44 protein-coding genes, 1 tRNA gene and 1 pseudogene (1 of these 46 running past the window's edge) are annotated in these 57,671 nt (G+C 59.9%); 16 read left to right on the forward strand and 30 right to left on the reverse strand.

Annotated elements, in window-relative coordinates; genetic code table 11:
• The 3 genes and pseudogenes from AB3N21_RS15945 to AB3N21_RS15955 form a co-directional block, all read right to left on the reverse strand.
• Window positions 1-121 (reverse strand): annotated as a pseudogene (locus AB3N21_RS15945) (IS6 family transposase); the annotation flags it as partial.
• A 230-nt stretch (window positions 122-351) separates the two neighbouring features.
• A tRNA-Met gene (locus AB3N21_RS15950) sits at window positions 352-428 on the reverse strand.
• Between the two features lie 234 nt (window positions 429-662).
• Complete coding sequence (locus AB3N21_RS15955) at window positions 663-1,925, reverse strand: replication initiation protein (protein WP_367936149.1); 1,263 nt, start codon at window positions 1,923-1,925, stop codon at window positions 663-665.
• A 583-nt stretch (window positions 1,926-2,508) separates the two neighbouring features.
• Between AB3N21_RS15955 and AB3N21_RS15960 the strand changes: the two genes are divergently transcribed.
• Window positions 2,509-3,894, forward strand: a complete 1,386-nt coding sequence (locus AB3N21_RS15960; protein WP_367936150.1) for an AAA family ATPase — start codon at window positions 2,509-2,511, stop codon at window positions 3,892-3,894.
• Entirely contained in the window at window positions 3,887-4,954 is a 1,068-nt protein-coding gene (locus AB3N21_RS15965; protein ID WP_367936151.1) for a ParB/RepB/Spo0J family partition protein, read from the forward strand. Before AB3N21_RS15960 ends, AB3N21_RS15965 begins: the two co-directional genes overlap by 8 nt.
• Before the next feature lie 63 nt (window positions 4,955-5,017).
• On the opposite strand, the gene AB3N21_RS15970 is transcribed toward AB3N21_RS15965, so the two are convergent.
• Window positions 5,018-6,064, reverse strand: coding sequence for a tyrosine-type recombinase/integrase (locus AB3N21_RS15970; protein WP_367936152.1), 1,047 nt, complete (start codon window positions 6,062-6,064; stop codon window positions 5,018-5,020).
• Window positions 6,065-6,317: 253 nt separating this feature from the next.
• Here AB3N21_RS15970 and AB3N21_RS15975 point away from each other — a divergent pair, with 253 nt between their 5' ends.
• A complete protein-coding gene (locus AB3N21_RS15975; protein WP_367936153.1) occupies window positions 6,318-7,277 on the forward strand; it encodes a hypothetical protein in 960 nt (319 codons plus the stop codon).
• Between the two features lie 32 nt (window positions 7,278-7,309).
• Here the strand turns inward: AB3N21_RS15975 and AB3N21_RS15980 are convergent, their stop codons facing one another.
• From AB3N21_RS15980 to AB3N21_RS16000, 5 genes are read right to left on the reverse strand one after another with little or no spacing between them, the layout of a single operon-like run.
• On the reverse strand, window positions 7,310-9,949 hold the full coding sequence (locus AB3N21_RS15980; RefSeq protein ID WP_367936154.1) for a phosphoenolpyruvate carboxylase: 2,640 nt from the start codon (window positions 9,947-9,949) through the stop codon (window positions 7,310-7,312).
• Window positions 9,949-10,920: a 2-hydroxyacid dehydrogenase gene (locus AB3N21_RS15985; RefSeq protein WP_367936203.1), complete on the reverse strand. Its 972-nt coding sequence runs from the start codon at window positions 10,918-10,920 to the stop codon at window positions 9,949-9,951. Before AB3N21_RS15985 ends, AB3N21_RS15980 begins: the two co-directional genes overlap by 1 nt.
• Window positions 10,920-11,810 carry a succinate--CoA ligase subunit alpha gene (gene sucD, locus AB3N21_RS15990; RefSeq protein WP_367936155.1) on the reverse strand — a complete coding sequence of 297 codons (891 nt, stop codon included), beginning with the start codon at window positions 11,808-11,810 and terminating at the stop codon, window positions 10,920-10,922. Before sucD ends, AB3N21_RS15985 begins: the two co-directional genes overlap by 1 nt.
• Entirely contained in the window at window positions 11,807-13,006 is a 1,200-nt protein-coding gene (locus AB3N21_RS15995) for a malate--CoA ligase subunit beta (RefSeq protein WP_367936156.1), read from the reverse strand. The genes sucD and AB3N21_RS15995 overlap by 4 nt, the downstream gene beginning before the upstream one ends.
• A gap of 9 nt (window positions 13,007-13,015) precedes the next feature.
• A complete protein-coding gene (locus AB3N21_RS16000) occupies window positions 13,016-14,260 on the reverse strand; it encodes an aminotransferase (protein WP_367936157.1) in 1,245 nt (414 codons plus the stop codon).
• A 246-nt stretch (window positions 14,261-14,506) separates the two neighbouring features.
• Here AB3N21_RS16000 and AB3N21_RS16005 point away from each other — a divergent pair, with 246 nt between their 5' ends.
• The 3 genes from AB3N21_RS16005 (at window position 14,507) to AB3N21_RS16015 (ending at window position 20,030) form a co-directional block, all read left to right on the forward strand.
• Window positions 14,507-15,118, forward strand: coding sequence for a LuxR C-terminal-related transcriptional regulator (locus tag AB3N21_RS16005; protein WP_367936204.1), 612 nt, complete (start codon window positions 14,507-14,509; stop codon window positions 15,116-15,118).
• A gap of 122 nt (window positions 15,119-15,240) precedes the next feature.
• On the forward strand, window positions 15,241-16,218 hold the full coding sequence (locus AB3N21_RS16010) for a CoA ester lyase (RefSeq protein WP_367936158.1): 978 nt from the start codon (window positions 15,241-15,243) through the stop codon (window positions 16,216-16,218).
• Between the two features lie 413 nt (window positions 16,219-16,631).
• Window positions 16,632-20,030 carry an ExeM/NucH family extracellular endonuclease gene (locus tag AB3N21_RS16015; RefSeq protein ID WP_367936159.1) on the forward strand — a complete coding sequence of 1,133 codons (3,399 nt, stop codon included), beginning with the start codon at window positions 16,632-16,634 and terminating at the stop codon, window positions 20,028-20,030.
• A gap of 137 nt (window positions 20,031-20,167) precedes the next feature.
• Here AB3N21_RS16015 and AB3N21_RS16020 read toward each other — a convergent pair whose 3' ends face one another.
• Window positions 20,168-21,178, reverse strand: coding sequence for a LysR family transcriptional regulator (locus tag AB3N21_RS16020; RefSeq protein ID WP_367936160.1), 1,011 nt, complete (start codon window positions 21,176-21,178; stop codon window positions 20,168-20,170).
• Window positions 21,179-21,316: 138 nt separating this feature from the next.
• Here AB3N21_RS16020 and AB3N21_RS16025 point away from each other — a divergent pair, with 138 nt between their 5' ends.
• Window positions 21,317-21,601, forward strand: a complete 285-nt coding sequence (locus tag AB3N21_RS16025; RefSeq protein WP_171180344.1) for a DUF4242 domain-containing protein — start codon at window positions 21,317-21,319, stop codon at window positions 21,599-21,601.
• Between the two features lie 520 nt (window positions 21,602-22,121).
• Here the strand turns inward: AB3N21_RS16025 and AB3N21_RS16030 are convergent.
• The 4 genes from AB3N21_RS16030 to AB3N21_RS16045 all read right to left on the reverse strand — a co-directional run bounded on the left by AB3N21_RS16030 (window position 22,122) and on the right by AB3N21_RS16045 (window position 26,753).
• A complete protein-coding gene (locus AB3N21_RS16030) occupies window positions 22,122-22,724 on the reverse strand; it encodes a response regulator transcription factor (RefSeq protein WP_367936161.1) in 603 nt (200 codons plus the stop codon).
• Window positions 22,725-22,740: 16 nt separating this feature from the next.
• Window positions 22,741-25,083: a cache domain-containing protein gene (locus tag AB3N21_RS16035; protein WP_367936162.1), complete on the reverse strand. Its 2,343-nt coding sequence runs from the start codon at window positions 25,081-25,083 to the stop codon at window positions 22,741-22,743.
• A gap of 93 nt (window positions 25,084-25,176) precedes the next feature.
• On the reverse strand, window positions 25,177-25,725 hold the full coding sequence (locus tag AB3N21_RS16040; RefSeq protein WP_367936163.1) for a 2'-5' RNA ligase family protein: 549 nt from the start codon (window positions 25,723-25,725) through the stop codon (window positions 25,177-25,179).
• A 2-nt stretch (window positions 25,726-25,727) separates the two neighbouring features.
• Window positions 25,728-26,753 carry a LacI family DNA-binding transcriptional regulator gene (locus AB3N21_RS16045; RefSeq protein WP_367936164.1) on the reverse strand — a complete coding sequence of 342 codons (1,026 nt, stop codon included), beginning with the start codon at window positions 26,751-26,753 and terminating at the stop codon, window positions 25,728-25,730.
• 131 nt (window positions 26,754-26,884) lie between these two features.
• On the opposite strand from AB3N21_RS16045, the gene AB3N21_RS16050 reads away from it, so the two are divergent.
• The 4 genes from AB3N21_RS16050 to AB3N21_RS16065 all read left to right on the forward strand — a co-directional run bounded on the left by AB3N21_RS16050 (window position 26,885) and on the right by AB3N21_RS16065 (window position 30,925).
• Complete coding sequence (locus tag AB3N21_RS16050; RefSeq protein ID WP_367936165.1) at window positions 26,885-28,057, forward strand: ABC transporter ATP-binding protein; 1,173 nt, start codon at window positions 26,885-26,887, stop codon at window positions 28,055-28,057.
• Between the two features lie 16 nt (window positions 28,058-28,073).
• Window positions 28,074-29,216 (forward strand): extracellular solute-binding protein, encoded by a 1,143-nt coding sequence (locus AB3N21_RS16055; protein ID WP_367936166.1) that lies wholly within the window; start codon window positions 28,074-28,076, stop codon window positions 29,214-29,216.
• Window positions 29,217-29,288: 72 nt separating this feature from the next.
• On the forward strand, window positions 29,289-30,125 hold the full coding sequence (locus tag AB3N21_RS16060) for an ABC transporter permease (RefSeq protein ID WP_367936167.1): 837 nt from the start codon (window positions 29,289-29,291) through the stop codon (window positions 30,123-30,125).
• Window positions 30,122-30,925 (forward strand): ABC transporter permease, encoded by an 804-nt coding sequence (locus tag AB3N21_RS16065; protein ID WP_367936168.1) that lies wholly within the window; start codon window positions 30,122-30,124, stop codon window positions 30,923-30,925. Before AB3N21_RS16060 ends, AB3N21_RS16065 begins: the two co-directional genes overlap by 4 nt.
• Before the next feature lie 273 nt (window positions 30,926-31,198).
• On the opposite strand, the gene AB3N21_RS16070 is transcribed toward AB3N21_RS16065, so the two are convergent.
• The 11 genes from AB3N21_RS16070 to AB3N21_RS16120 all read right to left on the reverse strand — a co-directional run bounded on the left by AB3N21_RS16070 (window position 31,199) and on the right by AB3N21_RS16120 (window position 48,074).
• On the reverse strand, window positions 31,199-33,859 hold the full coding sequence (locus AB3N21_RS16070; RefSeq protein WP_367936169.1) for a molybdopterin-dependent oxidoreductase: 2,661 nt from the start codon (window positions 33,857-33,859) through the stop codon (window positions 31,199-31,201).
• Entirely contained in the window at window positions 33,859-34,191 is a 333-nt protein-coding gene (gene nirD, locus AB3N21_RS16075) for a nitrite reductase small subunit NirD (protein WP_367936170.1), read from the reverse strand. Before nirD ends, AB3N21_RS16070 begins: the two co-directional genes overlap by 1 nt.
• Complete coding sequence (gene nirB / locus AB3N21_RS16080) at window positions 34,188-36,623, reverse strand: nitrite reductase large subunit NirB (protein ID WP_367936171.1); 2,436 nt, start codon at window positions 36,621-36,623, stop codon at window positions 34,188-34,190. The genes nirD and nirB overlap by 4 nt, the downstream gene beginning before the upstream one ends.
• Window positions 36,624-36,627: 4 nt before the next feature.
• A complete protein-coding gene (locus AB3N21_RS16085) occupies window positions 36,628-38,307 on the reverse strand; it encodes an ABC transporter ATP-binding protein (RefSeq protein WP_367936172.1) in 1,680 nt (559 codons plus the stop codon).
• A gap of 5 nt (window positions 38,308-38,312) precedes the next feature.
• Window positions 38,313-39,395 (reverse strand): ABC transporter permease, encoded by a 1,083-nt coding sequence (locus AB3N21_RS16090; protein WP_367936173.1) that lies wholly within the window; start codon window positions 39,393-39,395, stop codon window positions 38,313-38,315.
• 72 nt (window positions 39,396-39,467) lie between these two features.
• Window positions 39,468-40,835 (reverse strand): CmpA/NrtA family ABC transporter substrate-binding protein, encoded by a 1,368-nt coding sequence (locus AB3N21_RS16095; RefSeq protein ID WP_367936174.1) that lies wholly within the window; start codon window positions 40,833-40,835, stop codon window positions 39,468-39,470.
• A 295-nt stretch (window positions 40,836-41,130) separates the two neighbouring features.
• Window positions 41,131-42,300 carry an ABC transporter substrate-binding protein gene (locus tag AB3N21_RS16100; RefSeq protein ID WP_367936175.1) on the reverse strand — a complete coding sequence of 390 codons (1,170 nt, stop codon included), beginning with the start codon at window positions 42,298-42,300 and terminating at the stop codon, window positions 41,131-41,133.
• Complete coding sequence (locus tag AB3N21_RS16105; protein WP_367936176.1) at window positions 42,297-42,881, reverse strand: ANTAR domain-containing response regulator; 585 nt, start codon at window positions 42,879-42,881, stop codon at window positions 42,297-42,299. Before AB3N21_RS16105 ends, AB3N21_RS16100 begins: the two co-directional genes overlap by 4 nt.
• A 249-nt stretch (window positions 42,882-43,130) precedes the next feature.
• Window positions 43,131-44,813, reverse strand: a complete 1,683-nt coding sequence (gene dld, locus AB3N21_RS16110) for a D-lactate dehydrogenase (RefSeq protein ID WP_367936177.1) — start codon at window positions 44,811-44,813, stop codon at window positions 43,131-43,133.
• A gap of 13 nt (window positions 44,814-44,826) precedes the next feature.
• Window positions 44,827-46,893, reverse strand: coding sequence for a TRAP transporter large permease subunit (locus AB3N21_RS16115; RefSeq protein WP_367936178.1), 2,067 nt, complete (start codon window positions 46,891-46,893; stop codon window positions 44,827-44,829).
• Between the two features lie 128 nt (window positions 46,894-47,021).
• Window positions 47,022-48,074: a TRAP transporter substrate-binding protein gene (locus tag AB3N21_RS16120; protein WP_367936179.1), complete on the reverse strand. Its 1,053-nt coding sequence runs from the start codon at window positions 48,072-48,074 to the stop codon at window positions 47,022-47,024.
• A gap of 332 nt (window positions 48,075-48,406) precedes the next feature.
• On the opposite strand from AB3N21_RS16120, the gene AB3N21_RS16125 reads away from it, so the two are divergent.
• Window positions 48,407-49,180, forward strand: coding sequence for a FadR/GntR family transcriptional regulator (locus AB3N21_RS16125; protein ID WP_367936180.1), 774 nt, complete (start codon window positions 48,407-48,409; stop codon window positions 49,178-49,180).
• A gap of 136 nt (window positions 49,181-49,316) precedes the next feature.
• Here the strand turns inward: AB3N21_RS16125 and AB3N21_RS16130 are convergent, their stop codons facing one another.
• A complete protein-coding gene (locus tag AB3N21_RS16130) occupies window positions 49,317-50,036 on the reverse strand; it encodes a winged helix-turn-helix transcriptional regulator (protein ID WP_367936181.1) in 720 nt (239 codons plus the stop codon).
• Between the two features lie 180 nt (window positions 50,037-50,216).
• On the opposite strand from AB3N21_RS16130, the gene AB3N21_RS16135 reads away from it, so the two are divergent.
• Window positions 50,217-50,483 (forward strand): DUF1127 domain-containing protein, encoded by a 267-nt coding sequence (locus AB3N21_RS16135; protein WP_367936182.1) that lies wholly within the window; start codon window positions 50,217-50,219, stop codon window positions 50,481-50,483.
• Between the two features lie 94 nt (window positions 50,484-50,577).
• Window positions 50,578-51,129, forward strand: a complete 552-nt coding sequence (locus tag AB3N21_RS16140) for a pyridoxamine 5'-phosphate oxidase family protein (RefSeq protein WP_367936183.1) — start codon at window positions 50,578-50,580, stop codon at window positions 51,127-51,129.
• Window positions 51,130-51,293: 164 nt separating this feature from the next.
• Here the strand turns inward: AB3N21_RS16140 and AB3N21_RS16145 are convergent, their stop codons facing one another.
• The 4 genes from AB3N21_RS16145 to AB3N21_RS16160 form a co-directional block, all read right to left on the reverse strand.
• A complete protein-coding gene (locus AB3N21_RS16145; RefSeq protein ID WP_367936184.1) occupies window positions 51,294-52,526 on the reverse strand; it encodes a serine hydrolase domain-containing protein in 1,233 nt (410 codons plus the stop codon).
• A gap of 233 nt (window positions 52,527-52,759) precedes the next feature.
• Window positions 52,760-54,994: a calcium-binding protein gene (locus tag AB3N21_RS16150; RefSeq protein ID WP_367936185.1), complete on the reverse strand. Its 2,235-nt coding sequence runs from the start codon at window positions 54,992-54,994 to the stop codon at window positions 52,760-52,762.
• Between the two features lie 259 nt (window positions 54,995-55,253).
• Entirely contained in the window at window positions 55,254-56,027 is a 774-nt protein-coding gene (locus AB3N21_RS16155) for an anti-sigma factor (RefSeq protein WP_367936186.1), read from the reverse strand.
• Window positions 56,024-56,548 (reverse strand): RNA polymerase sigma factor, encoded by a 525-nt coding sequence (locus tag AB3N21_RS16160; protein WP_367936187.1) that lies wholly within the window; start codon window positions 56,546-56,548, stop codon window positions 56,024-56,026. Before AB3N21_RS16160 ends, AB3N21_RS16155 begins: the two co-directional genes overlap by 4 nt.
• Before the next feature lie 263 nt (window positions 56,549-56,811).
• On the opposite strand from AB3N21_RS16160, the gene AB3N21_RS16165 reads away from it, so the two are divergent.
• Complete coding sequence (locus AB3N21_RS16165; protein ID WP_367936188.1) at window positions 56,812-57,189, forward strand: hypothetical protein; 378 nt, start codon at window positions 56,812-56,814, stop codon at window positions 57,187-57,189.
• A 367-nt stretch (window positions 57,190-57,556) separates the two neighbouring features.
• Window positions 57,557-57,671 carry the start of a hypothetical protein gene (locus AB3N21_RS16170; protein ID WP_367936189.1) on the forward strand. It continues 1,217 nt past the right edge of the window, so the window shows 115 of its 1,332 coding nt (coding positions 1-115); its start codon is at window positions 57,557-57,559; the stop codon falls past the right edge of the window.

Here is a 57,671-nt window from a genome sequence, read left to right on the forward strand (position 1 = left end):
CAACTCCGCGCTCGGCCATGATCTCTTCCAGGTCACGATACGAAACTGAGTAGCGCAGATAGAAGTACACTGCGTACAGGATCGCTTCTTTGGGGAAGTGGGCACCTTTGAACGAAATCATGCGAGAACCTGCTCATGTTTGTTTCAGGCAACAAGCAACGGAACACGCCTTCTCGTCAATCCGACCCCAAGTTTGCGACACAACCCTTTTCCGCCAAGAATCGTGTGTTTTTCCGGAATATCGCCGAACCACCCCAATCTGTGTCGTTTTGTCTAAGTTATGTGAAAGCCATCAACCGCGCAAACCTCGGTCGACCCTTATAGTTATGCTGCTGAATTTATGAAGATTTTTGGTAGCGGAGGAGGGACTTGAACCCCCGACACGCGGATTATGATTCCGCTGCTCTAACCAACTGAGCTACTCCGCCATGGGTGAGGGGCGATGTAAGGGAGGCGGTGAGGAGGGTCAAGAGGAAAATGGTTCGCGAACTGGAATGTATCTTTGGACCAGACTGACCGGCCGCTTTATCCGTAAAACCGGACTGTGGCGTCACTAACGAAAAGCGTCGGGACTTGCCACCATCGTTCGGGCCATTCGCTGGTAACTAGGTAAAAGAATACTACGACAACACGGCGTTTGTGGCCGACCATGGATGCCCGGTCTACGCCTCGAACGCCTCTGGCGCCAGCTCTTCCCAGAACGCGAAGATGGCAGCGGCGTTCAGGCCGGATCGCCAGCCATGCGCGCGGAAGTTTTCGCGCTCCAACTCATCCTCCAACGACGCCATGAACAGCCGCTTGTCCGCGTCCCGCTGTGTCGGGTTTCGCGCCGAAACCAATTCGTCGACGACAGCGAATTTGCGCGCACGTTCGGCGCGTTCGGCGGCGCGCGCCTTAAAGGCCTGATCCTCTTGCGCCTTCTCTTCCGCGCGGGACCAGGCGGCGGCGACCTCTTCCGGGGTCGGCTCGGCCGGGGCAGGTTTTTCCTGTGGCTGGTAGTCATCGCGCAGGGCCGCCGACAGATACCCCACGGTGGACTTCACATCCCCCTGCCCTTTTACGTAATCCAGCTTTTCCTGCACGTAGTCCTCGCCATGCTCGGCGATCCATTGCCGCGCCAGCCGGTCCGAGACCCCCTGCCCCCGCAACGCCTTGTAGACCGACAGGTTCCGGATCCCGTCGCTGTCATCGATCTGAAACATCGCCATCTGCGGGTTTTCGCGGATCAGGAACCGGATATCCGTGACCGCCCTGCCCTTTTTGCGGAACTCGGGCTCGATCACGATGTCCGAGCTTTTGTTCACCTCGGTTACCGCCGTCTTGATGATCTTGGCGTTGAGATGCTTGAAGCTCTCGTAATAGCTCGACCCATCCACGCCCATCAGCTTGCGGAACACGTCGATGGCCCACCAGCCGGTGGAGCCCGTGCGTACGAAGCGGTAGCAGTTCTCATAAAGTGCCAGACCGTGGCCGGAGCTGAAATTGCGCTGAATGTGGACGTTGATCAGCGCATAGATCTTGGGATCATGCAGTTTCTGCGCCAGCGCCGGGGAATAGGCATATTCGCAGACTCCGTTCTTGAGCTTGGCGAAACTCAGCAGCGAGGACACACCCCATTCCTGCCGACCTTCCTCGTCCAGCATGTCCCACTCGGCCACCGTCTCGGCCAGGGCCCTCAGGCTGGCGCGCAAGGTGTCAAAGTCGTTCGAGTTGTAGCCCACCATCATCGCCAGCGTGCGGGCGTCGATCGTGTGCGTCGGCGCCGAGGTCAGCGCGTCATAGGCATTGAGCAGCAGCACATTCGACAATTTGCGCTGCAGCAGGGTCAGCTTTCCGCTGATATGGATCGCGGCCACATTCTTTTTGACCGTCTCGCGCCGAAGCGCGCCGGTCAGTTGGTCCATATCGATCTGCGAATCCGGCATGTTGTTTTTTGCCTGCTCGTTTTGCAGGTATCTTTGCCATATAAGGTACCTCATGGGCAAATACTTTTGGGTACCCATATACAGGACGGGAGCGATCCCGTAGACAGGTACCTAAACCCGCAAAACGGTACCCGAGGGGCGTCATCGCCCGGATTTCGGCGTAGGAACGGAGTCTCGGACGGCGGATTGCAGCGAAAAATCGGTCGTTTTAGAGCCTAATCAAACAGCTTTTGACCATCCTGCGAATCGGGCCCCTTGTTCCTGAGAACGGGTTCCAACGATCCCGGAATCGGGTACCTTTGATCCCGAATCTAGGTCCCTTTGATACCGCATTCAGGTGCCGAACTGCCTGCATCCCATTGTTTATAAAAGAAATACTACCCTCAAAGATTCTAAATACTCTAAAGAATCCAAACCCTTTGTTGGGGTGCTTTTCTTGAATTTGGAGTGGTTTCGCCGCGAAACCTGGGCTCTGTACCCTTCATCGTGGAAAAATCGGCAGGTGATGCTAGCCTCGTCTTAGAATGTTCGCTAATCTCGGCAATATACGCCAGAAAGGCGAACATACTCTGAGGCATCGACAGTGAACAAAACTCCCCCCCCTCCCCTGCCCCCGTATCTGAATCTCGATCCAGAGGCTTCGGCGGCGAAGCTACCTGATCCTATCGGCACAACCCGATTCGCCAAAGCGGCAGCTTTCTGCGCCAAAGGACGCGAGGATTTGGCCCGCCGGGGATACGCGCCGGACGGCGCAAAGCGGTTGCGGAAATTCTCAATCTGGGAGATTACCAAATATTTGATCCCGGTGGCCCCAGCGCATCTGCGCCGCGTGCTCAAGGCCAATCCGGACCTTCCGCAGGGCGAGGGTGAAGGCGGGTCAAAATGGTTCACCCTGGAGGAGGTGCTTGCCTTGCGCCAGCATTTCGCCAGCGAGGGGGTTAGCACCAAGGAGTACCTGCCTTACCGTCCCAAAGGGCTGCCGGCCAAGGTCGTCTCGGTGGCCAATTTCAAGGGCGGCGTGGGGAAGACTTCGACCGCGGCGCATCTGGCGATGTCCGCTGCGCTCGATGGTTACAAGGTGCTGGTGATCGACCTCGACAGTCAGGGCTCGATGACCTCGATCCTCGGCGGGCAGGTGGCGGATGAATGGCAAACCGTGTTCCCGCTGATCGCAAAGGATTACGCCAAGGCGGTGCAGGCGGAAAACCAGGTGCGCGCCGCCTCCGGACAGGCCGAGATCGCGTTGGATGAAACGCTACAAGAATCGCTGAAGGTTTCGTCTCAGGAAGTGATCCAGAAAACCCATTGGCCCAATATCGACCTGATCGGCGCGCAGTTGAACCTCTATTGGGCCGAGTTCCAGATCCCCGTCTGGCGCATGGGGCTGCGCAGCTGGCCCCTGTGGGACGGCCTGTCAAACTTCCTTCACGATGAGGGGGTGCTGGACGAATACGATGTGGTCTTCCTCGATACCCCCCCTGCCCTCGGGTATTTGACCATCAATGCGCTGGCGGCGGCGGATATCCTGCTGGTGCCTCTGGGTGCGTCGTTTCTGGAATTCGACTCGACGGGCCGGTTCTTCGACATGCTCTACACCACCTTTGCGTCGATCGAGGATGGCGAGAACGCGGCGCAACGGGCGGCGGGTTTGCCGGAAATTAAGTTCGAATGGGATGTAGTGCGGGCCATCGTCACCCGCTTCGATGCGTCCCAGCAAACCGACATGGCCAACGTGATCCAGGCCTATTTCGGAGATTTCATGAATGCCTATCGTCAGGATTACACGGCCCTGGTCGGGCAGGCTGGCGAGCAGGTCAACGGCATCTACGAGGCCGATTACCGCGAGTTCAACCGCGATACATACGTGCGCGGGCGCGAGACATTCGACCGGACCTACGCCGAATTCAAACAGCTTTTGATCGGAAGCTGGTGGCGCGATGCCCAATTGGGAGGAGAGCAGAATGGCTAAACGCAGAAGACTGGCCGCCCCGGATGCGGCAGAACTGGAAGAGCTGGAGGCAGGTTTCGCCGCGAAACCCAACAATAATCCCTTCGATACCAACTCGCTGGTGCCGCCCATTGCGCAGGTCGCGGGCGAGGCGGCGCAGCTTTCGGGCATGGCCGCGGTCACGGATCGCGTTGCTCTGGCGCAAGATCAAGGCGACGCCGAACGCTGGCGCGCGGCCAGCGAGGCCGGGCTGGTGGTCCAGGAAATTGCGCTGGATGAGATTGATGCCGATTACATCCGCCGTGACCGGATGATCGAGGATCAAGAGGCGATGGATGAGTTGCTCGAGTCGCTCCGCGCAAACGGACTGCGCAGTCCGATCGAGGTGGCGCAGGCAGAGGACGGCTATGGCCTGATATCGGGCTTCCGGCGGTTGCAGGCTTTTCGGATCTTGGCCGAGACCGATGCGCGCTTTGCCAGCATTCCGGCCTTTGTCCGGGACGCGAGCGAAGGGCAGGGCGCTTACGTCTCGATGGTGGAGGAGAATGAGCTGCGGTCCAACCTCAGCCACTACGAACGTGGGCGGATCGCGGTTCTGGCCGCCGGGCAGGGGGTTTTCCCATCGGTCGAAGCGGCTGTTGACGGTTTGTTCGCCGCAGCCTCCAAGGCCAAACGCTCCAAGGTGCGCAGCTTTGCCGCTGTGCACGAGGCGCTAGGGGACCTGCTGAATTTCCCGGTGGCGCTGACCGAGAAAGCGGGGCTGCGTCTGGCCGCGGCTGTGCGGGACGGGGCGCAGGCCCGTCTGCGTGAGGCGCTGGGTGGCGCGGACGTCGCGGACGCCAAGTCAGAATGGCTGTTGCTGGAGCAGGCCTTGCAGAGTTTCGCCGCGAAACCCAAGGAGGCAAGCCGTGGCGGTAGACCGCAGCAGGTCACACGCATTCCACCGAGAACTCTACCAAACGGTGGGCAGTTGCGGGCCGAGGTGAGTCCGGATGGTGTGCGCCTGCATCTGGAAGGGCGTCAATTGGATGTCGAGACCGTTGAGCGTCTGATGGAGCATCTGGCTGAGCAGATTGGGTGATCCATCTTTCGGGTCGCATGGAGCGCATGGAATGCCCCTGGGGAGAAACCCTCAGGGGCTTTCTCATTCCAACAGGTCAGTGGCCGGGTTGTCGGCTATCTCCACATCGGCGTAGTAGCGTTGCGCCTGGGCCAGCGATTGATGCCGGGACAGTTTTATGGCGGCCTGAATAGGGGCGCCGTCCAGCGCAGCCTGGGTCAGAAAGCCCGAGCGCAGCCCGTGCGGTGTCGCATAATCCTCGGGCAGCCTTGCCCGTTTCAGCCGGCGTTTCACGATTTGATAGATCGCATCCGGGCTGAGTTGACGCGCTAAAACACGGTCCGCCTTGGAGATGGGGCGGAAGAGAGGGCCATCTTCGATTCCACCAATGTCGATCCACTTGACCAGCGCACCGGCAGCGCGCCCTTTCAGAACCAGCTGCGGCGAGGCGTCCCCAATTCGTGTGTCTGGAAGAGAAAGCCAGATCAGGTCGTTCTGCTCAAAATCCTTCAGATCCACATCCTCGCGCCTCAGGCTGACGATCTCGGACCGGCGGCGGCCGCCTGAGGCCCAGCCCAGCATCAGGATCGCCCGATCACGGGAGCCACGGCGTGAATCGGAGCAGGTGGATAGGAGTGTCTCAAGCACATCGCGGGTAATCGGGTGCGCTGATTTCGAGTTCGCATGATGAGCGACTAGGCGCCGCGCCTCAGCTCGGGCCTGCCGAACCGAGGGCGCACCGAACGGATCTTCGAGATTGCACAGGCGGTGAAACGTCCGCCATGCAGCCAGACGCCGGTTCAACGTTGTTGGCGCCGGGCGGGCGAGACTGCGGCGCAGGCCATGTTCGACTAAGGTGGTGGCAGCCACCACCGCACGGTCGGTTTTCGGTCGGTCAAGCAAATCGATGGTATGGTCCTGCATGAAGGCAAGAACCACGTCTTGAGATTCCGGCCAGGCAAGATCGGCGTCAAACCTGATACGCTTCCAGGCTGTAAGATACATCAGGTCCCGGGTATAGGCGCGCCGGGTGTGGTCAGATGAGATACGCACACTCAATTTGCTGATCGCGCGCTGACTTTTAGCAGACAGGCGAGGTAACAGAATTTGAGGTTCAGACGGCAGTTTCATTCCACCACACATGACGGTTTAAGCCAGCGTTGACAATAAACATGATAAAAAAATTTATCATGTGTAATAGCTAAAAATCAAAACCCTTTAGTGGCGCGCAAAAAAGCTTTATTCTGCGCGTAAGATGGCGAACACTCCGGAAAAAGAAGACGAAAATAGCCTCGGTCTATCTTCGCTTTATGACCCAAATCCCACCCCTGAGGAGGATTTGTGGTTTCTGGCACCGCATAACGAGGAAGCGTCTGTTTCGGCGATGCCATGGCCTACGGCTACGCGTGAGGATAGCCTGCATCCCGAAATCTGGCAAGCGGCAGAGGCGGAAGAGTACCAGGCGCTGCTCCCCGCTGCCGAGGCTGTGGCCCGGCTCGGTGCGCGCGTGCAATCCTTTCCTGCGGCGGTCACGGAACGTCTGGCCCTCGCATCGGTCGCGGCGATTTTACGGGGGGAGGGGGTGTGGCTGGGCGCCGAACAGATCGCGCTCTATCGGGCGCTGCGGATTCTCACCGATGATCGGGCGCGCGATCTTGCCCGGGCGGCATGGGCCGTGCGGCGGATCTGCACCCCCGGTGGCGGGCCGCTGGATGGGCTGCGCGCCTTTTTGGGGCGCACTTCGGTGACCGATCCACATGACATCCCCGGCGACGAACGTGCGGTCGGTCCCGAACTAGACGCGCTGAGCGACGAGTGGGCGCATGTGGTGCAGGGATTGACCAATTGTCACGTTCTGACCCGCGCGGCCTATGGCTTTGCCGCGTGGCGTACTCGGGCGCTCACCCCGTGGGATGAACTGCTGGAGCCCACGGTGGCGGCGATGCTTTTGGGTGGCGGTTCAGGCTGTGGCTTCCTGCCGATGGGGGATGGGCGGCTGGACCGTCATGCGGTCGAGGCCGGGGCAGGGGGCGCCGGGATGCGGTTGCGCAACTTCTATTCCACGGTCGAGGCCGGAGCGCAGCGGGCGCTGATGGAGATTGACCGGCTGGCGACCTGGCAGGACCGGGCACAGGAAGCGGTCAGGGACCTTTCGGGCCGCACGCCGCCGGCGCTGATCGGGGCGCTGTTGCGCTATCCGATCCTGTCCGCCGAACTGGTGACATCCGAGACCGGATGCTCGGTCGCCGCTGCACGGCGCAACCTCAACCTTTTTGCCGAGCGCGGCCTTGTGAACGAACTGACGGGGCAGGACAGATACAGATTCTGGAGTGCGACGGCCTGACCGTGTGATACTCAAAGCGCCGCCTGGCTCCTTCAACCGGTCCAGCCCAGACCTGCCGAAATCGAGTTCATCGACAAGAGTAACGGCACAAAATGCTTGTCCTCTGACCGGCCGGATCGAGCCTTTTTCAGCATCCCGACCTGAAACTGGTTGATGAGGTGCAGGTCCGTGCGCGTGCGCTCGAACCGCTTTCGGAATTTCGGAAAGCGCTTCGCGATCATTGTGTCGCCGGTCAGAAAACGGATGGCGTCGCAGCTTCGTTCATACTCGGCCTGGATTGTTCCAAATATGCGGTCCCTGGTTTCTGCGGGCTCGACCAAAGCTGCGTATTGGGCGGCGAGGTCCATGTCGACCTGGTACAGCGACTTTTCGACCTCGTCGACGATCAGGCGGAACAGGGCCGATCTCTCGAACATGTTGCGCAGGATCTTGTCGCGGGTGCCAAGCACGCGCCGGTAGCTTTGGATGGCGGATCCGAACGCGAACCAGCCGGTGATCTGGTGCCGGTTCTGCGACCACGCAAAGACCCACGGGATGGCCCTGAGGTCGTCCAGCGTGGAGGCTCCGAAACGGCGGGTCGGGCGCGAGCCCATTTTCAGTTGCGCCAGTTCCTCGACCGGGCTGGAGAGCTGAAAGTAGTCAACGAACCCGTCGGTTTCGAGCAGGTTGCGGTACACCGTAAAGGAAATGCCCGCGATGGCGTCCAGCGCCTCCAGGAACTCGCTGGGCTGCACCGGTTCCTTCCTGTCGTTTGTCATGTGCTTGAGGGTGCTGCTGGCCAGCAGCTCGAGCCGCGCGGCGGCGGTTCCCCGGTTGGCATAGCGCGCGGAAACCACTTCGCCCTGTTCGGTGACCCGCATCTGTCCGGACACCGTGCCATCCGGTTGCGCCGCGATTGCGCGTTCGGTCGGTGCGCCGCCCCGACTGACGGAACCGCCGCGCCCGTGAAAGAAGGCGGGCGTCAGGTCGCGTTTTGCCAGCATCCGCTGGATGCGCCGCTGGGCCTGATCAAGCTCCCATGAAGAACAGACAAAGCCGCCGTCCTTGTTGCTGTCGGAATAGCCCAGCATGATCTCGACCACGCGCGTGCGGGATGCCATGGACCGGCGGGCGAGTGAGACGTTCAGGACGTCGTTCAGAATTTTCGGCGCATTGCGCAGGTCTTCGATGGTTTCAAAAAGGGGCACGACGCGCAGGTCGAGCGTCTCGGCCCCGAAACCCGCATAGCGGGCCAGAAGATAGACGCCCAGAACATCATCGGCAGATCGGGTCATGGACAGGATGAAGGGGCCAACCGCGTGCGGGTCCGGGCCGTTGAGCGCCTTATGCGTCAGGCGCAGCACGTTCAGAACCTCGGCGGTTTCCGGGGTGCATTTGGCGGGATCGACCGCCGGGAGGCCACTCGACGACAGTTCGGACCGCACTCTGGCCGACCAGGCGCTGCTGTCGGGGGCAGGGGCGGACTTGCCGGTCGAGCGCCAGACATCGGCCAGCGCGCGGGTGGTCACCGAGCTGTTTTGCCGGACGTCCAGTGTCACGGTCCGAAACCCGCAAACCTGCGCGGTTTGCAGAACCGGGCGAATGGTCCGCTCAGCCAGTGACCGCGCGCCAATTGCGCAGAGGGCGTCGTCAAGGGTCTGAAGGTTCGAGAGGAACTGTTTGATGTGGGCGTAGGTTCCGTGGGTCAGTGCATCGATGATGGCGTTGATCGCCTGCCGGAAGGGTTCATTCCGGTTGCGCGCGTTTTGCCCCGCTTCACCGATGATCCTGTTCAGCCGTTCGGCATGCACCCGTGGGATCGGCTGGATTAGCTCGCTGACGCTGAGCTTTGAGGCCGCGCGTTCCAGCCGGGCGATGTAGTAGGCTGTGCAGACCTCGCGCCCGCGCTGCAGGGCCAACTCGGTGACATCGGCGGTCACATTTGGATTGCCGTCCCGGTCGCCGCCGATCCAGCTGTGAAACTTCAGGCACGGCGTCGCGGTCTCATCCGTGTCAAAGGCTTGCGACAGGGCGCGCTCATAGCTTTTGCAGACCTGCGGGATGGCATCGAAAAGGCTGGTTCTGAAGAATTGCAAGCCCCATTCGATTTCGGCGGCAACACCGGGGCGCTCGATGCGCAATTCGCCGGTCAGCCACAACAGATCGATCTCGCAGGATATGTCGTCGAGGATCTGGTTTCGCTCAAACGGCGTCCAGCGCTGGTTCTCCAACGCGACGAGGTGCCGGTAAATGCGCCGGTGAATCTCCAGAACCGTCACGCGCTTGGCTTCGGTCGGATGCGCCGTCAGGGTCGGCCCGACCGAGAGCTTCGAGGCGCGATCCTGAAACTCCGCCTTGTCTAGGCCCGCCTCTCTGATCACCTGCGCAAAGCTGCCGGGTACCGCGTCCGGGCCGTCGCTGGATTCCAGCTGGCGACGGGTGCGAATGGCATCGTTCTCGTCGATGATGCGGCACAGCTGAAACCAGATCGTCAGCGCCTGAAGGTAGGGGACCGCCTCCTGATTTTGCGGGATCGGAGACGATTTACCGTCGCGCACCCATTTGGCGACATGGGGTGCGCGTTTATCGAGAATGGTCAGCCACAGACAGTGCAGGTCGAGGCGGAGGTCGTCGGCATATCCGTCGCTTTGCAGGTCCTCGGAATGCAGAGTGGCACTGTCCGCCGGTAGCATCAGATCACCTTGTCTCTTGGGGGTTTTCCGTCAAAGAAATCGTCGAGGTTTTCCAGCACGCGGAAGCCCATCGCTTCGCGGGCTTCGCGTGTCGCGCTTCCCAGATGTGGCAGCATGACCAGGTTGTCGCATTGCATCAGGGTTTGGCTGATGCGCGGCTCACCATCAAACACATCGAGCGCCGCCCCGCCGATGATGTCGAACATCAGGGCCTGGGTAAGGGCGAACTCGTCGATGACCTCGCCGCGCGCGGTGTTGATCAGGAACGCGTCCGGTTTCATCAGGTCCAGACGGCGCGCATTGATCAGATGCCGGTTGGCGGCACCGCCCGGGCAGTGAAGCGAAACAAAATCGCATTGCGGCAACAGCTCTTCGATGCTGTCGACCTGAGTGGCGTTACACCTTGCCAGAACCTCGTGCGCAACACGGCTGCGGTTTTGCACGATGATTTTCATGCCGAACCCGTGATGGGCCCGGCGCGCCATCTCCTGACCGATCCGGCCAAAGCCGACGATCCCAAGCGTCTTGCCGCTGACCTTGGTTCCGATCAGATGAGTAGGCCGCCAGCCGGTCCACCCACCCGCGCGCAGCTCGCGCTCGCCTTCGCCGGCGCGGCGGGCCACCATCAGCAGCAGCGTCATCGCCAGATCGGCGGTGCATTCGGACAGGACATCCGGCGTATTGGTGACCGTCATCCCGAGGCTCCGCGCGGCGGATTCACAGATATGGCTGTAGCCGACCCCGTAATTGGCCAGAATTCTCGTCTTCGCCGCAGGCACATCAAGCGCTTCGGAATTCAGCGTGTCGGTCACGGTGGGCAGGACCGCATCATACGACCGCAACGCGTCGCGGATCTGGGCAGGGGACATAGGTTTGTCCCCCCGGTTGAGCACGGTGTTGTAGTTTTCGGCCAACCGTGCCTCGACGGCTGCAGGCCAGCGGCGGGTGACAAGAACGGACGGCTTGACCATCATGCAGCCCTCTTCATGACGCCGGCGATCGTCTCGCCGATAACGGCAGGGTTCTCGGCCACGGTCACCCCGGCGGCTGACAGGATCTCGACCTTTTCCGAGGCGCTTTCGCCAAAGGCTGAGATGATGGCGCCCGCGTGGCCCATGGTGCGGCCCTTGGGTGCCGTCAGACCCGCGACATAGGCGACGACGGGTTTCGAGATGTGATCGCGGATATAGTCCGCGGCTTCCGCCTCTTGCGGGCCGCCGATCTCGCCGATCATGGCGATGATGTGGGTTTCGTCGTCCTGTTCGAACTGTTCGAGGATGTCCTTGAACGAGGACCCGTTGATCGGATCACCACCGATCCCCACAGAGGTCGAGACGCCCAGCCCCAGCTCTTTCAACTGCGCAGCGGCCTCATAGCCGAGCGTGCCGGACCGCCCGATAATACCGACATTTCCGGGCAGGTAGATATGCCCCGGCATGATGCCCAGCAGCGCCTTGCCCGGACTGATGGTTCCGGCACAGTTCGGTCCGGTCAGCACCATCCGTTTGTCCCGGGGATAGCGGTACATGTAGCGTTTGACGCGGATCATGTCCTGCGCGGGAATACCGTCGGTGATGCAGACGCAGTAGCGGATACCGCTGTCGGCGGCTTCCATGATCGAATCCGCCGCAAACGGGGGCGGCACGAAGACCAGGCTTGCGTCAGCGCTCGTCGCTGCGACCGCCTGCTTGACGGTGTCGAACACCGGCAAGCCCTCGACGGTCTCGCCGCCTTTGCCCGGAACGACGCCACCGACAACATTGGTGCCATAGGCCAGCATGTCCTTGGTGTGGAAACGGGCCATGCGTCCGGTGATGCCCTGAACGATGACGCGGGTGTCACGATCGAGAAGGATGCTCATTTCACAGCTCTCACTTTGGTGTTCTGGGACAGGTCGTTGCGCCACGCGCCAACGGCGCGCTCGGCGGCTTCGATAAGCGTCGTGGCCCGGATGATGGGCAGGCCGGACTGGGCGAGGATCTTTTGACCCTCCTCCACATTCGTGCCCGCAAGGCGCACGACGACGGGCATGTCGATCTGCAATTCTTTCAGCGCTTGAACCACACCTTCGGCGACCCAGTCGCAGCGATTGATACCCGCGAAGATGTTGACCAGAACCGCCTGCACATTCGTATCCGACAGCACCAGCCTGAATGCCTTGGCCACACGCTCGGGCGAGGCGCCGCCGCCGATATCGAGGAAGTTTGCCGGTTCTCCCCCGGCCAGTTTGATCGTGTCCATCGTGGCCATGGCCAGACCGGCGCCGTTCACGATGCAGCCGATATTGCCTTCGAGCCCGACATAGGACAGCCCGCGATCGGCGGCGCGGCTTTCGCGCGGATCCTCTTGCGACTTGTCGCGCAGCTCGCTGATCTGCGGATGCCGGAACAGGGCGTTATCGTCAAAGCTCATCTTGGCATCCAGCGCCAGCACCCGGTTGTCGCCGGTGACGACCAGCGGGTTGATCTCGACCATGGTCGCGTCGCATTCGCGGAAGGCGCGGTAGCAGCCCTGAAGCGTGCGCACCATCTGCTGGGTCAGCGCCGGGTCCAGACCGAGGGCAAACGCGATCTCACGCGCCTGAAATTCCTGCAAGCCAACGGCCGGTTCAACGGTCGAGCGCACGATGCTTTCGGGCCGCTCGGCCGAGATATCCTCGATTTCCATGCCGCCTTCGGAGGAGGCGACGATCATCACCCGCTGGCTGGAACGATCCAGCACCAGCCCGAGATAGATCTCGCGGTCGATGGCAACGGCGGATTCGACATAGACCCGGTAGATGCCTTTGCCCTCGGGCCCGGTCTGATGGGTGACCAATTTGCGCCCGAACATGCCGTCGCAGGCCTCATAGATTTCGCCCTCGGTGCCGCACAGCTTGACGCCGCCCGCCTTGCCGCGGCCGCCGGCATGGACCTGAGCCTTGACGATCCATTTCTCGCCGCCCAGTTCCCGCGCGCGATAGGCCGCCTGTTCGGGGCTGTAGGCCAGCGCGCCCGATGGCACGGCAACACCGAAATTCGAGAGAATTTCCTTGGCCTGATATTCGTGGATATCCATGCGACCCTCCTACTGAGCGGCAATTGTCTGGACGTAGTGTTTGTCGAGAACGGCCTCGACGGCGGCGTGATCGACATCGGCCCCCATGGCGCGCATGGCGTCGGCAAAGCGGCGGACGATCTCGCGGATGGCGCCGGGCTGAAGCTGGTTCAGGATACCGATGCGGACCTGTACCGGTGCGGACAGGGTGGGCCAGATGCCGAACCCTTCGGCCCGGCAGTTCTGCACCAGCTCCATCTCGCGCCCGGCCAGATCACCGGGCAGGTTGAGCACGACAAGGCTCGTCATGTTCGACGTCACTTCGCAGCCCATGGCGATGACGGCGTCGCGCAGAGCCGCCTCGTGCGTGCGGTAGGCGCCGGCGCGGATGGCGAGCGTTTCCTGCAAGGTCAGGCGCAGCGATTCATGAAAGGCCGCAACCGCATAGCCCGAATGCGTGCGATGATAGGTGCCCTTGTCCACATCCTGGCCGTCGACGATGCCCCAATGGCGCGCTTCGAAGATCGGGTTATGGACGTAGGAGTAGGCTCCGGTGGCCTTCAGCGATGCGATGTATGCGTCTGCGAAGCTGACGGGGGCATAGGTCAGCGGCAGGCAGCAGAGGCCCTTTTGCGGGCACGAGGCCCAACCGGCGACACCGGGGTAGTCGTCGATCGAGAAATCCTCGACCCCGAGCGACGACACTGCGTCGATCAGTCCCATGACACCGTGACGGGCGCAGGCATCCGAGAAACCACGCAGATCGTTGATCCGCCCCGAGCCCGTTTCCCAATGCGCCATGAAGGCCCATTTAGGTTTGTGTTCGGCCAATGCGGCCTCGATCACATCGCCGGTGACCGACTGGCCGTGCGGGACCTCGATGACGGTGACGCTGGCGGCCTGGGGGTTCAGGCTGTCTGCAGCGTGCTCGGCCGGGGTCGCGGCCTTGATCCGCAGGGTCAGCGCGTCGATGCCGGAAAAGGTGCCGTTCGAAAACGCCACGACCCGGTCGCCGGGCATGACGGCCGAGAACATCGTGTCCAGCGCGCTCCAGCCGGTGCCGGCAACGGCGAAAGTGTGCACGTTCCGGGTGCCCCAGATCTGGCGCAGCATGTGTTTGCATTCGATCATCCCGCGCAGAACGTCGCCCTGCATGTGATCGGCCACACCCGCTGCGGCAAAGGCCTGAAGCACGCGGGCATCGGTGTTTCCGGGGCCGGGGCCTGCGGCCAGCGTTTCCGGAATGGTCAGCTTTGGGAAAATCGCCTGGCTCATCCTGGACGTCCTCTCGTGCTACGGTGTCGGGGAAATCCCCGGTTGCCTTTGAGGAAAGCGGGCCTTGAGTGTAATCACAACATTCGTTACTCCTGCTTTTGGAAAGCCTTTTGGATGGGGAAAAACCTACCTAAAAGTGTAAGAATGCCGCTGTATACCGTTTATTGCCCTACCTGAATGGGTAGGTTGTTCCGGAAAGGGCTGAAATTGCAACAACTTGCTGCGCGTGCAAAGCCGATTGACGTGATGCTTGCGAACTCCAATGCGCTGATCCTTTCGGCCATGTCCGAGATTTTCGACCGTGATCCGCGATTCTCGCTGATCGCCACGTCGTCGACGGCTGAGGGGTTTTTGGGCACGGTGATGCGGGTGCCGGTGCAGATCGGTGTCGTCGACTGGGATCTGCCGGTTTTGGGTGCGGCAAAACTGATCGAGGTGCTGCGCGAACACGACGCTGCGCCCAAGCTGGTGGTTTACGGCGACGGATCGGGCGATCTGCCCAGGCTGGCGATGACAGCGGGGGCGGCCGGTTTCGCTGACCGGTCCGGAGACACCGAGGCGCTGCTTGCCACCTGCGCCGATGTCGCCGCGGGCAAGATGGTGTTCCCGTTCATCGACATTCGTGAGCTGCAAAAGGACCCGATCCACAGCCTGTCGCGGCGTGAGCGCACATTGCTCGAAGCGCTGTCGAAAGGGCGCACGAATCGCGAGCTGTCGAAAGAGCTGGGAATCTCGACCAACACAGTCAAATTCCACCTCTCGAACCTCTACGAAAAACTGGGTGTCAGAAACCGCGCACAAGCCATCGCGTTCTACTACGCGGCGCGTGAATCCCGGGGCCTTGGAGACCGCGATTGAGGGCGGCAATCATCTTTCTTCTGCATGCGACTGTACGCAATAAAATTTCTTGACATGGACCGATTCCCGCTCCTTTTTTCGTCGTCACGCCAATTGGACTGACCACAAAGGAACGGCTGGACATGAGTTTTCACCCCATTGAACAAGCGCCCGCGCGGCTGAATCGAAGTGAACTGGCAGTTCCCGGTTCGCAGCCGCAAATGTTTGAAAAAGCGGCACAATCCGACGTCGATGTTATCTTCCTCGACCTTGAGGATGCGGTTGCGCCGGACGAGAAAGAGCAGGCCCGGAAGAACATCATCAAGGCGCTGAACGAGATCGACTGGAACACGAAAACCATGTCGGTCAGAATCAACGGCCTGGACACGCACTACATGTATCGCGATGTGGTCGATGTCGTGGAACAGGCCGGAGAGCGGCTGGATCTGATCATGATTCCCAAGGTCGGCACGGCGGCTGATGTCTATGCGGTGGACATGATGGTGACCCAGATCGAGGACGCCAAGGGCCTGAAAAAACGCATCGGTTTCGAGCACATTATCGAGACCGCTTTGGGCATGCAGAATGTGACCGAAATCGCCGGTGCCTCGTGCCGGAATGAGAGCCTTCATTTCGGGGTTGCGGACTATGCTGCCTCGACCCGCGCTCGGACCACGATCATTGGTGGCGTGAACCCCGATTATTCGGTTCTGACCGACCCCGAAGAAGATGGGTCGCGCGGGGTGCATTGGGGCGACATGTGGCATTATGCGCTGGCCCGCATGGTGGTGGCGGCGCGCGCAAACGGCCTGCGCCCGATCGACGGCCCGTTTGGCGATTTTCAGGACGCCGACGGGTATCGCGCGGCGGCCAAGCGGGCCGCGGTTCTGGGGTGCGAGGGCAAGTGGGCGATCCACCCGAGCCAGGTCGCATTGGCGAATGAGGTCATGAGCCCGTCTGATGCGGAAGTCACCAAGGCACAACGTATTCTCGCTGCAATGGCCGAGGCCGAAGCCGCCGGGAAAGGTGCGGTTTCTCTGGATGGCCGGCTGATCGACTATGCCTCGATCCGGCAGGCGGAGGTCTTGGTTGAGAAGGCCAGACAGATCAGCGGGATGTAAACTCGCCGCTCAACGGAGCGAAAAAAGTTTGTTGCCGGGCCCTCGGCAACAGACGTTTCAACGGGCAGAACGGCCTTATGAATTAGCTCCACTCACTCGTGACCTGCAATGTTCTATATATTTGAATTCTATAAACCTTTTGGATCAGATGCCTAATTTCGCCGGTTTCCCAAACGTAAACTATCCTTAGTTATTGTTTTTCATCGCAACGTGAGATTGTCTGTTAGGCGCTACGGAGCCTTGTTTACAGTTGGCCTGTTTGTCACCCGCCGCGACCCGGTCGGTTTGCGTGGGATATTGGTTTAGGTCGACCGGTTTTCGATCATCCACTTGTTACGCTCCTTTCCTAGCGTGGCCTTGTTGGGTCTCGTCGTCTGCCGCCTTCGCGCGGCCTTCATTATTGGGAGAATGATATGTCACTGATTATCACAGGTGTATTGGACGGTCCGTTGACGGGCGGTTTGCCGAAGGCGGTTGAGCTATTTGTGACTGCCGATATCGCGGACCTGTCGGCGTTCGGTATCGGGTCAGCGAATAATGGCGGGGGATCGGACGGCGAGGAGTTTACCTTTCCGCCAGTGGCAGTGACCGCTGGCACTTATATCTACGTGTCCAGCGAAATCCCCGGCTTTACCGAATTCATGGGGTTCGGCCCCGATTACACGTCGAGCGCCCTGTCCGTAAACGGCGACGATGCAATCGAGCTGTTCCAGAATGGCTCGGTTATTGACCTGTTCGGGGACCCGAATGTCGATGGAACCGGGCAGCCTTGGGAATATCTGGACGGATGGGCCGCGCGCAACCCGGGTGCCACGGCCACCCCGGTCTTTGACATCTCTCAGTGGAGTTTTTCGGGCCCCAACGCTCTGGACGGCCAGGCCACCAACGCGACCGCAACCGTTCCCTTCCCAACCGCTTCCTTTGATGATGTGGCGCCAACGCCGACTTTCGTGATCAACGAGATCGACGCCGATCAGGACGGGACTGACAGTGCCGAGTTCATCGAGATCTATGACGGCGGGGTGGGCAATGCCTCGCTCGATGGGCTGACCGTGGTTCTCTACAACGGTAATGGCGATACGGCCTATGACACCATTTCGCTGGACGGGCTTTCGACCAATGCCGATGGGTATTTTGTCATCGGTTCCGCCAATGTTCCCAACGTGGATCTGGTGGAATTCACTACCAACGGGTTGCAGAATGGGGCTGATGCAGTCGCGCTCTATGATGGGCCTGCACCCGCCGGGCCGACCACTGACAATCTGCTGGATGCGGTGGTATATGGCACGTCTGACCCGGATGATACCGGGCTGTTGACGGCGCTCGGGCAGACCGTTCAGGCGGATGAAAGCGCAAATGGCAACTCGACCGGCGATGCGCTGGCGCGCCAGCCGGACCAGACCGGTGACTTCACGGCGCAGGCGCCGACCCCGGGGGAAAGCAACGTCATTCAGCCTCCCGCCGATATCACCCTGATCAGCGAAATTCAGGGCAGCGGCGGCACCGGCAACATGGCGCAGATAGGGGTTGATGATCGCAGCGTGCTTGAAGGGCAGACCGTGACGGTCCGCGCCATCGTGACCGCCGATTTTCAGGATGGGCTGCTGGGCAGTCAGGGCGATCTGAACGGGTTCTACATTCAGGAAGAAGAGATCGACTATGATTTCAACGACCTGACCTCTGAGGGGATCTTCATCTTTGACGGCACCGCTCCGCTGGTTGACGTCAATATCGGCGATCTGGTCGAGATAACGGGCGTCGTTGGCGAGAATTTCGGCCAGACCCAGATCACCGCAACGGCGGTTGCGGTTCTGGAGACCGATCAACTGGTGCCGGATGCTGTCGAGGTCACGTTCCCGACCGCCAATGTCATGCTGGATGATGACGGAAACTATGTCGCCAACCTGGAAGCCTATGAGGGCATGCTGGTGACCGTTGGGCAGGACATGACGGTGTCCGAGCTGTTCAATCTGGACCGCTTTGGCCAATACAATGTCACGGCAGATGGCAGACCGGTGCAGTTCACGCAGACCAACGATCCCGATGCGGCGGGCTTTGATCAGCACCTGCAGGATGTTGCTGCACGCACGCTGGTGCTGGATGACGGCTCGACTGTTCAGAACCCGGATCAGTTGCAGATCATCGACGGCAATGACGGTGTGCTGACCGCCGATGACAGTTTCCGCATGGGCGACACCATTTCCTCGATCACCGGTGTGGTGGGCTATTCCTTCGACGAGTTTCGCATCAATGCCGCCCAGGGGGACTACCAGCAAACCAACCCGCGTCCCGATGCGCCCGAGGATATTGGTGGCAACTTCAAGGTCGCCAGTCTGAACGTGCTCAACTATTTCACCACGATCGACCTGCCGGGCGCGACCACCGACAACGGCTCGGACCCGCGCGGCGCCGACACGGTTGAGGAGTTCGAGCGGCAGGCCGACAAGCTGGTCAATGCCATCGTCCAGATCGACGCCGATGTGCTGGGGTTGGTCGAGCTTGAGAACGACTTCGCGGGTACGAACTTCGCGATCAAGGACATCGTTGATCGGGTGAATGCGGAACTTGGCTCTGAGGTTTATGGTTTTGTCGATCCCGGGCAGGAATTCGTCGGTGGCGATGCCATCGCGAACGGTCTGATCTACAAGATCGACGAGGTCGGGCTGAGCGGTGACATGGCCATTCTCGAAACCTTCGAGGGGCGGGATTTCATCGACCCGCTTGGCGCTGGGCGCGGGCTGAACCGGCCCGCCATTGCGCAGACCTTCGAGGATCTGGACACCGGCCAGACCATCACGGTTTCCGTCAACCACCTGAAATCCAAGGGGTCACTGTCCGGCATCGCGGCGGACGAGGATCAGGGAGACGGTCAGGGCAACAACAATGCCACCCGCGCCGAGGCGGCGGATATTCTGGCTGACTGGCTGGCCAGCGATCCGACCGGGCAGGGGTCTGAGAATGTGCTGATCCTTGGTGACCTGAACTCCTACGCCAAGGAAGATCCGCTGACCGTGCTGTCGGATGCAGGATACACCGATCTTGCGGCGGCCGAACTGGGCGACGATGCCTATTCCTTCGTCTTTGACGGTCAGATCGGCACGCTGGATTACGTTTTGGCCAACGACGCGCTTGCCGCGAGTGTGGCCGGGGTGACCGAATGGCATATCAACTCGGATGAGGCCGACGCGCTGGACTACAATCTCGATTTCGGCCGCGATCCGACGCTCTATGACGGGGACAGTGCCACGCGCAATTCCGACCATGACCCGGTTATCGTCAGCTTCGATTTCGAGCCGGTCTACAACGTGATCGCGGGCACCAACCGTCGCGATTTCCTGTTCGGCACGGATGGTCGCGATCAGATCGACGCCAAGAACGGCAATGACTTTGTGTTTGCCGGAGACGGCGATGATCTGATCTTTGGCGGACGCGGCAAGGACAAGATCCTTGGCGGCGACGGAAACGATGACATCGATGCCGGGCGCGGAAGCGACCTGGTCTATGCCGGTGACGGCGATGACATCATCCGGGCAGGCGATGGCCGACATGACCTTTACTGGGGCGGCGATGGCGCCGACACCTTTGTGTTCTCTGCCGCACTTGCCGAGGACGGAAGCCGGGACAAGTCGGTCATTCTGGACTTTGACGTCTCGGAGGACGTGATCGATCTGGGCGGCGCGGAAATCGCGGATGTCCGCGAGTTCCTTGGATCGGTTCGGATCACACTCGAAGGCGGGCGTGACAAGATCGACCTGCTTGGGGTGTCCGATTTCGACGATATCGTCTTTGTCGACGAGTTTTCCGTCGTGTGATCGGGTAACAAACTCAAGAGGTGCTCTCGAACCCGTTTCGAGGGCACCGCAAGGGGAGGGATGCCGGTGAATGGCCGCTGGGCGAAAGTTTCGGCGGATCAAATTCGAAACTGGCACATCGGCGTGACACGCTGGCACTAGGCGGTAGTGAGCGCCTCCATCCTGACCCTGGTGATTGCCGCCTCGGCCTTGAGCCAGGCAATCAGGCGCGTTACTTGCGGGCGAACCGTCGCTTCGGTGCGGGTTTTGACGCGGTAGGGATGTTTGGCTGCAAGGCACTCATCGGCAGGAAACAGCAAGCTCACGAGCCCCGCCTCGATGTCATCGAGAACCAGGGAAAGCCCGCAGACAAGCAGGCCAGCGTCGGACTTCACCCCATCGATCGCGTTGCGGACATGCGCGTATTGCACCCCGCGTTCGGGCGACGTCCGGTCATGGGGATAAACGGCAAGCCAGTCCGCCCAGCCCGGCGTTTCGGGAATGGTGGGACGGTCCTGAAGATGCAGCAGCGGAAACCCCTCGATACTGTCCTGCTGAGAGTGGCGCCACACGCGGTCCTTGTTCCCGATCGTTCCCACCGGCAGATATTGCGGTGCGGTGTCGGCGGCCTTAGTTGCAAACGGATCGGCGACCCGGGCAGCGTTTTCCGGTGATCCGATCGGCAGAAACACTTCGGTATAAAGCTCATCTCCCGAAGCGGCGCGCCCTTGCGGGTCGCGGTCGACGAAGAGATCGGCCGCTCCGAGGCGCATCGGTACGTCGCCCTCACCATTGATGTTGAACAGAATGTTGGGATGCTCGGTCCGAAACCGCCCGAGCCGCGGCAGCAGCCACAGATCGGACCAGTCGGGGTCCGCGATGATGTGGATTTCGGTCGTGCGCTGGAAATCGAGACTGGCTGCCACGCGGTCCAAAGCCGAAAACGCGGCGTGCAGATCGTCGAGCGCACCCTCGAGAGCCGGCGTCGGGCGCAACCCGGATCGCCCGCGCAGGATCAGATCCGTGTCGAGGAATTTCTCAAGCGCCCGGATCCGTTGTCCTACCGCTGCAGGTGTGATGCCCAACTTCTCGGCAGCACCCCGAAGCGAACCTTCGCGGATCGCCATTTCCAACGCTTGAAGGGCGTTCAGGTGCGTGGTGCGCGCCATTTACTAAAGATTTCCTTTCTCGGCAAAGAAGACTATCCCAATTTGCGATGAAAACCTATCGCTCGCTAAGAATATCTTAGTTTGGCGATCACGGGTTGCGAGTGCACACTTGGCTTATCGAAGTTCAAGGAGGATCCAATGGCACAGATGAAACGCTTCATTATCGAACGCGACATTCCCGGGATCGGCCAGATGTCGGTGACCGAGCTTTGCGGCGCTGCGCGGGCATCCAACCAGGCATTGGATGACATCGGAACCAACATCCAGTGGCAGCATAGTTATGTCGCAGACAACAAGACGTTCTGCGTCTACCTGGCCGACAGTGAGGATGCCATTCGCAAGCATTCCGAACTCTCAGGCATTCCTGTTGGTGCGATCACTGAGGTTCCGCAGATCATCGATCCGCTCACCGCCAACAACTGAGCCGGGTGCGGCTCTTGGGTGCCCTGACCGGCGACTTGATCAGGGTCATCCACGTCATGAACCGGTGCTTCTTGGTGCGGCTGAGAGATAGCCCTCTCGACTATAGCCTCATCTGCTGATACCGCACGTGATTGAGCTCTGTTCTGATCCGGAACTTTTTGCTACTTCTCCGGTCAGCGCCGAAAATGCGCACTCCACTGCGTCTCCCAAGGTGCGACCTTTGGATGCCAAACAAATCTTCAGTGCATTTTTTGCAACAAGCACGTGAAAGCGTTGCAGCCTGTCAGTACTCAACAGGCTACAACGCTATTCCAGTCGTCCCGGCAACGCGGCCGGGACTCAAATACTGGTATGCACTCTTCACAATTTGAGGCGGGGTAATTCCCGCGCTCGTCACTCATTACAACCGGCACCTAATGTGCGTACAGATCCACCACTCACAGTGTTCCTGTAGTTTCGTTGATATCGTGGCAAACGTAAATTCGTGTAGTTGCCTAGGTAGATTTGCCTATAGCCGCGCTTAAGACTTCGAAAAGAGATTTGCGCTTAGTGCAAGGTCGACCAGCTCAGCAACGGAATGGATCTGCATCTTTTCAAGGATGCGTGCCCGATGATGATCGACTGTGCGCGGGCTGATACCCAGATGACGCCCGACATCCTTGCTGGAACTGTTCGACGGGCTCGAAACAAGTAGCTCGGCGATTTCCCGTTCCCGCTCGGTCAGCCTTTCAAATCGAGCCCGTACGTCCCGTGACTTGCCCTCGTAACATCGTGCACGCGCATCGAGTTGCAGCGCTTTTTCGATCCTCTCGATCAGAACATCCTGGCGAAAGGGCTTTTCCAGAAAGTCGACCGCCCCGTATTTCATCGCCTCTACAGCTTCGGGCACGCCGCCATGGCCGGTGATGAAAATGATAGGCAGGGCGCGGCCGCGTTTCACCAGAACCTGCTGCAGTTCGAGCCCGGACATGCCTGGCAGACCGTAGTCCAGGATCAAGCACCCCGGCAGCTCGTTGTCATAGCTTTCAAGAAAGTCCTGTGCAGATGCGAACGCCTCGGTGTTGTAGCCGCGTGTGCGCAGCGCCCGGGACAGCGAAATGCGGATGTCATCGTCGTCATCCACGATAAACACGACGGGATCAGGCATTAAGGTCATCCGGCGGACAGGTGGCGGTCTTCGGGCTGAGCGCAGGCAGTGTGAAACAAAACTGTGAGTGTCCTCTTTCGTCTCGCTGATACCATATTTTTCCAAGATGGGCTTCAACGATAGTGCGACAAATTGAAAGGCCCAGTCCCATGCCTTCCTTTTTTGTCGTGTGGAACTGTTCGAACGGGTCGGTGCCGTCAGCAATCCCGAGCCCACTGTCGGTCACGGATATCTCAATGCCCGTCTCGGTGTTGCGGGCGCGCACCGTGATCAGGCCCCCGGTACCATCGCCTGTGGCAATCGCCTCGATGGCATTGCGCAAAAGGTTCACCAGAACCTGCGCGATCTGCACCCGCGAGCCGTAGACCGGTTCGAGATCATCTGTGACCGTCCGTATGGCGATGCCGTTTTCCTTGGCATCAGGTCGTAACAGGTGGAGCGTCTGTTCCATAAGCTCCGCGAAATCAAATTCGGCCTTTTCCACACCTTCTTTTTTCACGAAGCCGCGCAGTGCCTTGATGATATCACCGGCCCGGTGGGCATGGCGGTCGGTTTCCTGCAGGATCTCTTTGAATTCGCCCTCCCTACCGGCGTTGTCATCCAGCAGGTAAAGTGCCGTGTCCATGTTCTGCGAGATCGCCAGTAAAGGCTGATTCAGCTCGTGCGCCAGACTGGTTGCCATTTGGCCCATGACGTTCACACGCGCCGAATGGTTCAGATCCTGACTCAGTTGCCGAATTTTCTGATCCGCGGCCTTGCGTTCGGTGATGTCGTCGACGGTGACAACCGCATGAAGCGGGTTTCTGGCGTCGTCGCGGATAACGATCACATTCTCGCTGACCCAGATGATGCTGCCGTCCTTGCGGCGATACCGCTTCTCGTGCACGTATTCTGATCCGCCGGTGCAGTCCTCAAAAAACACCGCTGCCACCGGATCGTCAGGGTGCGAGATATCGTGCACGCTCAGGTTCAGGATTTCGTCCTCGCCATAACCCAACATATCGGCCAGCTTGGTGTTGACGCGGATAAACCTGCCGGTTCGGGCCTGAATCTGCGCCATCCCGCGCGAGGCCAGATCGAAGGTGCGCCCGTATTCGGCCTCGGATTTCCGGCGTTCGGCTATCGCCTGCACCAGCGTTTCGTTGGCGCGTTCCAGCTCCTCATAGGTTTTGGGCAGCGGCTCTGACTCTGATACCTCGCCTTGCGAGACCAGCGCGGCGCGGACCGCGAAGGCGCGCACCGGCTTATGGATGTAATTCGCCAGCAACAGGCCGACGCCCCCGGTGATCAGGGCCACTGCCGCCGCGATCCAGATATTCGTCGCCCGGTTGTTCCTGATTTCGCCGGTAAAATCCGCCTCGGGCGCGTAGACGGCGATGGTCCAGGGCAGTTCCTCGCTGATCATGGGCATGACGATCGAGACATAGCTGGCCCCGTCATACAGAAATCTCGATATGACTTCGTGGTCGATCGATATATCGGCGCCCAAACCCAGATTGCCGAAAGCGGCTTTTGCAACCGGATCGTCGATCTCGCTGATATTGACAAAGCTGAACGAGCCATCGGTGTTTTCTTTCCGGATCAGATCCTGGTCCGGATGGGCGATCACGTCGCCGTTGCGGTTCAGGATCAGGGCGTGACCGCTCTCGCCGATATTCAGCCGCGACAGAAACTCCGAGATCGCCTCGATGCCGATATCGACACCCACAACGCCGCGCAGCACATTGTCGTCGCCGAATACCGGTGTCGCAGCGGTAATGCCGGGCGTCTGTGAGGTGAAAAAAATGTAAGGATCGGTCCAGATGCTGGTTAGTTCTGATTTCGCAGCTTTGTACCAGGGTCGTTTTCTGGGGTCGTAGGTGTCCTCGGGCTCTGGAGTTTCTTCGACAATCCGGTACTCGTTGTCGCGCCAGATCAGGTCGGTCGTACGTTCGCCGCCGTCCCACCTCACGAACTTGGTCCGGAACGGGCCGGGGCCGCCGCTGCGCATGACGTAGACGAAATTCCCCGCCTCATCGCCGTAAAAGATACCCGCAAACTGCGGCGCGATCTGCAATTGCTGGAACAGCAGCTTTTCAAGCTGGTTGAAATCCTCGCTGGCGACGACCCGGTTTTCCGCCAGCCGGGTGGCCAGTTCAACCGCACCTTTCGCGGGTCTGAGGAAGCCCCTGGAATGCTCGATCGTGTTGGTCCCGACATCGCTCAGCAATTCGTGGGCGTGTTTCAGCAGAGCCCTTTCGGAGGTCAGAAAGGACGAGAAAACCACGACTGTGATTGCAAGAAACTGCAATCCGGCCAGGCAAAGCGCTAGGATCATTCCAAGTGAAAGCTTCATCACTCAGCACAATCTATCAATTTTTTGCAAATGTTAAGGTTACGAGCTTCTATCGCAGACTTCTCGTTTTCCGAAGCTAGAGCAGCAACAAACTCAGTAGACGGATTCAGGTTCGTTGGGCAGAGCAAACTCCTTGAGGACTTGCCAATCGATCACTGGCGTATTCTGGCTGGAGCGGACAAGCTGCATGCGTTCGAAACGAAGGGTGCTGCCGATAAAGCGCTGTAATGTAGCGTGGATTCCTTGCTGCGTACTGCACTCCACTGCTCCGTAAACCACGCTGACATGGGGATCGAACCGACCTGGGTTTGCGGTGGCCGGCAACGCCTGAGCCAGTGCTGACTGCGCGGCTGACAACTGTGGTGGGCAGGAGAGTTGCAGGTAGATAGATTTGAAGAAACTATCACCGACAGTCACCCCAGTGACCGTCAACTCCTGCGCGGGGATGCGGGGGGCGTGTTGAGACAAGATTTGTGCCAGTTTCGCCTGACTGACTGGCAGATCGCCCAGCAGGGTCAAGTGCGGAAGAAAGGAAGGTGCCAAGCGGACCCGCGCGAACTCCTGCACAAGTACCTGTAACTCGGACAAAACGGGCTCGTTCGGGGCGAGCCACACCGAATAGAGCGCGGTGTCGTCGGTCATTTTCAGTGGGTTCCTCGGGCGATAAATTGGGGTTCAATCCTTATGGTTTCGCTGGCCTTGCCCGGCGCGTCGAGCCGTTCGCCCAGCAAGCGCAGGATGTGTGAGACGGTCCGATCCATATCGTTGCGGATGGTCGACAGGTTGAAGCTGGGCCAGGCGGCCATGGCGATGTCATCAAATCCGATAATCGCGAGGTCATTCGGAACCTTCAGCCCGAACTCCTTCTGTGCCGCCGACATAGCACCCAGGGCCATTGCGTCGTTGGCGCAGAACAGGCCGTCGATTTCGGTGGTCTGGCTCAGCAGGTTTTTCACCGCCGCATAGCCACCTTCGAAACTGTAATCCGATTGCAGCATTGCGACGGGCGCCATTCCCGCGGTTGCCATCGCCGCCTCGAACCCGGCGCGGCGTTCCTGATCTGACGAGAGATAGGTCAGACCGCCGATATACCCGAGCCGCCGACAGCCGCGCGCCAGAAGTTGCTGAACCGCGATTTCGGCGCCGCGTTCATTGTCGCAACAGACGCTGTCCACGCCTTCGGTCTGCATGTTCCGGCCCGAGACGATCACCGGGATGTTCAGCTTGGCGCAGTGGGTTGCCACTGATTCGCCCACGCTGCCGCCGCGCAGAATCAGTGCATCCAGCGGGTATCCGAGCACGCCCAGCACCTCGGCCTCGGAAATGTCATCCGACCCGCCCAGCACCACCGGCCATTTGCCCATGGCGTTCAGACCCTGCATCAGTTTGGCCAGAATCTCGCTGTCGAAATGGTTCACCAGATCGCCCGTCACAATGGCCACGAGGTTGGATCTGCCATTGCTCTGCAGCCCAGCTGCCAGCGCGTTGGGGCGATAGCCAAGCTCTTGTGCTACAAACAGAATTCGTTCGCGCTTGGCTTTGTCCACATAGGCGCCCGGCGTAAAGGCACGGGACACGGCCGACCGCGACACGCCGGCCGCTTTGGCCACCTGCTCGGCGGTTATGCGACGGGGCTTGCCGTCTTTGCCTCGATCCGTCTGTTGTCTCACCTTGTCACCCACCTTGGGCCAGTCTTTTTTGCAATCTACGAAATTCAGGCTTGCGTCATAAACCTGTCATTCCCTACCGTTATATGAACACGTGTGCACAATCTGTGTAGCAGAATTATGAAAGACGCAAAATGATGCTTGCTCCGGCCGATATCGAAACTGCCTCTGGCACGTTGGGGGCCGAGATCGCGCTGAGGGACCTGCGGGTGGGTTACGCCGAGCAGGACGTGCTGTCGGGCATCAATCTGGATGTGCACGCGGGCGAGTTCATCGCGCTGCTGGGTGCTTCGGGCTGCGGCAAGACCACGCTGCTCAGGGCGCTTGCCGGGTTCGTGCCGGTGCGCGGCGGCACCATCAGCGTCGATGGCCGGGACATGAGCCGAACCAAGCCCGAAGCGCGCGGCATGGCGATGATGTTCCAGTCCTATGCGCTGTGGCCGCATATGAATGTGGCGCAGAATATCGGCTATGGGCTGCGGCTGCGGCGCAAATCCCGTGCCGAGATCGATGCGCGGGTGGCCGAGATGGCCGACCTGGTGGGGCTGGGCGATCTGGTTCACCGCAAGATCGCAGCACTTTCGGGCGGCCAGCGGCAGAGGGTTGCGCTGGCTCGCGCGCTGGCCATCGACCCGCCGGTGTTGCTGCTGGACGAGCCGCTTTCCAACCTCGATGCCGGCATCCGCGCCAACATGCGTCACGAGATCCGCAGTTTGCAGCAACGGCTGGGCCTGACCACCGTGCTGGTCACCCATGACCGGGAAGAGGCGATGTCGATGGCCGACCGGGTGGTGATCCTGAATCAGGGCCGCATCGCGCAGGTCGGCACACCGGAGGAGGTCTTTCACACCCCCGCCAATCCTTACGTGGCGCGGTTCATGGGCGCAGGCAACGCGCTGTCGGGCAGCGCCCGGATTGACGGCAGTGCGGTGCAGCTTGAGGTTGACGGCCAGCCCCATCACCTGCCGCTTGCGGGCGGCTCACAAAGTGGAGTGCATTTCCCGCAGCCTGTCGATGGCGCCGTCGAGATCCTGTTTCACTCCGACGCGGCCTCGCTCAGCGATGCACGGGACGGCGGCCTCGTCCTGCCCGGCACGGTCGTGCAGCATTCCTATCTGGGGTCGGTCTATCGCCACGAGGTGCAGGTGGGCCACACCCGCATCATGGCGGACGACCCCGCAAAGATGCCCATCGGCAGCCCTGTCGATGTAAGCGTACCGGCCACGGCGCTACGTCTGTTTCCAGCAAAGTCCCAGACAGCCGTGACCGGAAAAGAGGCGGCGACGCAGGCCGCACAACACCTCTGATCCTTGGAGAAACACCATGAGACCCAAGATTGCAAACCTTTTTGCCTCGGCGGCCATCGCTTTGGTCACCGCGGGCGCAGCGCACGCCGAGGGCGTTCTGAACGTGGCCTCGGGCGGCAGCCAGAACATGGTCGACTACGTGACCGATTACCTCGGCCCCCTGTTCGAAGAGCAGAATCCGGGCTGGACAGTGAATGTCGTGGGCACCGGACCCGGCAATGCGGGCAGTCAGGCCATCCTTGAAAAGATCAAGGCGCAGGCCGGCAACGATGCGTGGGATACCGACGTGGTGGTCATGACCCAGCTCAAGACTGGCGAGATGGTGACCGAAGGGCTGTTGCAGCAATATGTGGGCGATATCGGCACCGGCTCGCTTGCCACTCGCGACACCGCCAAGGTGGCCCTGGGTACCGATGTCGAGGGCTATGTGATGCCGATGTTCCACAGCCAGACCGCGATTGCCTACAATCCCGATCTGGTCTCGAACCCGCCCGCCAGCTTTGATGAACTCAAGACCTGGACCGCCGAAAACAAGGGTGCGTTCGGCTATAACGGCATCAAGAACGGCATGTCCGGCGTCGCCTTTACCGCCGCGTGGATGTACGCCTATGCGGGCAATACCGACCAGTTGATGAACGGGCCTTACGATCCCGAATTAAAGAACGGCTGGGATGCGGCACTGGCGGATCTGAAGGCGTTCAACGAGAACGTGACGTTTACCCCCGGTAACGCGGGCACGCTGGATATGATGAACCGGGGTGAGATCGTGATGGGCCCGGTCTGGGTCGACATGTTCTACACTTGGCAGGCCGATGGCCGCCTGAACCCGGGTCTCAAGCTGCTGTTGCCGGAACCGGGGATGCCGGGCCAGCCCTACTACTACGCGATCCCGGCCAAGGCTGAAAACGCCGATGCCGCGCGCAAGTTCATCGAACTCGCCACCAGCCCCGAGGTGCAGGCCGAGGGCATCGTCAAACGCTTCAACTGGTATCCGGGGATCGATGCCCAGCATGTCGAGGGCGCGCTGGACAAGGCGGTCTGGGACAAGCTGTTTACCGACGTGACCCCGGAGGATCTGGCCGCCAAGGGTAAGCCTTTCCCGCTGGGTCCGTTCTTTGACGACATCCGCGAGGCCTATGAGCTGAAGGTTTCCAACTGACCCGAACCTCCCACGGAAGCCTTGCGCGGGCTGCTCATGCGGCCCGCGCCCCAAGTTCCCAGGCCTGACCGCATGATCAACCGCAAGACATCCGTGATCCTGATCGCCCCGGCGCTGGCCCTTCTGGGACTGCTGTTCCTCTACCCGCTGGGTTATTCCCTGATCTGGGCGTTCCGGGATGAGGAGTTGGGCGGCTGGGGCCTGCAGAATTTCATCAAGTCCTGGGGGCTCTATTCCTCGGATATCCTGTTCACGCTGATCATCGTCACGCTCTCGACCGCCATCATCGGCGCGCTTTCCGTCGCCATCGGCGGTTATCTGACCCTGGGCGAGAACCGGGTGGCGCTGACCATCCTGCGCTGGCTCTACCGCTGGCCCCTCTTCATTCCCTTCGTGGTCGCTGCACAGCTGATGCGAACCTTTCTGGCCAAGAACGGCATGATGAACAACATCATCGTCCAGGCCGGGCTTATGGAGCCCCTGCAGGCGGCGAGCTTTCTCGACTGGCGCGGCATCGTCATCACCTTCGTGTGGAAACAGACGCCTTTCGTGGCGCTGCTGGTGGCGGGTGCCATGGCGGCGCTGGACCGGTCCACCATCGAGGCGGCGCGCAACTTGGGCGCTGGGCGCACTCGTATCCTGTTCCAGATCGTGGTGCCGCAAGTGGCGACCACGCTGATGGTGGGGCTGATCCTGTCTTATGTGGTCATGATGTCGGTGCTTTCGGTGCCGATGATGATCAACGCGCAGACCCCCACCATGATCACCGTCGACATGGCCTGGCGCATCAACGCCTATTCCGATTACGGCGTCGCCAACGCGCTCGGCTTTATCTCCTACGCCATGACCGCCGTTATCGCCTGGGTCTATCTGAGGCAGGGCGTCCGTGAAGGAGGTAACCCGGCATGAGCATCCTGCGCTCCACCCTCACCGCCGTGCTGCTGGCGCTCTTGGCCTTTGCCATCTTCGGTCCGATCACCAATATGCTGATCTGGTCGGTGGCCGAAACCTGGTATTTCCCTGCGAAACTGCCGCAAAGCTACGGCTTTTCCTTCTGGGAACGGGTGTTCCGCCCGCAGGGCAACGCCATGGAGTCGCTCTGGAACTCGGTCCTGATCGCGCTGTTCACCGTGTTGGCCTCGCTGGCCGTCGCCATTCCCGCAGGGCTTGCGCTGGGGCGCGGCAGATTGCCGTGGCGGGCGCTGTTTCTGCTCCTGTTCCTGCTGCCGCAGGCGTTTCCGTCGATCGCGGTGCACATGAACATCGCGCGCATCTTCTACGGGCTGGGGCTGAACGGCACCTATACCGGTGTGGTGCTGGTACATACCATTCAGGGGCTGGTGTTCAGCGTCTGGATCGCCACCGCCGCCTTTGCCGCCGTGGACCGCGAACTGGAAGAGGCCGCCGCCAATATCGGTGCCTCGCCCTTTACCGTCTTCCGCACCGTGACCCTGCCGCTGGCTTTGCCCGGGCTGATGGCCAGCGCCATCTTCGTCTTCCTGATCTCGCTGGATGAGTTCACCGGCACATTCTTTGTCGGTGTGCCGGACGTGACGACGATGCCCCTGTTGCTGTTCACAGCGTCGATGGAGGGCAACTACCAGATCGCGTCGATCACCGCACTGATCCTGCTGGTGCCCTCAGTCGGGTTCATGCTGTTCATCGAACGCTTCCTGAAATCCGACGTTCTGGCCAAGGTGGGGAGTTGAGCCCGTGGACGCACCCAACAGAGTTTTCAATTTGCAGAGGTTGCGGCAAAATTCGGCTAGGCGGAGATTTCCCGGAGGGATCGTTCAAGGCTGTTCCGATCGGGGTCGATCCTAACTGACAATTCGTCGCCTCGGGTTTTCACAATCGAGACGCGGGATGTTCCGGACGCTCATCGCAATTTCAGACACCTAATTTTGGTGGTTGGACAACTGGGCGATCAGGGGAGAACTACGCGATGGAGTATACTTTTGCGAACACGTGCTTTGAGCGCTCTACATGGTGTCGCATTGTAACTCACGCTGCACTGTGCGACCTCCGTAGGCTGAGTGGTCCGTAAGCAGTGCGGCGAGTTCGGGACGGCAGGAGCCGCAGTTTGATCCGGCCTGAAGCACCGCCCCAATCTCGTCCACACTGACCGCCCGTTTCGCTTCGATCGCGCGAACGATCGTGTTCAGCCCAACCCCAAAACACGAGCAAATCACCGGCCCGGGATCTTCCAACGTCGGAGGGGCGCGACCGGTTAATACCTGTTCAGGTGCGGTCTCGAGCTGAGTCGACACATAGTCACGCATCAACGCCGCCGGTTCCGGCGCTATGAATAGTGCCGCTTTCAGCCGGTTCCGTTCCGCCAAGGCAAGGCGATAGGCCCCCCGTGCCGGATCGGCTGCTGCGATGACCGCGGCGTCCGGCAACCCAAACCAGCCGCGTGCCGTTTCCTCCCAGTCATTTACCGGAGTGTATCCGGCCAGTTCCGTTCGATATCCTTTCTGAGTTCTGGCCGTTGCCCAGTAGTCTACAGGTGGCGATATCGGTGCGGTTGAAATGGCAAATCCGTACCAGGCGGCCTTCATGCGGCGGACGGAAACCGCGACGGTCTTGCTTTCCGGCTGCCCGGAAACAGGGTCGGTAACGCTGGGAACCAGCGCGTTAACGCGTGCCGACGGTGCCGTCTCGCCGGTCCAGTGAATCGGTGCAAAGACCTGACCCGGCGCTACGGTATCAGTCATGCGCGCCCGAAATATCGAGCGACCCACCGAGCTTTCCACCTCGACAAGGTCTGCCGGGGACAGATCAAGGCGTTTGGCATCTTCGGGGTGAATGTCCAAAAACGGTTCGGCGAGGTGCGCCGACAGGCGGGGCGACAATCCACTGCGGGTCATCGTGTGCCATTGATCCCGGATGCGACCGGTGTTCAGGCAAAAGGGATACTTCGGATCGGTCTTTGTCGCGGGTGGTCGGTGACGTACCGGCACAAACCGCGCCTTGCCGTCAGGATGGAAGAAACGCCCGTCGCTGAAAAACCTCCCGCCGTTGCGGTGTTTGCGAACCGGCCACTTTATGGGCTCCAATTCCGCGTAGGCGGCATCGGTGATGTCCGCCAGTCCGGCAATATCGAAGTCCTTTTTGAATCTGCTCGCAACCGACGAAAGTGCTGCAAATTCACGAAAGATCTCGGCAGGAGACCGGTAGTCGAAAGCCGAGGTCCACCCCATACGGCGCCCCACCTCAGCCAGAATGTCCCAATCGGGCCGCGCTTGTCCCGGCGGAGGCAAGACCGCGCGCTGTCGGCTGATGGTGCGGTCGGAATTCGTGACAGTGCCGCTTTTTTCTGCCCATCCGGCAGCGGGTAGCAGAACATCCGCCAAACGCGCTGTATCTGTTTTCTCGGTAAGGTCGCTGACGACCGTGAACGGGCATGCCGCGATGGCTTTTGCAACCTTGTTGGCATTGGGCATGGTGACCGCCGGGTTGGTGTGAATGATCCACAGAGCTTTGATCTGTCCGTTGTCCACCGCGCGGAACAGATCGACGGCCTTAAGTCCGGGGCTCTCAGGCAAGGCCGGTGCATTCCAGAACTGCTGCACGGCATCGCGATGATCTGCGTTTTCGATGTCCAGATGGCAGGTCAGCATATTGGCCAACCCACCCACTTCACGGCCGCCCATCGCGTTGGGTTGACCTGTCACAGAAAATGGGCCCATCCCCTCGCGGCCGATCCGGCCGGTTGCCAGATGGCAATTGAGGATTGCATTGACCTTATCCGTCCCGCTGGAGGATTGGTTCACACCCTGACTGAAGATCGTGACCACACGGTCGGTCTTGATCCAAAGCTCGCAGAACGCTTCGATCTCGTGGGCAGTGAGGCCCGTGACCGCTGTACTATCTTGCTGAGCCGCGGCGAGCGCATCCTGGATTCCGACGGTCCGGGCCAGAAATTCCGGCGAGACATGCCCGCCCTCGTGAATTCTGGTCATTAACTGGTTGAAGAGGGCGACATCGCTTCCCGGCTTCAAGGCCAGATGGAGGTCCGCCTGATCACAGCTAGCGGTGCGACGCGGATCGATCACAACAATCCTGGTTCCTCGGGATTGCCGTGCCGCCAATACGCGCTGATAGAGGACCGGATGGCACCAAGCCAAATTCGATCCAACCAAAACAACAAGATCAGCCTGATCCAGATCCTCATAGGTGCCTGGCACTGTGTCGGTTCCAAACGCTCGTTTGTGGCCGGCTACCGTCGAGGCCATGCACAGCCGAGAGTTGGTGTCGATATTCGCGGATCCTATGAACCCTTTCATCAGCTTGTTGGCGACGTAGTAGTCTTCCGTCAGCAACTGGCCCGAGACGTAGAATGCCACGCTGTCAGGGCCGTGCTTGTCAATCGAGTCTGAAAACCGATCGGCTACCAGCTGCAACGCATCGTTCCAGTTTGAGTCCTGGCCTAAGACCTGCGGAGTTAGCAAGCGATGCTCCAGACCCACCGTTTCGCCCAAGGCCATACCTTTAGAGCATAGACGACCGTAGTTGGCCGGGTGGTCCGGGTCGCCGCGAACCGCCAGCCCTCCAACCCCGTCCGAGCGCAGCAGGACCCCGCAGCCGACGCCGCAATAGGCACAGGTCGAGCGGACCTCGGGGAGGAGGGTGCCGTCCATCAGGCCGCACTCCGCCGGGCAACCGCGCCATTGTCCAGCAGGATGCGCCCGTCTTCGAGGCGAACGGGGTAGGTGGTGATCCGGCCATTGTCAGCACCTTGTGCCTCGCCTGTGTTCAAGTCGAAAACCCAGTTGTGCAGCGGGCAAGTTACCGACTGGCCATGGACGATGCCTTCGGACAGGGGGCCGCCCTTGTGAGGGCAGCTATTGGTCGCCGCATACACTTCAGTCTCGGCGGTGCGAAAGACGGCGATGCAGCCGATATGCGTTTTCACCAGCCGCGCCCCGCGCAGAGGCACGTCGTCGATATGTCCGATGTCGATCCAACTCATTCCGCAGCCTCCAGTGTGAAATCTGCAATCGGCGCGTAGGTCTGCGCCTTTTCCCGTACATGTTCAGCCCATGGGTCCTTGCGGTAAATGCTTTGCGACAGCTCGAACCGGGCGACCAGGGCTGCGCGGTTCTCAATGTCGTCCACGACCTGAGCCTTGACCCAATCCATGCCAACCTTGCTCAGCCATTTATACAGACGATCCAGATACTTACCGCCTTCGCGGTACGCTTGCGTGACCGCCATCACGACCTCGATGGCTTCATCCTCGGTGGGTACCTGACACAGCAGTTCGGTCTCTTTCACGTCCATACCTGCGGCACCACCGATGCTGATCTGATAGCCCGAGTCCACACAAACGACACCGATGTCCTTGCATGTCGCCTCGGCGCAGTTGCGCGGGCAGCCAGAAACGGCCAGCTTCAGCTTGTGAGGCGTCCAAGATCCCCACAGGATTTTCTCGAGCTTGATACCGAGGCCGGTGCTGTCCTGTGTTCCAAAACGGCAATGATCCGTGCCGACGCAGGTTTTGACCGTGCGCAGGCCCTTGGAATAGGCGTGCCCCGACACCAGCCCCGCCTTGTTCAGATCCGACCAGATCGCAGGCAGGTCTTCACCCTTCACGCCCAGCAGGTCGATGCGCTGACCGCCGGTGACTTTGACGGTTGGCACGTCGTACTTGTCGGCGGCATCAGCAATGGCGCGCAGTTCTTCGGGCGTGGTGATCCCACCCCACATACGCGGTACAACACTGAAGGTGCCATCCTTCTGGATGTTTGCGTGTTTGCGTTCGTTCACGAACCGGCTTTGCGGGTCGTCCTGATACTCCAATGGCCAATCTGCCAGCAGGTAATAGTTGATCGCTGGACGGCAGACATGGCAGCCGTTGGGCGTTGTCCAGCCCAACTCCTGCCAGACAGCGGCCTGGCTTTTCAACTCTTGCCCCTTGATCAGGCGGCGCACGTCCTCGTGGGTCAGGTCGGTGCATCCGCAGATTGGTTGCGCGGTGGGAATCTGGAAGTCGTCGCCCAAAGTGACTTGCAGCACTTGCTCGACCAGCCCCGTGCATGTCCCGCAGGAAGCACTGGCCTTTGTACTTGCGCGCACCGCGCCCAGATCGCTGGCGCCCGCGTTGATCGCCTCGACAATGTCGCCTTTGCATACGCCGTTGCAGCCACAGATCTCCGCCTCAGGCGGCAATGCTGCAACGGCTGAGAGAGGGTCCGCGGTGTCGCCCCCCTGATAGGCCGGTCCGAATATCAGCGTGTCACGCATGTCTTCGATGCTGGTGCCGTCCTTGATCAGGCCGAAGAACCAGTTGCCGTCGGCGGTGTCGCCATACATGACAGCGCCAACCAGACGGTCCTCCTCAATCACAAGCCGTTTGTAGACTCCGCGCGAGGGGTCGCGGAAGACAATGTCCTCGCGGCCCGGGCCATCGGCAAAATCGCCAGCGCTGAACAGATCGCATCCGGTGACTTTCAGCTTGGTCGCCAATTCTCTGACAACAAAGGCGTCCGCTTCTCCCAACAGGCTTTGGGCCAGAACCTTCGCCTGATCATAAAGCGGTGCAACAAGGCCGAAGAGATGCCCGTCGAACTCGACGCACTCCCCAACCGCGTAGATGTCCGGGTCCGAGGATTGCAACTGCGCGTTCACCTCGATGCCGCGTGCCACATCCAGCCCGGCATCGGTTGCCAGGCGCGTTTCGGGCCGGATGCCAACTGCCATCACCACCAGATCGGCGGGCAATACGTCGCCGCTTTCTAGAAGAACGGCCTCGGCCCGGTCCTCGCCGAGAACCGCCTTGGTCGACGCCTGTGTCAGAACGCTGATCCCGCGCTTTTCTAGATCTTTGCGCAGCAAATACCCAGCGGCCTCGTCCAACTGCCTTTCCATCAAGTGCCCCATCAGGTGCACCACGGTTACATTCATGCCGCGTTCGGTCAGTCCGGCTGCCGCCTCCAAACCCAACAAACCGCCGCCGATCACGACCGCATTGCCGCCTTCATCAGCCGCGTCAATCATCGCGTTGGTGTCGTCCATATCCCGATAAGTGATCACACCCTGCAGGTTGTTGCCGGGAACTGGAATGATGAAAGGGGCGGAACCGGTTGCGATCACCAGCTTGTCATAGGGGACATGCCCCTTCTCGCCCTCGACTACCTTCATCTCTGGGTCGATATTCACCACATGCTCGCCAAAGCGGCAGGTGATGCCACGCGCGGCATACCAGTTCTCATCATGGGTTATGATTTCTTCATAGGTTTTCTCGCCCGACAGAACCGGGCTGAGCATGATGCGGTTATAGTTCCCGCGTGGCTCGGCGTTGAACAGGGTGATGTCGAACGCGTCGGGCGCGGCGTCGGTCAGGTGTTCCAGCACCCGGCCAGAGGCCATGCCTGCGCCTATGACGACCAATCTTTGTTTCATGGTTTCACTCCGCTGCAATCGCCTTGGGGGCGGGCGTTTTCGGCTTGGCGCCGTGTTCATACTCTTCAAGGAAATCGAGGACTTCCTGCCGGTAGGCGTAGTAATCCGGGTGTTCCAGCAAGGCTTTACGCGTCCGTGGGCGCGGCAGGTCGACCTTGGTGATTTTGCCTATTGTTGCTTGGGGGCCGTTGGTCATCATCACCACCCGGTCAGCCAGCAGGATCGCCTCGTCCACATCATGGGTCACGCAGATCGCGGTGACCTTGGTGCGGGACCAGACCTCCATCAGCACTTCCTGTAATTCCCAACGCGTCAGGCTGTCGAGCATCCCGAAGGGCTCATCCAACAGCAGCAGTTTTGGGGACAGGGCAAAGGCGCGGGCGATGCCGACGCGTTGCTTCATACCGTTCGACAGGTCCGAAGCGGACTTGTCCATCGCATCGGCCAGGCCAACGCGTTCCAGATAGTATTCAACGACATCCTGCCGCTCGGCGATGCTGGCCTTGGGATAGACCTTGTCGACGCCGATGGCGACGTTCTCTTTGGCACTGAGCCAAGGGAACAGGTTGGGCGACTGGAATACCACTGCGCGCTCGGGATCGGCCCCTTCGACGTGACGACCATCCAGCTTGATTGCGCCTTTTGAGATGTCATTCAGCCCGGCGGCCATGGTCAGAACCGTGGATTTACCGCAGCCCGAGTGCCCGATCAGCGAGATGAATTCACCTTTGTCGATCTTGAGGTCGAAATCCTCGACCACGGTCAGCGGGCCTTTGGGGGTCGGATAAACCTTGTGCAGTTGCGAGAAATCGAGGAAGCGGTTTTCGATCATCCCCTTCTGCGCCTCGGCCACCGCCGTCGGCACGCCGTGAATCGGTGTCACGTCGGGCAGGATGCGGGATCCTTCAACCTTGGCCTCAATCCCCACATCCATAAGGTATTTGGTGACGTCCGCGCGTAGCCGTTTGAAAGTCTCATCGTTGTTCATCGCCCCCCGGTCCCGCGGACGGGGGATTGAGACGCGGAACTCTTGCCCCAAAGTCCCATCAGGGTTCAGAGCGATGATACGGTCAGCCAGAATGATCGCCTCATCCACATCATTGGTGATCAGTACGCAGGTCTTCTTGTCGACCTCCCAGATGTGCTCGATCTCATCCGCCAGGTTGGCACGGGTCAAAGCGTCGAGCGCGGACAGCGGCTCATCCAGCAGCAACACTTCAGGGTTCATCGACAAGGCTCGGGCCACATTGACCCGCTGGCGCATCCCGCCGGACAGTTCCGCCGGGCGACGCGTCGCAGCGTGGCTGAGGCCCACCATCTGGACATAATGCGCGACCTTCTCGGACTTCTCGGTCTTGCTGAGCCCGGGGAAAACCGTATCAACCGCCAGACCCACATTGCCGCTGACCGTCAGCCACGGCATCAGCGAGTAGTTCTGGAAGATCACGCCCCGTTCCGGCCCCGGCCCTTTGATCGGGGCACCTTTGAACGTGACCTCCCCGCTGGTCGGAGTATCCAACCCAGCCATCAGGTTGATCAGGGTGGTTTTGCCGGTGCCCGAAAAGCCGAGGATCACCAGAAACTCACCCTCATGCACGTCCAGGTCGATCCCGTTCAGCACATCCGCGCGCGCGGTACCCTCGCCAAAGGATTTCGAGGCGTTCTTGAAGCTCAGAATGCTCATCACGCTCACCTGTTGTTCGTGAAGGTAAAGAGGGATTGCAGTGCGTACATCACCCGGTCCAGCAGGAAGCCGATGATGCCGATGGTGAAGACCGCAACCATGATCTTGGCGAGTGAGCTGGACGAGCCGTTCTGGAACTCATCCCAGACGAATTTGCCCAGACCGGGGTTTTGTGCCAGCATTTCGGCTGCGATCAGGACCATCCAGCCGACGCCCAGCGACAGACGCAGGCCGGTGAAGATCAGTGGCAGGGCCGAGGGCAGCACCAGCTTGGTGATCTTGGTATAGGTGTTCATTTTCAATACCTTGGAAACGTTCACCAGATCCTTGTCGATGGATGCCACACCCAGCGCGGTGTTGATCAGCGTCGGCCACAGCGAGCATAGGGTCACTGTGATGGCCGAGATTAGGAAGGACTTGGCAAACCATCCATCATTGGTGACGTAGATCGCCGAGACGATCATGGTCACGATCGGCAACCATGCCAGAGGTGAGACCGGTTTAAAAATCTGGATCAACGGGTTCAGCGCCGCATTTGCGGTCGGTGACAGGCCCGCAGCGATGCCAAGGGGGACAGCGATAACAGTGGCGATCAGAAAGCCGAAAAACACGGTTTTGATCGAGGTCCAGATTTGCTGGTAGTAGGACGGAGCGCCAGTATAGGCGACTTGCTTGACCTCATCCGCCCTGCCCGCATCGATCAGCTTCTGGTTCCGCGTTTCAACCATGGCCTCGAACTTGGCGCGTTTGGCGGCCTTGGCCTGCGCATCCTCATTCAGGTTGACCATCTCGGCCCAAACCTGTGACGGCCCGGGGACCGCACCCAGTGAAGTTTGCACTTTCGGAGCCAGTGTGGCCCAGAGCAGCAGGAAGGCACAGATCGACAGCAGGGGTACGATCAGCAACCGCCAAATCTCGGTCATCTGGGCGCGTGGGTTGTCTCCGGCGGCGGCCTTCAGGACTGGCGTGGCCCAGCTGAGGCCCAGAACCTGAAACCATTTATCTGCGGCGTTGATGCGGGTGAACAGGCGGGCGCGACGCTCCTCGCGGGTGGCGTCTGCGTTGAATTCGGGATCGACCGTTGTCATCTGATGTGTCCTTGCGATGGCGGGGCACTTTGGGGCGCACGCCCGGCGATGGCCGGGCGCGGCATTGGGGGGTTAGCCTTGTACGTCCGAGCCGACGATCTTCTGATCGCCCTTCAGACCGATGGACAGGCTTTCGAGATAGGCGTTGGGGGCGCGGCCGTCATAGGCGATGCCGTCGATGATGTCCTCGGCCGGTGTCGGGGCCTTGTAGCCATCGCTGTCCCAGGGGAAGTCAGCCTCGTCCGCTAGCCCTTCATCGACCAACAGGCGCGCGGCTTCGAGGTAGATGTCGGGTTTGTAGACGGACTTGGCTACTTCGTCGTACCAGCTGTCGGGCTTGGCCTCGGCGATCTGGCCCCAGCGGCGCATCTGGGTCAGGTACCAGACGGCGTCCGAATAGAAAGGGTAGGTCGCGTTGTAGCGGAAGAAAACGTTGAAATCCGGGACTTCGCGCTTGTCGCCTTTTTCGTATTCGAAAGTGCCGGTCATCGAGGCGGCGATGACGTCATAATCCGCGCCCACATATTCCGGGCGGCTCAGGATTTCGACGGCTTCGGGGCGGTTGGCATTGTCGTTTTCATCCAGCCACATTGCCGCACGGATCAGCGCCTTGGTCACGGCAAGAGTGGTGTTCGGGTATTCCTCAGCAAACTCGGCTGTGATGCCGATGACCTTTTCGGGGTTGTTCCTCCACAGCTCATAGTCGGTGATCACCGGAACACCGATGCCTTTGAACACGGCCTGCTGGTTCCACGGTTCGCCAACGCAGTAGCCATAGATGGTGCCAGCCTCCAATGTTGCAGGCATCTGCGGGGGAGGGGTCACGGACAGGAACACGTCCGCGCCGATCTGACCGGTCACGTTTTCAGGGCTGTAGAAGCCCGGATGTAGACCACCGGCGGCCAACCAGTAGCGCAGTTCGTAATTGTGGGTCGAAACCGGGAAGACCATGCCCATGTTGAAGGGCTTGCCTTCGGATTTGTACCTCTCGACCACTGGAGCCAGAGCCTCGGCGCTGATCGGATGCTGCGGGCGGCCGTCATCCATCACCGGGATATTGGGCTTCATCTCTTCCCAGATTTCATTGGACACTGTGATACCGTTGCCGTTCAGGTCCATCGAGAACGGTGTGACGATGTGCGCTTCGGTCCCATATCCGATTGTCGCGGCCAGCGGCTGACCCGCCAGCATATGCGCTCCGTCCAGCTGACCGTCGATCACACCATCCAGCAAGACCTTCCAGTTGGCTTGCGCCTCAAGCGTGACAAAGAGACCTTCGTCCAGAAAGTACCCCTGCTCATAGGCCACGGCCAGCGGCGCCATATCTGTCAGTTTGATGAAGCCGAAGGTCAGCTCGTCTTTTTCCAGCTCTAGCATTTCGGCCATTGCGGGTGAGGCGAGCGCGGTGGTCGCTGCAAGGCTCAGAAGAAGTCTTTTCATCTCGGTCCCTTTCGGTCCGGCCCATGAGGGACGGGTGACAGCCCAGATGCGGTCTGGGCAAACAAAAAAGCCGCCGACACAAACCGCCGGGAGGACAAGGCGGTTGGTCGAGCGGCTTTGCTCTTGATTGTTGCCCATTGCGTTGGGCGAATTCCTTCGGTGGGCGTCGTTGCCTGCCGATGGTTGGATTAAGCCATCAACGAAGTGTTCCGTCACCCCGAAACAGATCTTGGCACCCGATTTTTTCTGCGATGCAGCATTCTTTTACGCTGCAGTGCAAAAAGAATGTGCAAAGCTATTCAGATGGCTCAAAAATTCGACGGTCAAAAAACACGTTTGGAGGCAGGATCAGGCCGCCTTGGGCCGATGCCACGGCATCCTCGTGAGGATTCGCGCCTTCCAGCTTTGCCGAAGCGCCCGGCAATTCCGCCCCTGCGCCTTGCAGCTCACGCCGGTACAGGTCGCTGCGGAAAACCCCGGCGGCCCGACGCTCGGCATCCACGGCGTCCAGACCGTTTCTTTCCGCCAGGCGGCGCGCAATCCACTTTGCCTGACTGCGCCAGGGGAATGTGGCTGCGCCCTCATGGAATTCAACAAATCGGTCAACACGACGCTGCTCACCCCGGGAGGAGATCGCGAACGCACCCGACAACGCACGGTCAATCAGTTCCGGGGATACATTCAGATAGGACTTACGCGCCAGCATTTCGGCGGCGGTTGTCGTGCTTCCCGCGCTCGACAGCCACCGACCTGCCCGCCAAACGGCGCGCATGAGGCTGCCCAGCAGATGCGGCTCGGTATCAGCCCATTCCGACCTGACTGCCAGCACCTTTTCGGGCGCACAGGACCATATCGCGCGCCCGGGCAGCAGCAATGCGCCGACCTGATCATCGACCGAGACGGAACCCCAAGGCTCTCCAACACAAAAAGCGTCGATCTCACCCGCCGCAAGCGCTCGGGCCATCAACGCTGGCGGAACTGTTCGAATCTCAACCTGCGTCGACGCCAATTCGGTTCCTTCCACCCAATACCGCAGAAGCTCGACATGCATCGAAAACGGAAACGGCACACCAAAGACCAGCGGGCCATCCGCGACCCGAGCGAGTGCTGCTCCAGCGGCTGTCGCGTCATGGAAATCAAACGGGTAACCCTGCGCGCGAAGCAGCTTTTCCAGCCTGCGACCAACTCCGATGACGTTGCCATTCAGCGAGAGCACCGAAACGGCCGACAGAGGGGTTGCGATGCCGCCCAGTCCCAATCTGGTCGCAACCGGGATCGGGGATAACAGATGGGCGGCATCGACATGCCCAAAGGCCAACATGTCCCGCAGTGACGACCAGGACGGCGCCGGGTGCAGATCCAGCGACACTCCTTCGGCATGGTCAAATCCCATCTCGTGCGCAACGATCAAAGGGGCCGCGTCGACCAGCGGCATATACGCAACGGGAAGAGAGACCGTTCTCATGACAGAAGCCCGGATGCCGTCACCAGCGCCTCGGCCACATCGGCAACGCGGCGGTTCTGGTTCATCGCGGTCTTGCGCAGCAAAGCGTAGGCTTCGTCTTCCTGAATGCCTTTGGCCTTCATCAGAAGCCCCTTTGCCCGATCAATCACCTTGCGCTCTTCCAATGCGCGGCGGGTCTCGGCAAGTTCGGTCCGCATCTGGCGCAGAACCTGAAACCTGGCAATCGCGGTGTCTATGACCGGCTTGATCCTCTCTGCTTGTAGGCCGTCGACAACATATGCGGACACTCCGGCCTCAACGGCGGCTTTGGCAAGCCCCCCTGCAGCGCCGGACACGAACATTGCCACTGGCCGCTCCATCGGACCAGACGCAATTGTCAGCTCTTCAAGCATGTCGCGTGACGGGTTATCGATGTCGATCAGCACAATATCGGGGCTGTGCGTGGCGATCTCATGTGCGAGCCCCGAGGCATTGCCGATCACATACACATCGACGTTCTCTGACTCATTTAGCGCATCGACAATCGCGACTGCACGATCACGGTTTTGTTCAACAACTACGACGGTCAAATTGCGGTTCATGCCCTTTGGGCTGCGCAATTGCTTTGGCGGTGACAATGCCATCCACTCCAGCAATGACGAAAACACACGCGTCGCGCCCAACCTGTCAGCAGAATGTTTGGATCTGCTGAAAAACCACGCAGAATGCGATGCAGACGAGTTTCGGCGATTGGACCGGTGAGTGGGTTGTCGACCAGATGACAAGGGACTGGTGATAGTAGAAACAGTGCTTGTCGCTGTCACACTAAGCCAATGAACTGGCTTTGCAGGTCACGTATAGTTCTTGTTACGCGACATCATGCCAAGCCCTGGGTTCATGCTGTTTGTAGGGTCCACGGCCTTGTAGAACGCGGCCAGGTCGGGTTTGGCCGGGTACAGATGGCCGACGTTGTGCTCTGCCGGGTATTCGGCGCCGCGGTGGTCCAGGATTTGCAGCATCGCGGCCTTCAACGCCTTGGGGTCGGCGCCCTTTTTCACGATGTAGTCCTGATGAAGCACATGGCACATGAAGTGGCCGTAGTAGAGCCTGCTGACCAGTTGGTCCGATATCTCTGACGGCAGGTCCTCGAACCAGTCCGCGTCGTTGCGGCGCAATGCGATGTCGAGCGCGATGATGTCTTCCACCTCATGCGCGTGGACTTTCATGTACCGAACGGCTGCCCCCGCGGCCGCAAATCTGTGCAGCCCGGCGATCTTGGCCTCGCGCGGGTCGCATTCGAAGAAATCCAATTGGCCACCCGCGGTCATGTCGGACAGCAGGGCGCGGGCTTCGTCGATCCCTCCGTCACGCATTTTCAGGATCAGGTGGTGGGAAAAACGGTCGCGGAAGGCCCGCATCCGGCGGGGCAGAACGTCGGGCCAGAAGCGCATGGCGAATTGCATGAACCGGTCGGTGAAATTCGCAAGACCCGGCACGCCCTCGAGCCGGGCGTCCACCGCGCCCTTGAGGGCGAAGAACGTGGGCAACCGGTCGGTGCCCAGTTTGTCGATCATCACCATCGTGTCCTTGCCGTAGCGATCAGAGATGTCGAAGACCTCTTCATGCATGTATTCGGCGCTGACCGGCAGGGTCCGGAATTCCGACAGGATACGGCGGCGCAAAGCGGTCAGGGCGGCGGTGTCCTGCGCACCGACATAGAAGGTGCGCTCGCTTTCGTTTTTGGGATAGGTGTCCAGACGCACGGCAAAGACCGCGAGCTTGCCGGCACAGCCCGATGCCTCATAGAGCCGCGATTTGTCCGCGTTGAAGCGGGCTGGCGTGTCCGCATCCACATTGCGCACGCGGCGGGCATAATCGGTATCCGAGGCCTTGCGGTTGTCGGTCTCGATGTCCTCGGGCCGGAAATCGCCCTGTTGCAGGCGGGTCAGGATTTCTTCGGGTGTGTCCCCCAGACGGATGCCCAGATGGTTGACCAGTTCCAGCGCGCCATCCTGCGTGATGCGGGCATGGAGCGAGAGTTCGGTATAGGACGGGCCGCGCTCGACCAGCGAGCCGCCTGAGTTGTTGCACACGCCACCGATGACCGAGGCCCCGATGCAGGACGATCCGATCACCGAATGGGGCTGCCTGCCGATGGGGTCCAGCAGCTTTTCCAGCGCAAACAGGGTCGAGCCGGGAAAGCTGATGACCTGCTTGCCCTCGTTGATAAGCTGCAGTTGATCCATGCGGCGGGTGTTGATCAGGACCACGTCGCGGTCATAGACCCCCTTGGGTGTCGAACCTTCGGTCAGCCCGGTATTGGCCGCCTGCATGATGACGATCTTGTCGGCGGCGACGCAGGCCTTGAGCACCCTCCACTGTTCCAGCAATGTGGCGGGCTGCACCACCGCCAGCGCCTCACCCTCGCCCGACCGAAAGCCCCGGCGAAAGCGGCGGGTGCGGCGGGCGCCGGTCAGCACGTGCCGCCGCCCGCAAATGGCCTGAAAGCGCTTGATCAGCTCGGCATCGGTCATCCCAGGATCCTCCCTAATACGCGACCGAGGGCAACCACGTTGCCAGCTGCGGCCACAGGAAGACGAAGAACAGGCCGGTCAGCTGCAGGATCACGAAGGGGATGATTCCCTTGTAAATGTCGGTCAGCTTGATCTCGGGTGGGCAGACGCCTTTGAGGTAGAACAGCGCGAAACCAACCGGTGGTGTCAGGAACGAGGTCTGCAGCGTCACCGCCACAAGGATCACGAACCACACCAGCGCCGGTTCGTCGATGACACCGAACCCTTCGATATCCAGGCCAAGCCCGTTCACGATGGGGCGCATCAGGGGCAGCACGATCAGCGTGATCTCGATCCAGTCCAGAACGAAGCCCAACAGGAACACGATGAACAGGATCATGAACACGGTGCCGTTCGGACCAAGGCCGGTTCCCTGGATCATCTCTTCGATCAACGCGTCGCCGCCCAGTTCCCGCAACACATACGAGAACACCGTCGCGCCCAGAAAGATCGCAAAGATATAGGCGGTGGTGTTGAAGGTTGACTTAAGCACGTTCACCAGCTTGGCCAGCGTCAGTTTACGGTAGCCGAGCGCCAGCAGCGTCGCGCCCAATGCGCCCACGCCTGAGGCTTCGGTTGGTGTGGTCAGCCCCGCAAAGATCGACCCCAGCACGGCGAGGATCAGCCCCAGCGTCGGCAGAACGGCGATCAGCACGTCTTTGACCGCGGCCCAGTCGGGGCGGGTGGCACCCTCGGGCACCGGGGCCACATCGCGTTTGATCAGCGCGATCACGAAGATATAGGTCAGGTACAGGGCCCCGATGATCACACCGGGAAAGACTGCTGCCATGAACAGGTCACCGACGGACAGCGCCATCTGGTCGGCCATGATCACCAGCATGATTGAAGGCGGGATCAGGATGCCCAGTGTTCCGCTGGCCGACACCACGCCCGCGGCCAGCGAGGGGTTGTATTTCTGTTCCATCATCGAGGGCAGCGACAGTACACCCAGCAGAACCACCGAGGCGCCGATAATGCCGGTCGAGGCGGCCAGGATAATGCCGATCATGGTGACCGTGATGGCCAGCCCGCCACGGACGGTACCGAATAGGCGCTGCATCGAGGACATGAGACGCTCGGCCACGCCGGATTCGTCCAGCATCAGCCCCATGAAGATGAACATCGGCAGCGCCACGAGAACCGCGTTCGACATGGTGGCGTAGACGCGGTTCACCACGGCGCCCAGTGTCAGATAGTCCAGACCGGTCAGCGTTTCCTCAAGCCCGGTCCAGTTCATCATGCCGTTGTCGAACAGGTAGGCGAGACCGCAATAGGCCACCCCGACCCCGGCCAGCGTCCAAGCCACCGGGAAACCGGTGAACAGGAGCGCGATGAAGGTCAGGAACATGGCGATGACCAGCTTTTCCTCGGTCGTCTCGACGAGGAAGGTCAGCGCAACCGCCACCACAGCGAACCCCAGCAAGGCCCAGAAAATGAGGCGCAGGCCCTTGCCCTGACGCTCTTCTTCCAGATTGGCGAACAGAGCATGGACGTCGTGGATCAACCTTGCCGTCGCCGCCAGAGCCAGCAGAATGAAGCTGGCCGGGATCACGCCCTTCAGTGCCCAACGCGCGGGCAGGCCCGTTGGGCTGTCGGAGGACTCGTTTACCCGCCAGCTTTCATAGAAATAGTCGTATCCCTGATCGACCATCAGATAGATGAACGGCACCAGCAGGGCGAAGATACCGATGACCTCGATAATCCGCCGGGCGCGCTGGCTGAGTTGCATGTGCAGCAGGTCGACCCGCACATGGCTGTCCGTGACCAGCGCGTAAGAGATGCCGACCATCGTCACCAGCCCGTAGAAATGCCACTGGATCTCATCGAGCTTGGGATAGTTCTGATTCAGCAGGTAGCGCAGCGCCACCTGTGAGACGATGGCCGCAACCAGCAGCAGGTTGGCCCACATGACCACATGACCGATGCCCTTGACGCCGTTGTCGATGGCGACGGCCAGTTTCTGGCGGTCGGGCTCACCATGTTCAAGGATGCTTTCATAGACTTCGATCGGGTCGTTCTGAGTCCGCTGTGTCTCGGCCATGGTCTCCTCCTCGAGAATTAGGCGTTGGGGACGTGAATGCGCCCGGTCGGTTCAAAAATGACGAAAATCAGAAGGGGAATGTTTGGGGGCGGATCGAGACCGCCCCCAAACGGGCGCAAGTGGCTAAATCACTTGCGGGGGAGGAACGCGTTTTCTTTCCACACGGCATAGCCTTCGCGGAATTCGTTCATATCCGTCAGGACCTTGTTGAAGAATTCGTCATTGGCGGCCTGCTCGGCGGCGACCTCTTCCCAAGTTTTGCGGAAGGTGGCCAGCATCTCTTCATTCCACTGCTTGATTTGAACGCCGTTGTTTTCGACATTGTCGATCAGCGCCGCGTGCTGGATCGCCTCTCCTTCGGCAAAGCTGTCGGCCATCGATGCCTTGCAGGCATTTTCGATGATCGCCTTGTGCTGGTCGCTGGCTTCGTTCCAGACGTCCTTGTTGACCATCAACTCAAACACGGTGGCCTGCTGGTGCCAGCCGGGGAAGTAGTTGTATTTGACCAGCTTGTGGAAGCCCAGACGTGCATCGATAGCGGGCATCGAAAACTCGGTCGCGTCAATGGCGCCCTTTTCCAGCGCGGGGAAGATTTCGCCACCGGGCAGCAGCGAAGTGGCCACGCCCAGTTTCTGCATGACTTCACCGCCAAGTCCAAAGAACCGCATCTTGAGGCCGTTCAGGTCTTCGGGGCTGTTGATTTCGGTTGCAAACCAGCCCGAGGTTTCGGGGGCGATGATGGCGCAGGGGATAACGTGGACGTTGAAGCCGGCCTGGTCATACATCTCCTGATACAGGCTCAGGCCATTGCCATAGTAGAGCCACGCCATGTATTCGCCCGCTTCGGGGCCGAAGGGCACCGCCGAGAACAGTGGAGCGGCGGGGATCTTGCCGGCCCAGTAGCCAGCGGTGGTGTAGCCCGAATTGATCTTGCCCGAGGATACGGCGTCGAGGATCTCGAACGGCGGAACCAGTTTGCCCGGCTCGTAAACCTTCATCTTCAGCGTTCCGCCGGACATCAGGTCCAACTGCTCGGCCACGCGCGGGATCGGCGAGCCGAGGCCGGGCAGGGCGGTCGAAAATGCGATCGGGGTCTTCAGCAGCATCTTGTCTGCCGCCTGAACTGCCGGTGCAGCCAGTAGCGAGGCCGCAACGGCGAGCGAGGTCAGGGTAGTCTTCATAATTTCTCCTCCAAAGTGCAGGTCAGCCTTTGCGTCAGCTGCCGGTCTCACCGCTTGAGCGGCATGAATGGTAAATTATGTTTACCTCTGTAATTCGTCAATAATTTTATTTACCACTGGCTGCGCTCAAGCAGAGAAGTCGTCGGTGCTGGTATTTCGTGAAATTTGACCATTTTGGATGAGGGTTTTCTGCTTTTTGTTTATTTACAGCTGGATAATGAGATCTTACGTATCCGTAGTTTTGGGTATTTCTTCTTGCAATGTGATCCATCAGTGGTAAATTTTAAGGACAACTAGAAATATCCGGTTTTCCGGATCGCGCGGTTCCGAACATGAGCAACAACAGCCCTTTTGATCCCGTAGGCCACGAATCAGTCGCCGATGCCGTGGTCGATCAGATCGAGACGATGATTGTCGATGGCATCCTCAAGGAAGGCCGCAAACTGCCCTCTGAACGCGATCTTGCCGAGGCCATGGAGGTATCCCGCCCCAAGCTGCGCGAGGCGCTTCAAAAGCTGGAACAGCGTGGCCTTGTAACCGTGCGCCATGGCGAGGGGACATTCATTGCGCCGCTGACCGGTCGCGCTATGTCGCCAGCGCTGCTGTCGTTATACTCCCGGCATGGCGGCGCGTTTTACGACTATCTTGAGTACCGGCGCGAGCAAGAGGCCTTTGCCAGCCGGCTGGCCGCGCAACGGGCGACCCAATCCGACAAGGAACGCATTGCCGAGACCATCGCGGATATGCAGAAGGCGTGGGAAGAGGATGACATGGACGCCAGCCAGGAGGCGGATTTTCGTCTTCATGCAGCGGTTGTGGATGCCAGCCAGAACACGACCCTGATCCATATGATGGCGTCGATCTATGACCTGACCCGTCAGGGGGTGTTCTATAACCGCCGGTTCCTGCGCACGATGGACGGCACCGGCGAGGCGCTGTTGCAGCAGCACAAGGACATTGCGCAGGCGATCCTGGACGGCGATCCCGACCGGGCCGAGGCTGCGGCGCGGCATCACATGGACTTTGTGGAAACGTCCTTCCGCACCGGTCAGGAACAACAGGCGCGGGAAATCCGCGCCGCCAAACGGCGTCAGTTTTCAGCTTAGGCTCAATCAAATCTGCCACCAACCGACCCGCGTCCGCTCAGCCTTGCCGGACACGCTGCGGTGCGGGTTTTCGCGTAGACCACGATCGGTTGCCGACAGCGACGAAGAGAAGATGATTGTGATCCCGTACCGGGTATCAACCCAAACCTGCGTGATCATCAACCAGAGCAATATCATCCGCGTGGGAATGCATGCTGAACTTGAACCATCGCCTAAAGTTCTTGATGAGCCTCGGATCGCCACTCATGAATATTCGCCCGTCTTCGAGATCCCGCTCGAACGACCTGCGGCCGAGATAGAATCCGGTCATGATGGTGACTTCCGTTTCAACATAAAGATCAACATCAAAGCCCGGATCGCTTGCGCATAGTTCCACCGTTTCACCGGGTTTTGTGATGAGCCAATAGGTTGATGCCGGCGACGTCGCATCTGAGAAGTTGAAACGCATCACGTTGCGTTTGGGCGGCAGTTCATCAACATCCACCTGACGCCGCACGTTCCACATCAGCAAATCGGCATCCCGATCTTCGAGCGCAATTTCCGCCTTGATGTGGCGTTGTGCCCATTTGGCGAGAATGGTCAGAACTTCGTCCAACTCGGCGGCCTTGTCCGTTCTGATATAGTCGATGGACCCGGTTGCCCGATCTTCCACCCGCTCCAGCAGGCCGTTCTCCTGCATCTCCTTGAGCCGTTTTGTCAGCAAAGTGGGTGAAATGCCGGGCAGTCCGCGTTTGATTTCGTTGAACCGGGTCGAACCGCCCCAAAGCTCACCCAGAATCTGGATCGTCCAGCGCGGCAGAAGGATCTCACAGGCTTTCGATGTGGGACAATACAGGCCATAGGGTTTGGTCGTCATGATCCAGGCCTCCTGCGTTAACGGTGGACCGCGCGCTGGAGTATAGTCCCGATCCCTGAATTCCGGCCAGTACACTTTTTGTATCGGGGCTGGTTCACTTTCTACACTGCCCGGCATCCACGAGGCCATGCGACGTTGGTTGCATCAAAAAACACGCACATGTACTCGAGGAGACACCCAATGACATATACCTCTGATACCGCCCCGCTGAACCACAAATCAGTGGCTGCTGTGATTGCGGAACTGATCGATGCCGCCAACGTTGCAACTCACAAGGTCATCGAGCGCCGGAAAGCCAAGGCACACCTGAGCAAACTGTCCGATAGATACCTTCGTGATATCGGGTTGACCGAGCATGACGTCCCAGGCGCGACCCGCATGCAGTTGCCGTCCGGCGGTGCACTGGAACTGATTGACATCCGTCGGTCGCGGTCTGCCAACTGGTGATCAAACCCGCTTGAACGTATGCGGCAACTTGGGGTCCCTACCTGACCTTAGGTTGCCGCATCATTCATCCGCAAAACGCAAGAGGACGACTGACATGGCAATGGGAAAGAAGCTCAATCGCACGTTTCGACGCTTTATCGAAGCGCAACCGTTGTTTTTTGTTGCGACGGCGGATCGAGACGGCCGTGTGAATGTCTCGCCGAAGGGAATGGACACACTCAGGATCAAGGGTGACCACCGGATCCACTGGCTCAATCTGTCTGGCAGCGGGAATGAGACCGCGGCGCATGTTAGGGCCACAGGTCGCATGACACTCATGTTCTGCGCTTTCGAGGGGAACCCTTTGATCTTGCGCGTTTACGGGCAAGCCCGGGTTCACCATCCGCGCGACGCAGATTGGGATGCCTTGATAACCGACTTTCCCAAGCTGGGTGGCAGCCGGCAGGTGTTCGACCTGACCATCGATCTGGTTCAGACGTCATGTGGTTCAGGAGTGCCCATCATGGAGTTCAAGACATCCCGTGGCGAGGTGGAATTGGAGCCTTATTACGACGAGTTGGGGCCAGATGGTGTCAAAGACTATTGGGAGCGCAAAAATGTCGAGACGATCGACGGTAAACCCACCGGCATTTTTGAAGACCCGTAGGCGGCGGATCGTTTCCATTGTGCCGGTATTGCGGTCACTTGTCCTCGGCACCGTAGAACACTGCTGTTGCTCATGACCCGCTGACGAATGGCCGTTTCATCCCACGCCGCTGCTACCGAAACTCAAGGTCGCCTCGGAAGCCCCTCAGCAGCAAACATTGCGCGCTAGTTTCGAGCTTTGACGATGAGGGAGATCAACTTGTCGAACTCACGCCGTGTGGTGAAGCGATGTTCGGCGCAATAATCGCTCTCGCGATTTTCGGGCTCAAGGCATGAAAGAATGAGGTGCTCGATCGCTACTTCCCCCTTCATGCCATCCCGTTCGACCATTGGAACGAAACGCTTCAGAAATTCGGCCGTCTCGGACTGGTGGATGATCAGCGTATTCCATTCGGGCACAACGAAAAGCGCCTGATTTCCAAGGCCCCAGCTCCAAAACGTGCCTTCCGGCAGTCCGGTGCCAGGGCCCGGTATCCACCACAGATACCCGTGTCCCCATCTCAGACCATCCATACCCGTCTGTGTAAAATTCTCCGTAATGCGGTTGACCCACTCTCTCGGTACAATCTGCCGATCGCCGATCCGGCCGTTGTTGAGATAGATCTGACCGAACCTGACAAGATCACGGGCTGACATGCGAAACGCTGCGGCCTTGTGCACCGAGAGGCTGGCGTCGGCGACATAGGACACCGCACCAATGTCGAAGCCCTCCATCCCGGACGGCACAGCAATTCCCTGATGGAATGCCTCGGCGATCCCAAGACCTGTGCGCATTTCGAAGATCGTCGTCAGAGCATTGTAGTCCCAATTGTTGTAAGCCCAGATGGTACCGGGCTCGTTTTCCCGGTTGCCCAGCCGTCTGTCGATGTCGGCCTGCAGCGAACCAGAGGCTGCGGCGGGATGACTGATGCCGGACACGCTCTTGAGCAAGTGGCGCACCGTTGCCTGTCTTTGTTTCGCGGTAAGCGGTTCTGGCGCGTCATCAATGCCCAGCTCCTCCAGCGTGGCATCCAGACTGATCTGTCCCGCACCTGGGCCAAGATGCATTCCCACGAGGGCGCTGAGAAACGATTTGCGCATCGAGTGGGTCGAATACTGCTTTCTGAGGTCGCCGTACGCGCCAACCACCTCGCCATTTGTCACGATGACAAAACTGTCGGTACTGAGCGTGGCGACAAAACCGAACACAGCGTCCAGCCCATCTGATCGCCAGCCTAGACCTTCGGCTCTTTTCGCATCCAGTCGAGTGACTTCGTGAGGTCGCGCGGAGGATGACTGTTTTGCAAGGCCGCTCTCGCCGGTCATGGACAGATAAACAGCGGCGCTGGCAACAATGGCAAGCAGGCTGGAAATCCATGCAAAGACTCTGCGCTTAGAGATCTGTGCCTCCATCTGCATGGCGACGTGGGGCCGGTGTCTCCTCCAATCTGATGTCACGGTGACGGCCTATCAAGGCTACAACCATGGTTTCCGCGTTGGTGGCTGAAACCGACATATGTGAGATCTGGTCGGGCCGGTGGACGGTGCTTTTTGGACCGACAAGGGGAGTGGACTGCACCATCGACGGCGGTTTGATGACACAAAAACGGGCTAAGCGCAGACGCTTCGCCCGGTCGTTTTGGTCATGATGCTCAGGCGATGACGAAGTCGTCCACGCCGATATCGGCGGCCTGGACGTTCTCGAGCCGCACTAGATCCTCGTTGGTGGCGGTGATCGAGATCACAGTGTCACCGCCATCATCCGCGATTGTCAGGTCGGCAAACGCCAACCCGCCGTCCAGTCCGATCAAGTCGATCCCGTCCTCGAAATCACCGATTGTGTCGGTCCCTTCGCCCGGAGCGAACAGGAAGGTGTCGGCACCGGCGCCGCCATTCAGAACGTCGTCACCTTCACCACCTTTGAGAGCATCATCGCCGGCACCGCCGAGCATGATGTCGTCTCCGGCGCCCCCGAACATGGCGTCGTTGCCGTCGTCGCCCAGCAAGATATCGTTCCCCGCGCCGCCATTCATGATGTCGTTGTCCGCGCCCCCGCGCAGCACGTCTGCGCCATCGCTGCCGAGCAACAAATCGTTGCCCGCGCCGCCGTCAAGATCGAGATTGATTAGACCGGCGGCAAGCCCGCTGGCGTCGATCACATCATTACCATCCTGGCCGTTGACATCGAGGTTCTCCGTCGTGCCGATATCCAGCTGGAACGGGATCAGGTTTTCGCGTGCAAATTCCACGCGATCGCCATTGGCGGTGATACGGAAGTTGTCGCCGTCGCCATTGGCGCCATTGACCTGTACCGTGTCGTTGCCATCGCCGCCTTCCATTAGGTCCGAGCCGTCGCCGTTGTTCCAGATCAGTAGGTCGTTGCCGTCGTCGCCCAACTTCGCATCGTTCCCCTTGCCGCCGATCAGCGTGTCATTGCCCGCACCGCCGCGTACCACGTCCTCGCCGTCGCCGCCGATCACAAGGTCGTTGCCGTCGCCGCCGTCGAGATCAAGGTTGATCAGCCCGGCAATCCCTTCGCTTGCCACAATCACGTCATCGCCGCCGCCGCCGTTGACGTCGAGATTTTCCGTGGTGCCGATGTCGAGCTGGAACTGGATCAGGTTGTCACGTTCGAACCTGACCCGGGCGTCATTTGGCGAGATCACGAATAGATCGCCGTCCGCTTCAGCGCCGTTGACCTGCACGGTATCCTCGCCGGCGCCGCCTTCCATCAGGTCGGACCCGTCGCCGTTGTTCCAGATCATCAGATCATCGCCGTCCTCGCCCAAGAAGATGTCGTTGCCCTTGCCGCCTGTTATCGTGTCGTTGCCGTCACCGCCGCGCAGCACATCGACGCCGCCGCCACCGATGATCTCGTCATTGCCGTCGCCTCCATCGAGATCGAGTGAGATCAGGTCGGCCGCAAGCCCGGTGGCATCGATCACGTCGTCGCCGCCGCCAGCATTGATGTCGAGGTTTTCGGTGGTACCGATGTCGAGCTGGAACGGGATCAGGTTTTCGCGGGCGAATGCCACCCGGTCGCCATTGGCCGAGATGCGGAAATCGTCACCGTCATCGACGGCGCCGTTGACCTGCACCGTGTCGTTGCCGTCGCCGCCTTCCATCAGGTCCGACCCGTCGCCATTGTTCCAGACCAGCAAGTCGTTGCCGTCCTCGCCCAACATCGTGTCGTTGCCTTTGCCGCCGATGACAACATCGTTGCCGGCCCCGCCACGCAGATGGTCCTCGCCATTGCCACCAATGACCGTGTCGTTGCCGTCGCCACCGTCGAGGTCGAGCTTGATGAGTTCGGCGGCAAGCCCGGTGGCATCGATCACGTCGTCACCGCCGCCAGCATTGACGTCGAGGGTTTCGACAGACCCGATATCCAGCTGGAAGGGGATCAGGTTTTCGCGTGCGAACGCCACCCGATCACCATTGGCCGAGATGCGGAAATCGTCGCCGTCATCGACGGCGCCATTGACCTGAACGGTATCATGGCCAAAGCCGCCTTCCATCAGGTCCGACCCGTCGCCGTTGTTCCAGATCATCAGATCGTCACCGAACCCGCCGAACACCTTGTCGCTTCCCTTGTCACCGATCAGGGTGTCATTGCCGAAGCCGCCCCAAAGCTTGTCATCGTCATCTCCGCCAAACACGAGGTCATCGCCAAAGCCACCGAACAGCTTGTCTTCGCCACTGCCGCCTTCGACGCGGTCATCGCCGAACCCGCCGAACACCGTGTCATCGCCGCCCGCGCCATCGATCCGGTCGTCGCCACGCAGCCCGAAAATCCTGTTATCGTTGTTGTTTCCTTCAATGATGTCGTCGCGTCGGGTGCCGAAGAATGTATTGCCGATACGAGTAATGAAATTGAAAGAGGCCATGATCTTTACTCCTTACAAACATCTAAAAATTGCTTCGCTGAAATCAGCGCCAAGGCGTTCACGCGAACGTTTCTCCGCAAGGACAAAGTGGTCCGGTCATGATGCCGCCCCTCTTCTCACGAACGCCCGCGCAGTTTTGAACCGCAGTCTGCGGCGCTCATGACCGGGACTACGCCCGTGCCTTGTCGATTATTCTCGTTTCGGAAACTTTTTTGGATGTGGCGCACCGAAGACCCGGTCTGGCCACTCCGGACTTCGACTAGGTCTGAGAGGCAGCCAGTTGAGCGATCTCCACCAGATCGCCCCGGTTTTCGTCTCCAACAACAACGAAGTTGGAGTTTTGAGAGCCCCAGGTCACCATGTCGAATGCGTTGATGCTGAGCTTCTCGAACCCGTCGCGAGGCGTACCTGACTGAATCTGGCAAATGGCGACAACGCTCATATCGGCATCCGTATACATCAGTTGTGCAACCGGCTTGCCTACGGCCACCAGCAACCGGGCTCCTTGGAATGTCAGCCCTTCTGCGGAGAGATCCGGAATGCGAACGTCAACGCCCACGGATTTTGTGAGCCAAGTCTGGATATGATCCGCCTCACTCGCGGGCACCTCAACCAGATGCCGGCTTTGGGCGGCGTAGACCCCATGATAATCGGCGATGTCGGTCAACCAGCCAGGCGCCGACGCCACCTGCTGACCTTGTGTACGCCCGGTGAAATAGCCGGCAGCGCCACCTATCGCCAAGGCGATCACTGCCGCCACCGCAGTGAGGATTTTGAACCGCGATGGCGACCGCGGTGTATTTGCCGGGCTTTCAGTGGGCGCATTCTGAATGGCTGCGGCCAATTCAAGCGGGACAGGCTCGCGCAGTATCTCGGCGAACTGTTCCTTCGCCATCGCATTGGCCGCCATCAGCGCCTCGAGTTCGGCCTGAAGCGTAGGATCCTTGGCGAGAGCGTCCTCAATCACCTGCATCTCAACGTCCGGCAGTTCGCCATCCAGGAACGCACTGAGTTTGTCAGAATATCCGGTCACGTGCTTACTCCTGCGGAATCTGCCATCCGTTTGGCCAGGGTTTTCCTAGCCCTGTGAACCCGGCTCATGACGGTGCCAATCGGAATTCTCAGCAACTCTGCCGCTTCGGCATAGCTGTACCCTTCCACTGAAACGGTCAGAAGAACAGTGGACAGCTCCTCGGGCAGCGCGTCGATGTGGCGGTGCAGCTCAGTTGCCGCAACAATCGCCTCTCCCGTCTCATTCGTGACCAGTTCAGGCGTTTCGTCCGCGGGAACATGACCCTGACCCAGCCGCACCGTCCGTTTGCGCATCTCGCTGATCCAGAGGTTCCGGGTGACCCGGAACATCCAGCGATCAAGGGGCTGGGCCGGGTCCCATTGATCCGCGCGGCTGATGGCACGCAGGCACGCCTCCTGAACCAGATCATCTGCTTCGGGCACCGAACGGGTCAGCGATCGTGCAAATCGTCTCAGTCGTGGCAAGAGCACGATCAGTTCGCGCTTCAGGTCGGACAAGGCGCGGTCCTCTCGAATATCCATGCATTGAATTCGAGCAGTCTGCGTCCTTAGTGCAGCGCCGGGCGCCAGAATGCAACTTGCATGGTTGTTCAGTTGGCACGTCGACGCCACAGGCATCACGCACTCCTTCGCCTTTGTTCAAGGAGCATACGCTTGGCCCAGCGAAAAAATTCCAAAAAAATTTTTGTGATCGGGAATAAGCGCGGTGGCCGGGACGTAATGGTTGAGCAGCGCGGGCCACAAGCCCAGCAATTCGACCCGTATTTGAAAAGGATGATTGAACCATGAACCGTACATTGATTGTTGCAATTGCTATCTGCACCGCTATCGGAACCGCCGCGTCAGCTCAAACGCTGGTGTCAGTAAACTCTGATATCGGAAAGGTTCTTGCGTCTGCGAAGACTGGAATGACCCTTTATACGTTCCGAAAGGACGCCAGGAACAAATCGAACTGCTACGACGACTGCGCCAAGGCATGGCCGCCGTTCACGGCGTCAGCCTCTGCGAAACCCAGTGGTGCCCTGCGAGTTATCAATCGGGGGGACGGAACCCTTCAATGGACGCTGAACGGCCGGCCGCTTTATTTCTGGCAAGGCGACTCCGCACGAGGTGACGCGACCGGCGACGGCGTGGGTAACGTCTGGGATGCCGCACGCGGCTGAATGAGGAGAACTGAACATGACACGGATTTTTGCAATTTTACTCAGCGTTCTGGCGCTTGGCGCCTGCGACTATGGTGGCGGATACTCTGATGCGCCGGGCGGTTCCTACGAGTCCAACGGTTACTGACGTCGCGCTGACCCTCCCTTTTTGTACCGTAACGAGTGGCGCGCGGCTGCAGAGAAATCCGTAGCCGCGCCGTTTTTCTTTAGCTGACTATCTCCCAAGGACCGTTCATTCCGGGAAGCAAATCCATGCTCGTCTAAGAGGCGCTTATCAAGCGCTTAGATACACGCGAGATCATTCCAGCATTCCATTTTACATCCGGCGGGTTTCGACCGCTGAGCTTTGCATTAACGAGGATTATCCATGTGGATTAAACACAAAGCCAATCAGGGCGATACGCTTCAATCCATCGTCAAGCAGTACAAGATCAAGGACCCCAATACGGTTCTGAAACACCCGCAGAACCGAAAGGTCCTGC

The organism is Ruegeria sp., assembly GCF_040830605.1.
Classification (GTDB): domain Bacteria; phylum Pseudomonadota; class Alphaproteobacteria; order Rhodobacterales; family Rhodobacteraceae; genus Ruegeria.

Coding starts and splice junctions, on each gene's coding strand:
- AB3N21_RS15955 (WP_367936149.1), bottom strand. CDS start 1,925: ATGCCGGATTCGCAGATCGATATGGACCAACTGACCGGCGCGCTTCGG.
- AB3N21_RS15965 (WP_367936151.1), top strand. CDS start 3,887: ATGGCTAAACGCAGAAGACTGGCCGCCCCGGATGCGGCAGAACTGGAA.
- AB3N21_RS15970 (WP_367936152.1), bottom strand. CDS start 6,064: ATGAAACTGCCGTCTGAACCTCAAATTCTGTTACCTCGCCTGTCTGCT.
- AB3N21_RS15975 (WP_367936153.1), top strand. CDS start 6,318: ATGCCATGGCCTACGGCTACGCGTGAGGATAGCCTGCATCCCGAAATC.
- AB3N21_RS15980 (WP_367936154.1), bottom strand. CDS start 9,949: ATGCTACCGGCGGACAGTGCCACTCTGCATTCCGAGGACCTGCAAAGC.
- AB3N21_RS15985 (WP_367936203.1), bottom strand. CDS start 10,920: ATGGTCAAGCCGTCCGTTCTTGTCACCCGCCGCTGGCCTGCAGCCGTC.
- sucD (WP_367936155.1), bottom strand. CDS start 11,810: ATGAGCATCCTTCTCGATCGTGACACCCGCGTCATCGTTCAGGGCATC.
- AB3N21_RS15995 (WP_367936156.1), bottom strand. CDS start 13,006: ATGGATATCCACGAATATCAGGCCAAGGAAATTCTCTCGAATTTCGGT.
- AB3N21_RS16000 (WP_367936157.1), bottom strand. CDS start 14,260: ATGAGCCAGGCGATTTTCCCAAAGCTGACCATTCCGGAAACGCTGGCC.
- AB3N21_RS16005 (WP_367936204.1), top strand. CDS start 14,507: ATGCTTGCGAACTCCAATGCGCTGATCCTTTCGGCCATGTCCGAGATT.
- AB3N21_RS16010 (WP_367936158.1), top strand. CDS start 15,241: ATGAGTTTTCACCCCATTGAACAAGCGCCCGCGCGGCTGAATCGAAGT.
- AB3N21_RS16015 (WP_367936159.1), top strand. CDS start 16,632: ATGTCACTGATTATCACAGGTGTATTGGACGGTCCGTTGACGGGCGGT.
- AB3N21_RS16020 (WP_367936160.1), bottom strand. CDS start 21,178: ATGGCGCGCACCACGCACCTGAACGCCCTTCAAGCGTTGGAAATGGCG.
- AB3N21_RS16025 (WP_171180344.1), top strand. CDS start 21,317: ATGGCACAGATGAAACGCTTCATTATCGAACGCGACATTCCCGGGATC.
- AB3N21_RS16035 (WP_367936162.1), bottom strand. CDS start 25,083: ATGAAGCTTTCACTTGGAATGATCCTAGCGCTTTGCCTGGCCGGATTG.
- AB3N21_RS16040 (WP_367936163.1), bottom strand. CDS start 25,725: ATGACCGACGACACCGCGCTCTATTCGGTGTGGCTCGCCCCGAACGAG.
- AB3N21_RS16050 (WP_367936165.1), top strand. CDS start 26,885: ATGATGCTTGCTCCGGCCGATATCGAAACTGCCTCTGGCACGTTGGGG.
- AB3N21_RS16055 (WP_367936166.1), top strand. CDS start 28,074: ATGAGACCCAAGATTGCAAACCTTTTTGCCTCGGCGGCCATCGCTTTG.
- AB3N21_RS16060 (WP_367936167.1), top strand. CDS start 29,289: ATGATCAACCGCAAGACATCCGTGATCCTGATCGCCCCGGCGCTGGCC.
- AB3N21_RS16065 (WP_367936168.1), top strand. CDS start 30,122: ATGAGCATCCTGCGCTCCACCCTCACCGCCGTGCTGCTGGCGCTCTTG.
- AB3N21_RS16070 (WP_367936169.1), bottom strand. CDS start 33,859: ATGGACGGCACCCTCCTCCCCGAGGTCCGCTCGACCTGTGCCTATTGC.
- nirD (WP_367936170.1), bottom strand. CDS start 34,191: ATGAGTTGGATCGACATCGGACATATCGACGACGTGCCTCTGCGCGGG.
- nirB (WP_367936171.1), bottom strand. CDS start 36,623: ATGAAACAAAGATTGGTCGTCATAGGCGCAGGCATGGCCTCTGGCCGG.
- AB3N21_RS16085 (WP_367936172.1), bottom strand. CDS start 38,307: ATGAGCATTCTGAGCTTCAAGAACGCCTCGAAATCCTTTGGCGAGGGT.
- AB3N21_RS16090 (WP_367936173.1), bottom strand. CDS start 39,395: ATGACAACGGTCGATCCCGAATTCAACGCAGACGCCACCCGCGAGGAG.
- AB3N21_RS16095 (WP_367936174.1), bottom strand. CDS start 40,835: ATGAAAAGACTTCTTCTGAGCCTTGCAGCGACCACCGCGCTCGCCTCA.
- AB3N21_RS16100 (WP_367936175.1), bottom strand. CDS start 42,300: ATGAGAACGGTCTCTCTTCCCGTTGCGTATATGCCGCTGGTCGACGCG.
- AB3N21_RS16105 (WP_367936176.1), bottom strand. CDS start 42,881: ATGAACCGCAATTTGACCGTCGTAGTTGTTGAACAAAACCGTGATCGT.
- dld (WP_367936177.1), bottom strand. CDS start 44,813: ATGACCGATGCCGAGCTGATCAAGCGCTTTCAGGCCATTTGCGGGCGG.
- AB3N21_RS16115 (WP_367936178.1), bottom strand. CDS start 46,893: ATGGCCGAGACACAGCGGACTCAGAACGACCCGATCGAAGTCTATGAA.
- AB3N21_RS16120 (WP_367936179.1), bottom strand. CDS start 48,074: ATGAAGACTACCCTGACCTCGCTCGCCGTTGCGGCCTCGCTACTGGCT.
- AB3N21_RS16125 (WP_367936180.1), top strand. CDS start 48,407: ATGAGCAACAACAGCCCTTTTGATCCCGTAGGCCACGAATCAGTCGCC.
- AB3N21_RS16130 (WP_367936181.1), bottom strand. CDS start 50,036: ATGACGACCAAACCCTATGGCCTGTATTGTCCCACATCGAAAGCCTGT.
- AB3N21_RS16135 (WP_367936182.1), top strand. CDS start 50,217: ATGACATATACCTCTGATACCGCCCCGCTGAACCACAAATCAGTGGCT.
- AB3N21_RS16140 (WP_367936183.1), top strand. CDS start 50,578: ATGGCAATGGGAAAGAAGCTCAATCGCACGTTTCGACGCTTTATCGAA.
- AB3N21_RS16145 (WP_367936184.1), bottom strand. CDS start 52,526: ATGCAGATGGAGGCACAGATCTCTAAGCGCAGAGTCTTTGCATGGATT.
- AB3N21_RS16150 (WP_367936185.1), bottom strand. CDS start 54,994: ATGGCCTCTTTCAATTTCATTACTCGTATCGGCAATACATTCTTCGGC.
- AB3N21_RS16160 (WP_367936187.1), bottom strand. CDS start 56,548: ATGGATATTCGAGAGGACCGCGCCTTGTCCGACCTGAAGCGCGAACTG.
- AB3N21_RS16165 (WP_367936188.1), top strand. CDS start 56,812: ATGAACCGTACATTGATTGTTGCAATTGCTATCTGCACCGCTATCGGA.